The sequence below is a fragment of the Geobacillus sp. WSUCF1 genome (genome assembly GCF_000422025.1).
Lineage (GTDB): Bacteria > Bacillota > Bacilli > Bacillales > Anoxybacillaceae > Geobacillus > Geobacillus zalihae.
In genome coordinates this window covers 1-45100 of the sequence record NZ_ATCO01000086.1, presented here as the reverse complement: position 1 = coordinate 45100, position 45100 = coordinate 1, and the positions used below count along the sequence as shown (strand labels likewise).

Sequence of the window (45100 nt, the reverse complement as noted above, 5' to 3'; positions counted from 1 at the left end):
AAAAGTCATTTTGTTCGGCTCGCGGGCGCGCGGCATGGCCCGCTACAACTCGGACATCGACTTGTGCGTGGACTACACCGGCAAACAAAAGTGGAAAATCAAAGAGGATCTTGACGAGATTGTCGGCATTTACTCATGTGACGTGCTTTTTTTCGACGCGCTGAACGAAGCGATCCGGCGGGAAATCGAGCGCGACGGGAAGACGATTTATGAGAAATCTCCGTCGTGAGCCTAGGCGGCTTGCCCTGCATGAGCGGACAGCCGCCTTTTTTGTCCTTTTGCGCCTGTTGGGACAGATCGGCTTCGGAGCGGAGGCCAGGATTGTCCGTTTTTTCTTGCACCGAAAGCGCCGCCATCGGTACAATGAAGTCGGCAACCATTGGCAAAGGAGACTCGCGATGAAAATCGGCTATCGGACATTGAAAACGGCGGTGGGGGCGGCGCTGGCGATTGCCATCGCTCAGCTGATCGGCCTGCATAATTTCGCTTCCGCTGGCATTATCGTCATTTTATGCGTCCAAGTGACGAAAAAGCGGTCGCTTGAGACCGCCCGGGCTCGTTTTGCGGCGTGCGTTGTCGCGATCGGGTTTGCGGCGTTGTTTTTTACCGTCTTCGGCTATCATCCGTGGACGATCGGGCTGTTGCTTTTGTTGTTCATTCCGGTGACGGTTCGCTTGAAAATCAAGGAAGGCATTGCGACAAGCTCGGTCATTATTTTGCATTTGTATGCGGCCGGGGACATCACGTGGGGATTGGTCGCCAATGAGATCTTGCTCGTGGCGGTTGGCATTGGGGTAGCGCTGCTGATGAACATGTACATGCCGAGCGCCGAGAAGGAGCTCAAAGAGTACCAGCGCATTGTCGAAGATTTGTTTCGCATTATTTTAAAAGAAATCGTCCGCTACTTGCGCACAAATGAGCTTGATTGGGATGGAAAAGAGCTGCCGCTTGCGGCGGAGACGCTCGACAAAGCGAAAAAACTCGCCATGCGCCACGCTGACAATCAATTATGGCGGAATGAGGATGAATATGTCCGCTACTTCCGCATGCGTGAGCGGCAGTTGGAAATCATCGAGCATATGCTTCCGCTTGTGACATCGCTTGTCTACACGGTCGAGCAGCGGATGATGGTCGCCGATTTTATCGACGAATTAAGCGATGCCATTCACCCGGGAAATACGGCCGATCGGTTTTTGCGGCGCCTTGCCGAGATGCGCGAACAGTTTAAGGCGATGCCGCTGCCAACGACGCGCGAACAGTTTGAAGAGCGGGCGGCGTTGTTTCATTTGGTGCGCGAATTGGAGCGATATTTAATCATCAAAAGCGAATTCCATCCCGGAAACGAACGAAAACCGCAGCGGCTGAAGGCATGATGCAGGGCATATGTCCATCCGTTTTGGCGCACACTATAGCCAAACATTCAAGCAAAGGATGGACGGATATGCGGGTATGGTTGGCCATTTGTCTCGTGCTCACCGCCGTGTTGGGAGCGCCTTTCCAGACAGCGGCGGAGGCGAAGCCGCTTGTCATTGTGAACAAAGCGATCAATAAGCTCGCGCTCGTCCGCGACGGCCGCATCGAAGCCGTTTATCCGGTGGCGACCGGGGTCAATGCCGATTTGACGCCGGAGGGGATGTTTACGGTGACGGTGAAGGCGAAACACCCGTATTATCGGAAAAAGAACATTCCAGGCGGGGCGCCGAACAATCCGCTCGGCGCAAGGTGGATCGGCTTTAACGCGCGCGGGACGGACGGGCGCATCTACGGCATTCACGGCACGAACAACCCGGCGTCGATCGGCCGGTATGTGTCGCAAGGTTGTGTGCGCATGCACAACCGCGATGTCGAGCATTTGTATGAACGGGTGCCGATTGGCGCCAACGTGCTCATTCTCCGCAGCAACGAATCGTTTTACGCCATTGCTAAGCGGTATGGTGCGGTGCGCTAAAAAACGCAAGCTCCTCAGCGGGAAGCTTGCGTTTTTTATGCCTGCGGTTAAAACCACATGCTGATGCCGGCGAGGAGCGTCGTCAGCAGCATGCAAATGAGCATTACATACACGATGAATTTTTGCGTTTTCCGCGACAACGGTCCGTCCTCCTTCCGTCCGCTGTTCTACGTTTATTGTACCGGCAAGCAGCGGAGCGGACAAGGAAAAATGCCCGATGCGAAGCGAACCGATCCAAAGCTCGACCGTGGCGCGTACAAAGAAAAACAAAAAAAGCAGGATTTTTTGTCGAAACGGCGAATGATAAAATGTTGGCCTCATCATTTTGCGGCAAAGGGGATGCAGACGATGGAAGTGAAAAAAGTCGACCATATCGGCATTGCCGTCCGTTCGATTGAGAAAGCGCTTCCGTTTTATACGGATGTGCTCGGCCTGCCGTTTCTTGGCATCGAGGAAGTCGAGTCGGAACAGGTGAAAGTGGCGTTTTTGCAGGCGGGAGAGGCGAAAATTGAACTTCTTGAGCCGCTGTCGCCAGAGAGCGCGGTGGCGACATTTATCGAGAAGCGCGGCGAAGGGATTCATCATGTGGCGCTTGGGGTGGAAGACATCACCGAGCGCATCCGCGAGCTGAAGGAGCACGGCATCCGTATGATTCAAGATGCGCCGAAACGCGGCGCCGGCGGGGCATGGGTCGCGTTCATGCACCCGAAATCGACCGGCGGCGTGTTGTATGAGCTTTGTGAACGGACGAAAACGGAGGGACACCAATGAGCGACATGTACGACAAAATCAACGAACTGTATGACCGCCGACGTGAGATTGAACTGGGCGGGGGCGATGAGAAAATTGAACAGCAGCACGCGAAAGGGAAGCTGACGGCGCGAGAGCGGATTGATTTGCTTTTGGACGAAGGGACGTTTGTCGAGCTCAATCCGTTCATCGAGCACCGCTGCACCGATTTTGGCCTCGGGGAAAAGAAGGGGCCGGGTGACGGGGTGGTGACCGGCTACGGGAAGATCAACGGCCGCACCGTGTTTGTGTTTTCGCAAGATTTCACCGTCTTCGGCGGGGCGCTTGGGGAAATGCACGCGAAAAAAATTGCGAACATCATGGATTTAGCGGCGAAAACCGGGGCGCCGGTCATCGGTTTGAACGATTCGGGCGGCGCCCGCATTCAAGAAGGGGTCTTGTCGCTTGACGGGTACGGACACATTTTTTACCGCAACGCCATTTATTCCGGCGTCATCCCGCAAATTTCCGTCATTATGGGGCCGTGCGCCGGCGGGGCCGTCTATTCGCCGGCCATCACCGATTTTGTGTTCATGGTCGAAAAAACGAGCCAAATGTTCATCACCGGTCCGAAAGTGATTGAAGCGGTGACCGGGGAGAAAATCAGCGCTGAAGATTTAGGCGGCGCCCGCGTGCACAACACGATCAGCGGCAACGCCCACTTTGCGGCAGCGAATGAAGAGGAGGCGCTCGCTGAAGTGCGGCGGCTCTTGGGCTATTTGCCGTCCAACAACAACGAAAAGCCGCCGTTTGGCCCGATTCCGGATGGGGACGACTACCGCCCCGATTTGGCCGATGTCGTGCCGATTGACGCCGTCCGCCCGTACGATGTGCGCCACGTCATCGCCCAAGTCGTCGATGACGGGTCGTTTTTTGAGGTGCAAAAAGATTTCGCGAAAAACATCGTGATCGGCTTTGCCCGCATTAAAGGCGAAGTGGTCGGGCTTGTGTGCAACCAGCCGAAGTTTATGGCCGGCGGGCTGGACATCGACTCGTCCGATAAGGCGGCGCGGTTTATCCGCTTTTGCGATTCGTTCAACATCCCGATCATTACGTTTGAGGACGTCACCGGCTTTTTCCCAGGCGTCAAGCAGGAGCACGGCGGCATCATCCGCCATGGGGCGAAAATTTTGTACGCTTACTCGGAAGCGACCGTGCCGAAAATCACCGTCATTTTGCGGAAAGCGTACGGCGGCGCCTATGTCGCCTTAAACAGCAAATCGATCGGCGCCGATGTCGTTTATGCGTGGCCGAACGCCGAAGTGGCCGTCATGGGGCCGCAAGGGGCGGCGAACATCATTTTCGCGGGCGAAATTGAAAAAAGTCCGAACCCGGAAGAAACGAGGGCGCAAAAAATTGCCGAATACCGCGAGAAATTCGCCAATCCGTACGTCGCCGCGAAATACGGCATGATCGATGACGTCATTGACCCGCGCGACACGAGAATCAAGCTCATTCAGGCGCTCGAGATGCTTCGAAACAAGCACGAGGAGCGGCCGAAGAAAAAACATGGCAACATTCCGCTGTAAACGATGGAAGGCGTCCGGCAAGCAACGGGAGCCTTTTTCGCGGCAAACGATATTTTAGATGGAGGCGGCGTGGCCGTTTGCCGCAGCGGGAGCGGATGAAAGCTCGCTCGTTGAGAGGCGGTCAGGCAGCCCGTATCGGTACATCTCAAGCGCGTTCTTATACGTTTGCAGCGTTTTGATCGTTCCGGCGTCCGGTTTGGCTCTTGGCGGAACATTTCGGTATACTTAAGGTGGAGTACATAAGCAGGAGGAAAAAAGCGATGGTCAATGAACAGCGTCTTGTCGACGAATTTTTGGAACTTGTGCAAATCGATTCGGAAACGAAGCATGAAGGGGACATTGCGAAGGTGCTCAAACAAAAGTTTGAAGCGCTTGGCCTCGATGTGATCGAAGACGATGCGGCCGCGAAAACGGGGCATGGGGCAGGCAACTTGATTTGCACGCTCGCCGCGACGAAAGACGGGGTCGACCCGATTTACTTCACGTCGCATATGGATACGGTCGTGCCGGGCAAAGGGGTGAAACCGTCGATCCAAGACGGCTATGTCGTCACCGACGGGACGACGATTTTAGGGGCGGACGACAAGGCGGGCTTGGCGGCCATGTTGGAAGCGATTCGCGTGTTGAAAGAACAAAACATCCCGCATGGCGTAATCCAGTTTATCATCACCGTCGGCGAAGAGTCGGGGCTTGTCGGGGCGAAGGCGCTTGACCCGTCGCTCATTCAAGCGAAATACGGCTATGCCTTGGACAGCGACGGCAAAGTCGGCAACATCGTCGTCGCCGCCCCGACGCAGGCGAAGCTGAAAGTCGTTGTGCACGGCAAAACTGCCCATGCCGGCGTGGCGCCGGAAAAAGGAGTGTCTGCCATTACGATTGCGGCGAAGGCGATCGCAAAAATGCCGCTCGGCCGCATCGACGAGGAGACGACGGCGAACATCGGCCGCTTTGAAGGCGGCACGCAAACGAACATCGTCTGCGACCGCGTTGATATTTTAGCGGAAGCCCGTTCCCTCGTTCCGGAAAAAATGGAAGCGCAAGTGGCGAAAATGAAAGAGGCGTTTGAAACGGTTGCCGCGGAAATGGGGGGGCGCGCCGATGTCGAAGTGGAAGTGATGTACCCGGGCTTTAAGTTCAGCGACGGCGACCATGTCGTCGAGGTCGCCAAACGGGCGGCGGCGAACATCGGACGGCCGTGCAAGCTGGAGAAAAGCGGCGGCGGCAGCGATGCCAACATCATCGCCGGCTTCGGCATTCCGACGGTCAACCTCGCAGTCGGCTACGAAGAAATCCATACGACGAATGAGCGGATGCCGATTGAAGAGCTGGTGAAGCTGACAGAGATGGTTGTCGCCATTGTCGAGGAAGTCGCCAATGCCGAATGAGCATCCCGAGGCTGGATGCTCTTTTTTCTTGAACCTTTCGGTAAACATTCGGCCGGAATGAGCCGATAAAAAAAGCAGAGTGCGAATCACGAAAGAGGTGGCGGAGGAATGGACAAATACGTGGTGTTTCGCGTCGAGCGGGAACAGTACGCCGTCTCGATCGCGTATGTCGTCTCGATTGAGAAAATGACGGCGCCGACGGCCGTGCCGCATATGCCGGATTGTATGGCGGGCGTCGCGCGCATCCGCGGCGAGCTCGCGCCGGTGCTCGATATGCGAAAGCTTCTATATGGGAAAGCGATCGAGGAAACCGAGCAGACGCGTCTTGTCGTCGCCGCGGTCGACGGGTTGTCGGTGGCGTTTATCGTTGACGAAGCAAAGGAAATTGTCGATATTGAACCGGAAGCCATCAAACCGCTGCAGCTCGTATCCGCGGAGCGCACGCCGTATGTCGTCGGGATCGCGACGCTGCCGGAGCGGTTGCTCACGGTGCTGGATCCGCGCGTCTTGTTTGCCCATTTGGAAGAAGCGGACGCGATTCGCGAGCAAGTGGCCGCCGCCCAGGCCGCGGCCCAGGTCATCCAAGAGGAAGAGACGGTATAGGTGTTTGCCTATACCGTTTTTTCTTCCGCGCATATCCTAATCATGGAAATGAACTTCAACTCATGAAGAGGAGGCGCATTCCATGGTTCGACCGTTTGGCCCGTATCCGGGCGGCTTTTATCCGCCGTACTTTGGCGGCTACGGCCACTATCCGTATGGCTACTATCCTTATTGGCACGGGGGCTACGGCGGCTATCACCACTTTCCATACGGGATGCATGATGGCCACTATCCGTTTTCCCCATACGGCTTCCCGCACTATGGAGGCTACTAAGCATGAGGGGCGTTACGCCCCTTTTCGCATGGACAGGTCAAGCAAAGTCCGTCGTGCCGCCCCGTTCCTAAATCGGTTTAGAAAAACTTGCAGGCAAGCGCAAACGTATGGTATGTTGTTTGATGAACAAACCAAAACGGAAAGGGACGTTGGACAATGGCGAAACAGCAAATCGGCGTCATCGGACTGGCGGTCATGGGGAAAAACTTGGCGCTCAACATCGAAAGCAAAGGCTATTCGGTGGCGGTGTACAACCGTTCGCGCGAAAAAACGGACGAGTTTTTGCAAGAAGCGAAAGGAAAAAACATTGTCGGTACATACAGCATCGAAGAATTCGTCAACGCCTTGGAAAAACCGCGGAAAATTTTGCTGATGGTGAAAGCGGGCGCGCCGACGGACGCGACGATCGAACAGCTGAAGCCGCATTTGGAAAAAGGCGATATTGTAATTGACGGCGGCAATACGTATTTTAAAGATACGCAGCGCCGCAACAAAGAACTCGCCGAACTTGGCATCCACTTTATTGGCACGGGCGTCTCGGGCGGCGAGGAAGGGGCGCTGAAAGGCCCGTCGATCATGCCAGGGGGCCAAAAAGAAGCGCATGAGCTCGTGCGCCCGATTTTTGAAGCCATCGCCGCCAAAGTCGACGGCGAACCGTGCACGACGTACATCGGTCCGGACGGCGCCGGGCATTATGTCAAAATGGTGCACAACGGCATCGAATACGGCGACATGCAGCTGATCGCTGAAGCGTACTTCTTGCTCAAACATGTGCTCGGCATGGATGCTGCAGAGCTGCACGAAGTGTTCGCCGACTGGAACAAAGGCGAGCTGAACAGCTACTTAATCGAGATCACGGCCGACATTTTCACGAAAATCGATGAAGAAACAGGCAAGCCGCTTGTTGATGTCATTTTGGACAAAGCCGGGCAAAAAGGGACGGGCAAATGGACGAGCCAAAACGCCCTCGATTTGGGCGTGCCGCTGCCGATCATCACGGAATCGGTGTTCGCCCGTTTCCTCTCGGCGATGAAAGACGAGCGCGTGAAAGCAAGCAAAGTGCTGGCAGGCCCAGCGGTGAAGCCGTTTGAAGGCGACCGCGGCCACTTCATCGAAGCCGTGCGCCGCGCGCTTTATATGAGCAAAATTTGCTCGTACGCCCAAGGATTTGCGCAAATGAAGGCGGCTTCTGAGGAATACAACTGGAACTTGCGCTATGGCGACATCGCCATGATCTTCCGCGGCGGCTGCATCATCCGCGCGCAATTTTTGCAAAAAATTAAAGAGGCGTACGACCGCGATCCGGCGCTTTCGAACTTGCTCTTGGATCCGTATTTCAAAGACATTGTCGAACGCTACCAAGACGCGCTCCGTGAAATCGTCGCCACCGCGGCGATGCGCGGCATTCCAGTGCCAGGATTCGCAAGCGCCCTCGCCTATTACGACAGCTACCGCACCGCGGTGCTCCCAGCCAACTTAATCCAAGCGCAGCGCGACTACTTCGGCGCCCACACGTACGAACGCGTTGACAAAGAAGGCATTTTCCATACGGAATGGTTGAAATAAGAAAAAAGCCCTTAGAGTCATTCACCACTCTAAGGGCTTTTCGTGTTCGATAAAGCTAAAATTCGTTCCGTCAACTGGAACTGCATCTTCAGAATGGGATGACCACTGATCGAGTGGGCGAACGTTGGAACGGTTTTGGTTCTTCCCTCACTCGCTGCATCGTTTTAAAGCGCCTCGCGAATTAGCTTTTTGTAATAACGAACGGACAACACGCCAAACAGCGAATAGCAGACCGTGTAAATCGCCATCACCGTCAACATCGGCGTCCACAGTTCGGTGCCGAAAAAGAACCAGCCGGAACGGACAGCGAAATAGCTATGGGACAATCCCAGCAGCAACGGAATGCCAAAGTATAACAGCTGTTTCCGCCGAATGCCCCCGAGCAAGTCTTTTTCGGTGAATCCCAGTTTGCGCAAAATGGTGTAATTCGGCCGCTCTTCTTCGCCGGCGCCCATTTGCTTGAAGTAAAGAATGCAGCCGGATGTGACCAAAAAGGCGAGTCCTAAAAAGGTGACGACAAACAAGATCAATCCGAACGTCTGCTTTTGGTGGCGGCTCATCATCAGGCGCGAATCGGTGATGGAGGAAAACTCCATGCGTTGAAACAACTGATCAGCCCGTTCAATATTTGTTTCGTCAGTCAGATGAATTCCGATATGCACCTTTTTCTTTTGTGGATCGGTTTCTTTTTGCAAACGATCAAACATCGTTTGGTCGACGATGACAGTCGGCATGCCGTACGTGAAATGATAGTTGACGTAATAGTCTTTTTTCATCCCAAGGTAATGAAGCGGGACCATGCGGCCGTTTTCTTCTAAGCGAATCGTTCCCGTTTCTTTAAACGGCAAGAATTGACGGAGCATGTCCTGATATCCCGTCAGCAGTGCTTCATTAGGCTTGACATCGATGCGGCCTGTACTTGTGTCGCTGATCACCGATAGCGGCGCGGCGGACGGCTGAAACTGGAGCCGGCTTTGATCAGCGATGTCCAAAATCATCGAAATATCAGTCGGTGCTTCGATGACATCGATAATCGTTTCCCGATAGCGAATATCATGAGATCGCAGCGCCGCCGTAAAACGGGCGGCATCCTTTTTGTCCGTAAACGCGAAATCGGCGGCGACGTTGTTTTTGGCTGATTGCTCGGCTGAATAATAGGAAATATAGCTTAGTGAGATCAACCCGATCGCGATGGCCGACACGGTCGTGATGATCGTAAGCAGCAACGCGTTCGATTTCATGCGAAACATGAGCGACGATACCGATAGCACGTCGTTGATCGACAAATAGCCACCTTTTTGTTTTCGCCATAGGTGGAACAGAAAGCTGATCGTTCCTTTGAAAAATAAATAGGTGCCGATGATGACAGCGCCTAAAATGAACGCCATGGCCATGAATAATCCTTGAACGCTCTTCCAGTCGCTGCTAAACAATTTCGTCGATATACCATAGCCGCTGCCGATGAGGATGATCCCCACCATCCCCACGACCATGTTCCATACGGATACGTGTTTTGCTTCGGTTGTGGATGTAGTGCGGAACAAGGATAAAATCGTCTGTTTTTTGAGAAACAAGCGGTTCATCCCCATCATGAGGACATCAATCACGCTGAACACAATCAACGTTTGCACCAATGCTCGGCCAGAAAAGGAAAGAGATGCCGCTAGCGGAATATCGATGATTTTAAACAAAATCATCATCAACAGCTTGGAAGCGGCAAATCCCACCAATATGCCGATGATCAGTGTGCCGTAATAAAGAATGACGTTTTCGGCCGCCAGCATAAAAAAGATGTTTCGTTTCGTCATGCCGATCAACTGCAAAAGAGCGATCTCATGGCTCCGACGCTTGATAAACAGGGCGTTGGCGTACAAAAGAAAGACGGCGACAATCACGATAAGAAGCACCGCGCCTGTACGGACGGCCGCCGCGCCTTTCACTCCCCCTTTGATGGCATCAAGCGATGGATCGTACTGCAATGTCACGAACGCGAAATACAAGGCGGAAGCAAACATCAAGGCAAACACGTACAAATAATAATGTTGGATGTTTTGTTTCAAGTTGCGGAACAGGAGTTGCTTCATGCTCATGGCCGAACACCGCCCAGCACGCCTTGCGTTTGCATAATGGCTTGGAAAAATTGCTGCCGCGTTTCCGTTCCTTTATACAGTTGCGTATACAATTGTCCGTCTTTGATAAAAACGACACGGCCTGAGAAACTGGCGGCGACCGGATCGTGGGTGACCATGATGATTGTCGTCTTCCGTTTTTTATTAAGTTGTTGCAGCTTGTGCAATAAATCGGAAGCCGATTTTGAATCGAGTGCGCCCGTCGGCTCATCGGCAAAAATGATGCTCGGTTCATGGATGAACGCCCGCGCCGCCGCAGCGCGCTGTTTTTGCCCACCAGAAATTTCGCTCGGATAGTGGTTTTGGATGTCAGTAATGCCAAGTTCAGCCGCCAATTCTGCAAATTTCTTTTCCGCTTCTCGCTTGGGCGTTTTCGTAATCGATAAAGGCAAAAGGACGTTCTCCTTCACCGTCAGCGTGTCAAGCAAATGATACTCTTGAAAGATGAATCCGACATGGCGTTTGCGAAATTCTGCCAGCTCTCGGTCTTTCATGGCGACGACGTTGTTTCCTTCGATGAAAATAGCGCCCTCGCTCACCCGGTCGATTGAGGAAAGAACGTTGAGGAGCGTCGTTTTCCCTGATCCGGAAGGCCCCATGATCGCGAGAAATTCCCCCTTCTCCACACGCAGATCGATGCCTTTGAGCACTTCTTGTAGGTTCTTTTTCGTTCCGTACGTTTTGTAGATGTTGGTTGCTTCCAATATGACCATCTCGTTTTCCCTCCTTCGTTTCTATCATAAGCAATGGGGTTGGTTTTTTCCTGCGTTTGGCCGAACAAAACGAAACCGCGTGTGACAAAATCGTCACATGCGGTGCGTGCGGATGATGTCATTTTCTTGCGGAAATATGATCGTAAATGTCGTTCCGCGTCCGGGCGTGGATTCGACATGAAAGTCAAGAAGAAGCGGTTTGGCGGCTTTTTTCGCCAAATACAGCCCCATCCCCGTCGCCGCTTCATTTTGGTGTTCGGTGGTGGAGGTGAATCCTTTCTCGAAAATGCGCGGCAAGTCCTTTGGATCAATGCCCAAGCCGAAATCTTGAATTTGCAAGCGGGCATGGCCGTTTTTCATAAAGCTTTTCACGACAATGTCAGATGACTCGCTGTATTTCACCGCATTCGTGATGATTTGCCGGATGATAAAAGAAAGCCATTTGGCATCGCTTAGGACGGAGCGGACGTCCAATTGAAGGTCAAAGCCGATGCCTTTTTGCATACACCACGATTGCAGCGGTTTAATCTCATTGATGAGAAGCGGCTCAAGCTCGACTTGTTCGATATATAAGTCGTTTTCCATGTGTGGAAGCCGTCGTTGATGAAGTTGCTGATCAAGAAGCAGATGAATGCGCAGCCACTCGTACAAGAGTTGCGCTTTCGTGTTTTCGTCCCCGACCCGTTCGATGATGAGCCGCATGGCCGTCAGCGGCGTTTTCATTTCGTGAATCCATGACAACAGTTCATCTTTCTCTTGTTCCAACGTGGCGAGGTGTTCTTTCAGCTCCTGTTTCCATTGGTCCGTTTGGCTGGCGAGGACGCGTTCGACGATCTTCTCCAGTGGCTTGCCGCCCGCAGGGCAGAGACAGGATCGAGGCCGCGCTCCCACTCTTGCAAACGTTGATAAAATGCCGTTTCTTTTTTCCAACGGATGATGACAAAGACAACAAAGATGATAGTCGTTAAAAAGACGATGTAAAGGATGGAGGAGAGCGGAATCGTCGGATCCAGATAAGCGACAAACAGGATGAACAGCTCCAGAAAGAGAAAGAGGGCCATCCAGCTTTTTCGTTCCCACAAATAGTCTTTGATCATCAGTGGCTCCCTTCTTCCGTAGCCATATAGCCTTGCCCAACTTTCGTTTCAATGAAGCGGCCCAAACCGAGTTCGTCGAGTTTTTTCCGCAGGCGGTTGACGTTGACGGTCAGCGTGTTGTCGCTGACAAACCGTTCGTCTTCCCATAGCCGTTTGATCAGCTCCGTCCGAGCAACGATCTGGTTTTTCTTGGCCAATAAATGTTTCAAAATCAACAGCTCGTTTTTCGTCAGCTCCACTGTTCCGTGTTCATTTGAGACTGTGCTTTTTTCATAGTCGACCGTTGCCCCGCACCATGTTTGCAGCTGAACGGGTCCGGCATTGTAGTTGTACACGCGGCGGAGCAGCGCTTGGATTTTGGCGATCAGCACATCGAAATGAAACGGCTTTTGGATGTAATCATCAGCCCCAAGCTGCATCGACATGACCATATCAGTCGGGTGGTCGCGCGATGATAAAAACAAAATCGGGACGTTCGAATGAGCACGAATCTGGCGGCACCAGTGGAACCCGTCAAATTTCGGCAGCTGGATGTCGATGATCACCAAGTGCGGCTTGCAAGCAGAAAACTCTTCCATCACACGACCGAAATCGCGGATGCCGCAAACGTCGTACGACCATTGTTCCAAACGTGCTTTGATTTCTTGAAACAACGTCACATCATCTTCAATGAGCAAAATGTTCAACTTTGCCTCACCCCACTTGTTTCTATTGGGAGTTCCGTTTTCATTATATTTGTTTGACCGTTCGGGGGAAAGGAGGTTCAAAATGGAAAGCATAAAAATGTATTAGACAGCAAAGCGATGGCCGCTGTTCGTGATCGGCGGCGGTTGGTGTATGCAGCCGAATGGGGTGCGTATGGCAAAAAGAGCTTGAAGTGATGATCGACGGTGGGCTATCATGGATATTGAGGATGGATAAGGAATGGTCAAATGTCGGTGCTCGATTGTTTGAGCTATGCTATGCGCAAGGAATGTATAAGGAAGGAATTAGAAATCATTGTTTGACGGGGGATTGGAATGGCGGGGAGATTTTTTACGGAAAGGCGCGCATCAATCCAGCCCAGCCCGGCGCATTGGTGGCCGCTGAATTTCCGGAGCCGCTGCGGGCGGCGAGCCGTCAATATATCATCACCAGCCGTGCCATTTATAACCGGGCAACAGGAACGAAAATCGCCGATTTGTCATCTGAAGCGTTGCTCGCAACGGCTGGAGATGATGGAATGATCTTCACGTATCGAAAAGTGGCTACGAACCATTATTTGATTAAGCAAAAACTGTCTCAATAAAATTGCCATTGCTGGGAGCGTTGGTGCTCTCCAAAGCGCATGAAACAGTTTTCACAACGTCTAGACGGGCTCGTACCTCCGCCCGTCTAGTTTTATAAAGAAGCAAATATGTCATAATGAGGATGATGCCCAAGGGTGAATTTTCCAAGGCGTTCAATCACTGAAACACGTCTGTTCACAGATAGGAGGGTCTTTCCATGTCACAACAGCGTAAATCGATCATCCCCGACAACTTTTTATGGGGCGGGGCGGTGACGTCGTTTCAGACGGAAGGGGCGTGGAACGAAGGCGGCAAAGGGCTGTCGATCGTGGATGCGCGCCCGATTCCAAAAGGGCATTCCGACTGGAAAGTGGCGGTCGATTTTTACCATCGCTACAAAGAAGACATCGCTTTGTTCAAGGAGCTCGGCTTTACCGCCTACCGGACGAGCATCGCTTGGACGCGCATTTTTCCGGACGGGGAAGGGGAGCCGAATGAAGCGGGCTTGGCGTTTTATGACGCCGTGTTTGATGAATTGAGAGCGAACGGCATCGAGCCGGTCATTACGCTGTACCATTTCGACTTGCCGCTGGCTTTGGCGAGAAAATACAACGGCTTCGCATCAAGGAAAGTCGTCGACTTGTTTGAGCGGTACGCGCGCACCGTATTTGCGCGTTACCGCGGGAAAGTGAACTATTGGCTGACGTTCAACGAACAAAATTTAGTGCTCGAACAACCGCATTTATGGGGGGCGATCTGCCCGGAAGACGAAGACCCGGAAGCGTTTGCCTACCGCGTCTGTCATCATGTGTTCATCGCCCACGCGAAAGCCGTGAAGGCGCTGCGCGAAATCGCTCCCGAGGCGAAGATCGGCGGGATGGTGACGTATTTGACGACGTATCCGGCGACATGCCGGCCGGAAGACGCTTTGGCGAACGTGCAGGCGAAAGAGCTGTTCATTGATTTCTTCTTTGATGTGTTCGCCCGCGGCGCCTATCCGCGTTATGTGACCAACCGGCTTGAGAAAAAAGGAATCTGCCTGCCGCTCGAAGCGGGGGATGAGGAGTTGCTCCGTTCGCAGACGGTCGACTTTTTGTCGTTCAGCTACTATCAAAGCCAAATCGTCCGTCACCAAGAACAGGATGAGCGGATCATCAAAGGGCTTGAACCGAATCCCTATTTGCCAAAGACGAAATGGGGCTGGGCGATCGATCCGATCGGGTTGCGGATTGCCTTAAAAGACGTGTACGCCCGCTATCAGATGCCGATTTTCATCACCGAAAACGGGATCGGATTGGAAGAGGAGCTGAATGAGAACGGCACGGTCGAAGATGATGAGCGGATCGACTATTTGCGCCGTCATATCGAACAAATGAAGATGGCGATGGAAGAAGGCGTCGAGGTGATCGGCTATTTGATGTGGGGGGCGACGGATCTGTTAAGTTCGCAAGGGGAGATGCGCAAGCGCTACGGCGTCATTTTCGTCAACCGTGACGATGAGAACTTGCGCGATTTGAAGCGCTATAAGAAAAAAAGCTTCTACTGGTTCCAACGCGTCATTCGCACGAACGGGGAAGAGCTGTAAACAGAGGCGAGGAAGCCCCCGCCATTTTACCAGTCTTTAGGGCGGCCATGGCGAATATTCAATTTGAAATGATCAAACAGCCGGTCCCATCGGGGGACCGGCTGTTTTTACGGCTCGCGGTCAAACAGCAAGACGCGCGCCGGGGCGGCGTCGGTGCCGACGAGTTTGAGCGGAGCGGCGACCATGAAATAGCGGCCTTCGGGGACGTCTTTCAGCCGCAGCCCTTCGATGACGATGACGCCGGCCGAAAACAGCGTTTTATGAGTCGGGTGGCCTTCTTGCGCCCGTTCGATGCCAAGGGCGTCGATGCCGACGCCGCGGATCCGTTTGTCGGCTAGATACCGAGCCGCGTCTTCGGCGACGAAAATAAACTCAAAGTTAAATGCATCATCAAAGGAGTTTTTCGTTTTAAACAGAACGAAGTCGCCTTCTTGAATGTCAAGATGCGCGATGTCGTCTTTCATGATCCGGTTGTTGACATGCGTCAAATCGAACAGCTTGCACGGGCCGACGAGGTCGTTCAATGGAATCGTTTCAAACGTCGCCCCGCCTTCGACCATATGGAGGGGGGCGTCAATGTGCGTGCCGGTGTGCACGTCCATGTCAATGCGCGATTCGGTCACATAGCCGTTGGTGATCGTTGTGCGTTTCGGCTGTTTTTCCGGTTTGTTTTTATATACGGGCATGCCCTCGTAAATCGGGGCCGTGACGTCATACACCTTCATCGTTCATTCGCTCCTTTGCATGAGAGATAACGCTCGCTTGTCCAAAAGGGCGGCGGGCGCAAACGATTCGCGGTTATGGCCGCGGATGCGCGATCGGCCACCAGTGGAAGCCGTCTTGTTTGAGCAGCTCGTCCGCGGCCGCCGGGCCCATGGAGCCAGCCGCGTAGTTCGGAAAGTCGGAAGCTTTTGTGTTCGCCCACACCTCAGAAATCGGGTCGACAAATTGCCATGACGCTGCCACCTCGTCCCAATGGGTGAAGTTTGTCGCATCGCCGCGCATGCAGTCGTACAGCAGCTTTTCGTATGCTTCCGGCGTGTTGATCCCGTCGATGCAGTTGTTGCAATAGTCGAGTTGAAATGGAGCTGTTATGGTCGTCGATTCCCCGGTTTTTTTGCCGTTTAAATGAAGGGTGATCCCTTCGTCCGGCTGGATGTGGATGACGAGCAAGTTCGGGGCGATCGTCTCATTCGTCCGGTAATACAAGTTCATCGGTACATCTTTAAATTGGACGACGATTTTCGTCGATTTTTCCGCCATCCGTTTGCCGGTGCGAATGTAAAACGGCACGCCAGCCCAACGGAAGTTGTCGATCAAAAGTTTTCCAGCGACGAACGTTTCCGTGTTCGAGTCCGGATCGACGTTCGGCTCCTCGCGATACGCCGGCACGTTTTTGCCGTGGATCACCCCGCGCCCGTATTGGCCGCGCACGAAATAGCGGTCGACTTCATCGTGCGCAATCGGGCGCAAGGCGCGCAACACTTTCACTTTTTCATGGCGGATGTCATCGGTCGTTAATTTGATCGGCGGTTCCATCGCCAACAGAGCGACCATTTGCAGCATATGGTTTTGCACCATGTCGCGCAACGCCCCGGAATGGTCGTAGTAGCGGCCGCGGTCTTCGACGCCGAGCGTTTCGCTCGATGTGATTTGAATGTTGGCGATGAACCGGTTGTTCCAAAGCGGCTCGAAAATGGCGTTTGAAAAGCGGATGACCTCGATGTTTTGCACCATTTCTTTGCCGAGGTAATGGTCGATCCGGTAAATTTCCCGCTCGGAAAAGACGCGGCGAATTTCGTCATTCAGCTTCTCGGCGCTCGCCAAGTCATGCCCGAACGGCTTTTCGATGACGAGCCGCTTAAAGCCGCGCGTTTCCGTCAATCCTTCTGACTGCAAGCGGGACGTGACGGTGCCGAAAAATTCCGGCGCCATCGCCAAATAAAAGATGCGGTTGCCTTCGGTCTTGTATGTGCCGTCGAGCTGTTCGAGGAGCGACTTTAAGCGCTGGTACGACTCGGCTTCCGTCACGTCGAACGGATGATAGTAGAAATGGGAGGTGAATCGGCCGTCGGTGAGCTTCTGCTGAAACGCCGTTTCGACCGAGTCGCGCACATAGTTCCGGAACTCATCGGCCGACAGCGGACGGCGCGCGACGCCGACGACGGCGAACTGGTCGTTTAGGTGCCCTTTTTCATACAGGCGGTAAAGGGACGGAAACAGTTTCCGTTTCGCCAAATCTCCCGTCGCTCCGAAAATGACGATGATCGATTTCGGGTTCATGTTGTCCACCGTATGTACCTCGCTTTAGCCAAATTTTTCTCTTCAATGAAACCATTGTAGAGGTTTGCCGGTCGGAACGCAAACACTTTGTTGCATTCCGGCGGGAAAGCGTTTATGTTCATGAAAGAGCCGGGCGCCAACCCGGCGTTTTCGAGCGCAAAAGAAAGTTGAAAAGCGGTTTTGACATTGGTACGCTAACAACAGGCCATATTGAGCGAGAAAAAGGAGTGAAGCGCGTTGGAACTGTTGTTTTTAGGTACGGGTGCCGGCGTGCCGGCCAAAGAGCGCAACGTATCGTCCGTCGCCCTGCAGCTGCTTGGCGAACGCGGGGCGACATGGCTGTTTGACTGCGGCGAAGCGACGCAGCATCAAATTTTGCATACCGCCATTCGCCCGCGCCGCATTGAGCATATTTTCATCACCCATTTGCATGGCGATCATCTATTCGGCCTGCCTGGGCTGCTTGGCAGCCGTTCGTTTCAAAGCGGCGAAACGCCGCTTACGGTCTTCGGCCCGAAAGGCATTCGCGCGTTTGTGGAGACGGCGCTGTCCGTCAGCGGGACGCGGCTGCGGTATGAATTGAACATCGCCGAGATCGAAGAAGGAGTCATTTTTGATGATGAACGGTTTCAAGTCATCGCCAAACGGCTCGATCACGGCATGCCGTCATACGGTTTCCGCGTCGTGGAAAAAGATTTGCCCGGCCCGCTCTTGGTCGATCGATTGCAAGCACTCGGCGTCCGCCCTGGCCCGATTTATCAACAAATCAAGCAAGGGAAAACAGTCATGCTCGATGACGGCACGGTCATCGACGGGCGTGAGTTTGTCGGCCCGCCGCAAAAAGGGCGGATCGTCGCGGTGCTCGGCGACACCCGTTTTTGCGAAGCGGCGATTGAACTCGCCCGCGATGCCGATGTCGTCGTCCACGAGGCGACGTTTGCCGCGGCGGAACAGCGGCTGGCCCATGACTATTTCCATTCCACGACCACAGATGCAGCCGAGGTGGCGAGGCGGGCCGGAGCGAAGCGGCTTATTTTGACCCATATCAGCTCTCGCTATCAAGGCGAGGCGGCGCTGCAGCTCGTCGCCGAGGCGCGGAAGGTGTTTCCGAACACCGATCTTGCCGCTGATTTCGCCTCGTTTTCGATCCCGCGCGGTTAAAACCGCCAGCCGCGCTCATATTGGACGGGTGCGTCGATTTTGACGCCGAGCTCCTGCGCTGCGGCGTATGGCCAGTATGGGTTGCGCAGCAGCTCGCGCCCCAAAAAGACGAGATCGGCGCGGCCGTTATGCACAATTTCTTCCGCCTGCCAGCCGGATGTAATGAGCCCGACGGCGCCGGTCGGCACGTCCGCTTCGCGGCGGATCAGTTCGGCAAACGGCACTTGATAGCCCGGATAGACGTCAATGCGCGCCGGAACAACAGCGCCGGAACTGACGTCAACAAGGTCGACGCCTTGCTCTTTCATCCGTTTGGCGTATGGAACATAGTCTTTCGCTGTCAGTCCTTCCGGGTGATAGTCGGACGCTGAGATGCGCACAAACAGCGGCCCGTCCCATACCTCGCGGACAGCGTCAATCACGTCGCCCAAGAAACGGTAACGGTTTTCCGGAGAGCCGCCGTACTCGTCTTGGCGCCGGTTGGAGAGCGGCGATAAAAATTCGTTAATCAGGTAGCCGTGGGCGGCATGGATTTCAATCACGTCAAAGCCGGCTTCTTTTGCCCTCCGCGCCCCGTTTTGGAACGCCTGCACCGTTTCTTCGATGTCGGCTTTCGTCATTTCTTTTGGCGTCGGCGACGAATCATCAAACGGGACGGCTGACGGAGCGATGATCTCTCCCGGCACTTGCGATTTTCTCCCCGCATGGGCAAGCTGGATGCCGATGGCGGCTCCATGCTCTTTCACAAGCCCAACGAGTTCGCGAAGCCCGGCGATATGGTCATCGCTCCAAATGCCTAAGTCGCGTTCAGAAATGCGACCTTGCGGCGTCACGCCGGTCGCCTCGACGATAATCAAGCCGACTTGGCCGACGGCGCGAGCCGAGTAGTGGATTTTGTGCCACGTGCGTACGGCGCCGTCTTTCGTGTCGCACGAATACATGCACATCGGCGACATGACAATTCGGTTTTTCAGCGTCAGCCCGCGGATCGTATACGGCGAAAACAATACCGTGTTCATGACAAGCGGCTCCTTTCTAAGCCAATGAGTGGTTCATGACTGATGATAGCACGCTGCCTGTCAAAAACAAAGTGAAACGGACTGTTTTGCCTGAGCCGGACGGTGGAAAAGCTGCGGCCCTGTTAACATGGTCTGTTTTGGGTAAAGATGGGCTTATGCGGTTGTGTCATGTGCGAAATTCGAGTTTCCGTTATGCGAAACCAAAAAAATCTTCCATAACCGGATGAAAAGGTTCGTTTGTTTCCTTGTTCATTGCGCCCGGTTTTGCCGAAACTTCCCCGCCCTTCCGCCGTGCAGGGGCGGCGCGCTCCGGAGGTCCGCTCTTTACGCTTCGGCGATGGCAGCGAGAAGCGCGCTGCCGAGCTCTTCGGAGCGGGCCGTCGCCCTTCGGATGCAGGCGATGACCGCTTCTTGGAACCGGTATTGCTCAAGCACGCCAATGCCGGCTTCGGTCGTGCCGCCTGGGCTCGTGACTTCACGGCGCAGGACGGATGGGTGCTTGTCGGACGCTTTTAGCATCTCGGCTGCGCCGATGATCGTTTGCAAAATGAGCCGTTTGGCGACATCTCGCTCAAGGCCGATGTCGGCCGCCGCTTTTTCCATCGCTTCGACCAAGTAATACACATACGCCGGACCGCTCCCGGACAGGCCGGTGACCGCATGCAAGTCGCGCTCCGGCACAACAGCGACGATGCCGACCGTTTCAAACAGCTGTTTGGCGATCTCAAGATGTTCTTTCGCGGCGAAGCGGCCGCCGGCGATGGCGGTCGCTGATAAGCCGACGGCGGCGGATGTGTTTGGCATGGCGCGCACGACAGGGATGTTGCGTCCAGCGAGCCGTTCGATCGTTTCCGTTGTCACGCCGGCCAACAGCGAAAGAATAAGATGATCGGACCGGATGGATGGTGCGATGGCGTTCATGGCTTCGGCGACGTCTTTCGGCTTCATCGCCAAAATGATGATATCCGCTTGTTTGACGGCTTCTTGCGCGCAATCCGCCGTGCCAACACCGTATTGACGCGCCAGTTCCTCAAGACGGGGGCGGTTTCGTCGGTTGGCGACGACAATGTGCGCCGGATGGCAAAACGCTTTCGTCATGCCGGCGATGAGCGCTTCCGCCATCGAGCCGGCGCCGATGAGCGCGATCGTTCGTTCGTTGTTCATCATTCCACTCCTCCTTGCCTTGGTGTATCCATCCAAAAGAAAAAGGTTTCCCGTCCTGCAAAAGGACGGAAAACCTTCGTTTCCGCGGTACCACCTTTTTTGGCCCGATTTGGCCCAAGCGCCAAACAGGCCCAACTCTGCCCCGATAACGCCGGGGAGGCGTTTAGGTTGGCCTAACAGCTCCTAGGGTAGGTTCAACCGCAAAGAGGGCCGCAAAGCCTTCCAGCCGCGGGCTTCGCTCTCTGGTGCCGTTTGCGGTTTACTGGCCCTGTTCATCGCCTGTTTTGCCGTATCATAATTTATTTGTCATTATGCCGCGGGACGAGCACGGTTGTCAAGAGAGGAGAACGAATTTTTTTGCAATTTCGTCGTGCGGAAGAAAAAGGCATGACAAATGGATGAAATCGATGTAAACTGTAAAATAAAATATAATGAATAACTATTCATTTTGACTGATGAAACGGTTCGAACGGGATGGTTCATGAACTTGAGGAAAGAAGGGAACGCAATGAACGAGGAACGAGTGTATCGGATCACGGTGCCGACGCCGTTTCCGGTCGGCGATGTGCATATGTACGTGATCGCCGGCGATCGGTTGACGCTGGTCGATGCCGGAGTGAAAACAGAGGAAGCATGGCAGCTGTTTGTGAAGCAGCTTGGCGAGGTCGGTTATGCGCCAGAGGATATTGAACAAATCGTCATTACTCACCATCATCCGGATCATGTCGGCTTGCTTGATTATGTTCCGCATGCGCCGATCATCGGCCATCCGAAAGCCGATCCGTTTTTGCGCCGCGAACGTTCGTTTATGGAGCGGTACGTCCAATTTTTTCAGGAATTTTTTACGGAATGCGGCGTCGACCGCCGTTTGTTCAGTCAGCTGTCCAAAGAAGGCGGATCGCTTCGCTACGCAAGCCGGCGCGGGCTTGACATCATGGTGACGGAAGGGGACGCGGTGCCGGGGATGCCCGGGTGGCAGGTCATCGAAACGCCGGGGCATGCGCAAAGCCATATCGCCCTCTACCGCGAGGCGGACGGATTGCTGATCGGCGGTGATCATTTGCTTGTTCATATTTCCCCGAATCCAATGATGGAGCCGCCGGCGGAAGGGGAGACGGAGCGGCCGAAACCGCTGCTGCAGTATAATGAATCGCTCGAAAAAATGCTGCAATACGACATCGTTCGCTCGTTAAACGGCCATGGCGACGATGCGACCGATATTCCGGCGCTCGTTCGCGAGCGGCTCGATAAGCAGCGCCAGCGCGCCGAGCGGGTGCTCGAAATGGTGAAAGAACGCCCGCATACGGTGTTTGACGTTTGTCAAAAGCTGTTCCCAACGGCTTACGAACGCCAGCTCATGCTGACGATGTCGGAGACAATCGGCCAGCTTGATTATCTCGAGGCGAACGGGTATGTGACGAAAAAACAGGAAGCCGGCCGATACGTTTACGAAGCGGCGGGGGTGTCGGTGTGCGGCTGAAGGGGCGCCATGTCGTCATTACCGGAGCGTCGGGAGGAATTGGCGAGCAAATCGCCTATGAAGCGGCGCGCCAAGGGGCAGTGCCGGTGCTCTTGGCGCGCAGTGAAGAAAAGTTGAAAGCAATCAGCGCGCGCATTGAAGCGCAAACCGGCATTCGCGCCCCGTATGCATCGCTTGATGTCAGCGACCGCGGCATGATCGAGGCGGTCGTTTCCCAGCTCATTGCGGACCTTGGCGCGATCGATGTGTTGGTCAACAACGCCGGGTTTGGCGTCTTTCGCTATGTCGAGGACATCGACTTGGATGAAATGGAGAGGATGTTTGCGGTCAATGTCTTCGGCTTGATCGCCTGCACGAAGGCGGTGTATCCGCATATGAAAGAACGCCGAAGCGGCCACATTCTCAATATCGCCTCGCAAGCCGGCAAAATCGCGACGCCGAAGTCGAGCGTCTATTCCGCGACGAAACACGCGGTCGTTGGCTTTACCGACAGCCTCCGCCTCGAGGCGGGGCGCTTTGGCGTTTTTGTCACGGCCGTCAATCCGGGGCCGGTGGAGACGAACTTTTTTTCGGCCGCTGATGAATCGGGAGAGTATGTGCGCAACGTGTCGCGTTGGATGCTGCGCCCGGAGGCGGTGGCGAAGCGCGTTGTTGCCGCGATGATGACGCCAACGCGCGAAGTGAACATGCCGCGCTGGATGGATCTTGGCAGCCGGCTGTATCGCCTTGCGCCGGGTTTGGTGGAAAAGGTGGCGAAACGGGCGTTTTTCCAAAAGTAAGTCAAAGAAGCTGGTCGAAAACGGTCATGTTGTTTGATCGTTTTGCGTCTATGGAATACGAGAGGGTGTCCCGAGCCTGTGGGACACCCTTTTACAATCGCAGCGCCGCTTTTCTTTCTCATTAGGGGCATTTGACACAAGTCGGGTCAAGAACCGGCGATGAACCGGTAGACGGCGTCATGGACAAGTTCATAGATGTCCGCGTTTGGCTGCCTCTCTTTGGCGGCGGCAATGCGGGCGCAAAGCTCGCGCCAGTCGTCTTCGTCAAGCGGCATCATGTCATCATCGCAGCCGTAATGCCGCAGACAGTTGCGCGCTTGTTTTTGCAGCCAACGTTCATTCATCGATTTCACCGTCCGTTATGAAACTTGTGCAAAGACGTCCTTGCCTGTTGGCTGGGAAGAAACGGCCGTTCGTTACGATTCGCTCGATTCCGGCGACGGGGCGCGGACGACCGATTGGAATCGGCCTTTATGTGAACCGTCACAAAACGGTTTATTGTTCGACAGCCCGCACCGACAGAGCGAAAACGTTTGTTTCGTCACAAACGGCTTTCCTTCTCCATCGAGCAGTTCCACATCGCCGGTGACGCGCAGCGAACCGTTGTCATTCACTTTGATTTGCACGTTTGCCATCGCTTGTTCCTCCTTTGCTTTGACAGTTTCGCGTGTTGGCAGGTAAAATGAAAAGGAAAATCAATAAGGAAAAAGGAGTCAGGCATGAGTGTATCGATCACGTTTACGGATGCAGCCAAACGGGCGCTTGCCTCTATTGTAGCGCAATCCGAACGGCAGTTAAAGCTGGCGTTTGACACGGACGGCTGCGGCTGTTTGGTCGACGGCGTGCCGGCGCTATGGCTTGTCGACAAGGCCGATGACGATGATTGGGCCGTCGAAACGAATTTCGTGCCGGTGCTCGTGGAACGGTCGCGGCTCATCTTTTTTGATGAAGCGATGACGATTGACGTCAAGCCGGGAACGACCGTTTTTCAGCTCAAAAGCCCAGGGCAAACGTTGAATGGTCATATGCCGCTTGTTGAGGTGAAATCCGGCGATGAACGGTAAGTTAGAGCAGCTCGCAAAGACGGCGAAGCAAAAAACATGGGTGTCGTTCACCCATGAAAACGATCCGTACAGCTTGCTTCATTGGTCGGTCGCCGGCCCGTATCATGAGGCGAAAGACGTCTGGCTGCTGCAAAACGAAATGACGTTTGAAACGAAAGAGTTTCCGACGCTTGAGTCGGCCATTGCTTGGCTTGGCGAGCATATGCCGCACATCACCGAAGTGTTGTAAAGGGGATGCCCTGAAAGCCGGTTTGGGCTGCAGGGCGCCCCTTTCTATAAAAATCCGCATATGCCATTTCTATGTCATTGAGGACTGTTTTGCCGCTTGGTCGGGTGGGTTGCTTTTTCCAGCTCTTCTTTTGCGATCACCGGCTTGACCGTATCAGCGGACGGTTTTCCTTTTTGGGCGCGGTTTTTCGCCATCCATCATCTCTCCTTTTCTTTGTCGTGTAGTTGTATCGTTTGACAAATGAACGATTGTTATGCAAGGGGGCGGACATGATGAAGAAGATCGGGCGAAAAAAAGAGCAAGGGACGGAGGCTTTGACGATCGCCGACCGGCTTGGCGCCGCGGTGGAAGCGAAGCTGCTTGAGAAAAAGCGGGTGCTTGCCGAGGAAGAACAGCGGCGTCGGGCGGCAGAGGAAGCGCGGCGCCGCGAGGAAGCGCGCCGCCGCGAGGAACAGAAATCGTTTGCCGAGCTGCTTGAGGAAAGCGAGCTAGACTGGCGGAAATTTAAGTAGCGGAGGGGATGGACGATGAAATCGAATGCGGCAGCGGCGCGCCCCTCTTCTTTTCCATTCTGGACGGCCGGAGCGGTCGTCGCGTTGGCCGTCAATTTGCGCGCGCCGCTTACGACGGTCGGCCCGCTCGTGCCTGATTTGCAGCGGGGGCTTGGCCTTTCCTACGCGGCCGCCGGGGCGTTGACGACAATTCCGCTTATGGCGTTCGCCTTGCTGGCGCCGGCGGCAGCGGCTCTCGCCCGCCGGTTCGGGATGAAGCGGACGCTCTTTTTTTCGTTGATCGTTTTGCTCGTTGGCGAGCTTCTCCGGCCGCTCTCCGGCGTTGGCTGGCTGTTTGCCGGCACGGTGCTGATCGGTGCAGCCATTGCGGTGGACAACGTCTTGCTGCCGGCGCTGGTGAAAGAGTCGTTTCCCGAACGGGTTGGTTTCATGATGGGCATTTATACAGTGACGATGAACATGAGCGCGGCGTTCGCTTCCGGGATCGCCGTTCCGCTTGCGGATGACTGGGGGCTTGGCTGGCAAGGGGCGCTTCGCTTTTGGGCATTGTTGGCGGCTTTGGCGCTTTTCGTTTGGCTGCCGCAAGCGCGCCGCCAGGAGCCGGACGGCGCGCCGTCCGGAAGCCGCCGCTCAACGCTTTGGCGGTCATGGCTCGCCTGGCAAGTGACGTTGTTTATGGGATTGCAATCGTTTTTCTTTTACTGCGTCGTCACTTGGCTTCCGGAGCTTGGACAAAGCAAGGGGTTGGCCGCCGGGGCGGCCGGATGGCTGCTCTTTTTCTTTCAGTTTGCCCAGCTGCCGATGATGTTCGTCTCTCCGATGCTCGCGGAGCGGATGGACAATCAAAAGGTGCTGATTGGTTCAGCTGTGCTTTGCATGGGAGCTGGGACGCTTGTCTTTTTCGGCGGGCAAGGGTGGTGGCTGTGGGCGGGGGCGCTTGTTGCCGGCATCGGCGCTGGCATGGCGTTTTCGCTGGCGATGATGCTGTTTACGCTGCGGACGCGCCATCCGCTCGCCGCCGCCCAATTGTCCGCCATGGCGCAATCGGTCGGCTACTTGCTGGCGGCTTCCGGTCCGCCGTTGTTCGGGGTGCTGTATGATGCGTCCGGCCGCTTCAATGCGCCGCTTGGTCTGCTTGTTGCCGTCTGCATCGCCATGATGGCCGTTGGCTTAGGGGCGGCGAGGGACCGATACGTAGATGAAAAGAAATAAAGCGGCCCGCTCGTCGCAAATGAGCGGCCGCACGTACCGAACGAGAGCCCGTATGCGGCCGTCAACGGCCGCCGGGCTCTCGATTTGTTTGCATTTTTTGGCTCGATCTATTTTTCAGCAAGGCATGTCGCTTTCTTTCCGCTCCTTTGGTTTTTATCGATGCACGTCGTACACCGAGCGTTTCGTCGCTTGTTTCAGCCATTCGTATTCAGTGCGGTCAAGCGGCGGGGCTGACGCAGCGGCGACGTTTTCCTCAAGCTGTTCAAGGCGGCTGGCGCCCGGGATGACGGCGGCAACGACCGGGTCATACAAGCAAAATTGCAGCGCGGTCGCGGTCAAGGACCGGCGTCCGGCCGTTTTTTCCTTCAGCTTCGGGATGAGCGCCTGCAGTTCTTCATACGAATAATCGAGGTAGCCGTGTTGTTTCACCGCGCTGCCCGCCTGCTCAAGCGGGCGGCTCGTGAGCAAGCCTCTAGCGACCGGACCGCGGGCGATCACGCTGATGTTGTGTTCGCGAAGAAGCGGGAACCATTCTTCCGGCCGACGGTCAAGCAAGCTGTATTGCATCATGACGCTGACGATGTTCGAGCGCTTCACATATTCGCGAATGACGTTTGGGCGGATCGAGGAGATGCCGTACCAACGGATGACGCCTTCTTGCTTCAGCTCTTCGAACGCTTCAATCGTCTCATCGATCGGGTCGTCGATCGTGCCGCCGTGGAGCTGGTATAAGTCAATGTAGTCCGTTTGCAGGCGGCGCAGGCTCTCTTTGACCGCTTGTTTGATATAGGCTTTTGACGGATCCCAGTCCCAGCCGCTTCCGTCTCGGCGCCAACGGTTGCCGACTTTTGTCGCGATGATGACTTGGTCGCGTTTTCCTTTCACCGCTTTGCCGACAAATTCCTCGTTTAAGCCGCGGTCGTATAAATCGGCTGTATCCAAGTAGTTGATGCCGCGCTCCAATGCTTCATGGATGAGATAGATGGCATGGTTTTCATCAGTGCCGAGCGACATGCAGCCGAGTCCAATTTCGCTGACGTATAAGTCTGATGTGCCGATGCGGCGTTTGTTCATGTTTTGCGCCCCCTTTCGCGATCGATAATGATATGTTCATTGTACAACGGAAGCGAAAAAATGGCCAAACATGTAGTACAATGGAAAAGAATCGATCCAATTTGATAGGGGAGAATGAACATGGAGCTGTATGAAAAAACAATCCGCAGAGAGAAGCTGTTCAGCGGCCGCATCATTGACTTGTATATCGAGGAAGTCGAGTTGCCAAATGGGAAAACGAGCCGGCGCGAGGTGATCAAACATCCGGGGGCGGTGGCGGTGCTGCCGCTGTTGCCGGACGGGAAAATCGTTCTTGTCCGCCAGTACCGAAAAGCGTTGGAGCGCGCATTAGTCGAGATTCCGGCGGGCAAGCTAGAACATGGGGAAGAGCCGCTCGCTTCCGCACATCGCGAGCTCGAAGAAGAAACCGGCTACCGCGCCCAATCGATGCGCCATCTCATGTCCTTTTATACATCCCCAGGGTTTGCCGATGAACTCATCCATTTGTATGTCGCCGAGGGGCTGGAAAAAGCGGAGGACGGCGCCGGTTTGGATGAAGATGAGTTTGTCGAGCTGTTGGAAGTGACATTGGAGGAGGCGCTTGAGATGCTTCAACAACGTGACATTTACGACGCGAAAACGGCATACGCCTTGCAATATTTGCAGCTGCGCCGCGCGCTAGGGGAGCAAAATGCCGAATAAAAAAAAACGAGCGCGGCCTCGGCCGTTATTACGCTGATTTACATATTCACATCGGCCGCACCGCCTCGGGCCGCCCGGTGAAAATTACGGGGGCGCGCACGTTGACGCTTGAGAACATCTTGCATGAGGCGGCTGAGGTGAAAGGGATCGACCTCGTCGGTGTCATTGACAGCCATGTGCCCGAAGTGCTGGACGAGCTCGAGCGGGCAGTGGAGAAGCACGGTTGGCGCGAACATGAGGGGGGCGGCGTCAGCGCCGGGAAAGTGACGCTTTTGTTAGGCAGTGAAATCGAAGTATATGACGACCATTGCCATGGACCGATCCACGTGCTCGTTTTTTTGCCGACTGTGCAGACGATGCGCACGTTTTCCGGCTGGCTTGGCAAACGGGTAAAGAACGTGTCGCTCAGTTCGCAGCGCATTTACGTGTCCGGCCGTGAACTGCAAGCTGCCGCGAAAGAGCAGGGCGGCTGGTTCATTCCCGCGCACGCGTTCACCCCGTTTAAAAGCTTGTACGGAAAAGGGGTCAAGCACAGCCTGACAGAAGTGTTTGACCCGGATTGGATTGATGCCATTGAACTTGGGTTAAGCGCCGACACGGCGATGGCGGACCAGATCGCCGAATTGCATCGCTACCCGTACTTGACGAATTCCGATGCCCATTCGCTGCGGAAAATCGCCCGTGAATATGAAGAAGTGCGGCTCGCCGCCCCGACGTTTGCCGAATTTGAAAAAGCGCTGCGCGGTGAAGACGGGCGCGCGATTGTCGCCAACTACGGTTTAAATCCCAAACTCGGAAAATATCACCAGACAGTGTGCGAGCGCTGCCTTGCGCCGGCTGCACCGGACGTCGACAGCTGTGCGGCATGCGGCCATCATCGCTTCGTGAAAGGCGTGTTTGACCGGCTTGCGGAGCTGAAAACGGCGGAACGCGGGCCGAAACGGCCGCCGTACATTTATCAAGTGCCGCTTGAATTCATCCCCGGCCTTGGTCCAAAAGCGTATGAAAAGCTGCTCGCCCGTTTTGGCACGGAAATGAGCGTTCTTCATGAGGCGGCGGAGGAAGAGATCGCGGAGACAGTGGGAGAAAAGTTGGCCCAACTGATCGTCCTTGCCCGCAGCGGTGCGCTCCATATCGAGGCCGGGGGCGGTGGGAGATACGGGAAAGTGCGGGAGGGGTAACCACTCGGGCAGCGCTCCTGCCGTTCATCATCATGCCGTGCGTGCTGCTTGGCCCAGCCCAGCCATGCGCCAATGGACCGAGGCGGCGTGCCGCCCGTGAAGTTGGTCACACGTCGGTGTTGAGCTGCTTTTTCATTCCATCACCAGCCTTTTAGAAAAACAGTCATACCGAAAGCGGATGGACATACAATCTACTAAGAGACAAAGTAGGAGGACGAAGCACAATGAGAACCCATCCGCTGAAATCGGCTATCGCTGTCCATTGGCGTGAACATGCTTCGCTGTATGTGTTTGTCATCGTCCTGTTTCTCATGGGCGTCATTTTCGGCGCCATTGTCGTCAACAGCCTCGGTTTCAGTCAAAAGCAAGACTTGTACTATTACTTGACGCAATTTTTTGGACAAGTGTCAAAAGACAATATCGCAAGCGCCCATGATATGTTCCGGCAAAGCTATATGCACAACGTCAAATATACCGCGCTGATGTGGGTGCTTGGCATTTCTGTCATTGGCTTGCCGATCATTCTTGTTTTGCTGTTTTTCAAAGGCGTCGTCGTCGGCTTTACGGTTGGCTTTTTAGTCAACCAAATGGGTTGGCGCGGGTTTCTTTTGTCGTTTGTGTCCATCATGCCGCAAAATTTGGTGGCCATTCCACTCATGATCGTCATGGGCGTCATTTCGATTTCGTTTTCCTTGCACATGGTGCGCAACCAGTTTATGAAGCGGCCGCATGGATCGATGTTTCCGATGGTGATGCGCTACGCAGCGGCGATGGCGGCTGTCGCCCTTGGGCTGCTTCTTTCCTCAGCGGTCGAGGCATATCTTTCGCCGGCATTGATGAAACAGGCGGTTCAATGGACAATGAGTTTAATCATAATGAATATTATATAATAACCATTATCATTTCTTCATAATAGTGATTTTACTTTGATACTTCCCTCGTGCATTTGTTATAATGATGGGTGAATGGCGAGGGAGGAATGAAAAGATGGAAGATCGTGTGGAACGAATCAAGAAGCAGCTGCATTCGGCGGGTTACAAGTTAACGCCGCAGCGGGAAGCAACGGTAAGAGTCCTGCTTGAACATGAAGAAGACCATTTAAGCGCGGAAGACGTCTACCTCCTCGTGAAAGAAAAATCCCCAGAAATCGGGTTGGCGACCGTTTACCGGACGCTCGAGCTGTTAACCGAGCTGAAAATTGTCGATAAAATCAATTTCGGGGACGGGGTGTCGCGCTATGACCTCCGCAAGGAAGGAGCGGCCCATTTCCATCACCACCTCATCTGCTTGGAATGCGGATCGGTGGCGGAAATTCAAGAAGATTTGCTTGAGGATGTCGAAGCGATTGTTGAGGAGAAGTGGAAATTTAAAATTAAAGACCATCGTTTGACGTTCCACGGCATTTGTCACCGTTGCCAGCAAAAGCATGAAGAAAAATAAAAACCTTTTCCAACGGGAAAGGTTTTTTGCGTATAAACAACGAAACAAATGGCATATCCTCATACTAGCAAGCTGACAAGCAGCTGATAGGGAGGATGCCATGAAAACCGTTTGGCAAATGGTGAAAGTGTTTCTTTTATTTACGGGATGCACCATTTTATTTTATTATAGTCTTGTATGGTTTAACCGCGAGTACGAGTATTACCACCGATACGATGAGCCGAAGGGATCGGCGGTCAAAGTATCGGCGGCGGAGAGTGCGCCGCCAAGTTGGCTCGACCGGCTGTTATTTTTTTATCGCGATGGGGAGTAGAGAGCGTTGGAATACGAGTTGAAAGATTTTCTGCATTATTTGACGGTGGAGCGGAATTTGGCGCACAATACGATCGTTTCGTATGAACGCGATTTGAAAAAATACGTCCGCTATTTGCGCCAAGTCGAGCAGCTTCAGGCGTGGGGCGAAGTGGAGCGCCTCCATATTCTCCATTTTTTAAAGTTTTTAAGCGAACAAGGGCAATCGGCGCGGACGATCGCCCGCCATTTGGCGTCGATCCGTTCGTTTCATCAGTTTTTGCTAAGGGAGAAAATCGCGGCGCAAGACCCGACCGTCCATATCGAAACGCCGCAGTTTGAACGGACGCTGCCGAAAGTGCTGTCGGTCGAGGAAGTCGAGGCGCTGCTTGCAGCGCCGCAAGTGAGCACACCGTTTGGGCTGCGCGACAAGGCGATGCTGGAGCTGTTGTATGCGACCGGCATGCGCGTCAGTGAGCTTGTGCAGCTCAACTTAAGCGACGTGCATTTGACGATGGGGTTTGTCCGCTGCTATGGAAAAGGGCGGAAAGAGCGGATCGTGCCGATCGGGCGCATGGCGATTGAAGCGCTTGCCCACTATTTGGAGCGAGGGCGCCCGCAGCTTGTCAATCCGCGACGGCGGGCAACGGAGGCGCTGTTTTTGAACCATTATGGCCAGCGGTTGACACGGCAAGGGTTTTGGAAAATTTTAAAGCGGCTCGCGAAAGAAGCCGGCATCGAAAAAGAATTGACGCCGCATACGCTTCGGCATTCGTTTGCGACGCATCTGCTTGAGAACGGAGCCGATTTGCGCGCTGTGCAAGAGTTGCTTGGGCATGCCGACATTTCGACGACGCAAATGTATACGCATGTTACGAAAACGCGCCTAAAAGACGTGTACAAACAGTACCACCCGCGCGCCTAGCAGTTGCCGTATGCTAGGCGCTTGCCTGTCGTTTTAGTTGTCAGACTTCTGACCAATTGGCCATAGGCGTGTTTTCGCGAAAATACGGGAACGATAGAAAGAGACTCCATATTTTTCATTGCAGGCAGGGGGAATGAATGTGAAAGCGACATACCGGCGCGTCTTTTTGATTGTGATGGATTCAGTCGGCATCGGCGAAGCGCCGGATGCCGAGAAATACAACGACAAAGGAGCGGATACGCTCGGCCATATCGCTGAGTATCGCGGCGGCCTCTATATGCCGAACATGGCGAAGCTCGGCCTAAGCCATATTCGTGAGATCAAAGGGGTGCCGAAAGTCGATCGACCGCTCGCGTACTATACAAAAATGAAGGAAGCATCGGCTGGAAAAGATACGATGACAGGCCATTGGGAGCTGATGGGCCTTCGCATCGACAAGCCGTTCCGCGTCTTTCCGAACGGGTTCCCAGATGAATTGATCGCTGAGCTCGAGCGGCGCACCGGCCGGAACGTGATCGGCAACAAACCGGCGAGCGGAACAGCGATCATCGAAGAGCTTGGCGAAGAGCATATGAAAACAGGGGCGATCATCGTCTATACATCAGCCGACTCCGTCTTGCAAATCGCCGCCCATGAACAAGTTGTGCCGCTTGATGAATTGTACCGCATTTGCGAAATCGCTCGTGAATTGACGCGCGACGAGCCGTATATGGTCGGGCGCGTCATTGCCCGACCGTTCATCGGCACACCCGGCCATTTTGAGCGAACCGCCAACCGGCACGACTATGCGCTTAAGCCGTTTGGCAAAACGGTGATGAATGAATTGAAAGACGCCGGTTATGAAGTGATTGCCATCGGGAAGATCGCCGATATTTACGACAATGAAGGAGTTACCCAGTCGTTGCGAACGACATCCAATATGGACGGAATGGATAAGCTCGTCGACACGCTCGGCATGGACTTTACCGGGTTGAGTTTCGTCAATCTCGTCGATTTTGACGCTAAATACGGCCATCGCCGCGACCCAAAAGGTTACGGCGATGCGCTCGAAGAGTTTGACGCCCGGCTTGCCGATGTGTTGCCGCGCTTGACAGCGGACGACTTGCTTATCATCACCGCTGACCACGGCAACGACCCGATTCACCACGGAACCGACCATACGCGCGAATATGTGCCGCTTTTGGTGTACAGCCCGCGATTTCGCGGCGGCAAGCCGCTCCCAGTCCGCGAGACGTTTGCCGATGTCGGCGCAACGATTGCGGATAACTTCCAAGTCAACCGGCCGCCGTACGGAACAAGCTTTTTGGCTGATTTGGCCTAACTTCATAAAGAACGATGAGGGGGAAAAGAATGGATCGACAAGCGATTGAAAAAACCGCCGGTCATTTGCGCCCATTGATGCCAACTCCGCCTGAAATCGGTCTCATTCTCGGCTCGGGGCTCGGCGTGCTCGCTGATGAAATCGAAGAGGCGGTTCGCATTCCGTATGAAGATATTCCCGGATTTCCAGTGTCGACCGTTGAAGGACACGCTGGACGGCTCGTATATGGGCGGCTTGAGGGGGCGACCGTTGTCGCCATGCAAGGGCGGTTTCATTATTATGAAGGGTATTCGCTTCAGGAAGTGACGTTTCCCGTCCGGGTGATGAAGGCGCTTGGCGTCCGCGAATTGATCGTGACAAACGCTGCGGGCGGCATCAACGAACGGTTTCAGCCCGGCGATTTCATGATCATTTCCGACCATATCAACTTGCTGGGCACAAATCCGCTCATTGGTCCGAACGATCCGGAGCTTGGTCCGCGCTTTCCGGACATGACGGAAGCGTATAGCCGGCGGCTGCGCGAGCTCGCCAAGGAAACGGCGGCGAGACTTGGCGTTCGCGTGCATGAAGGAGTATATGTCGCCAATACGGGGCCGTCGTACGAAACGCCGGCGGAAATCCGCATGATTCGTACGCTCGGCGGCGATGCGGTCGGCATGTCGACCGTCCCGGAAGTGATCGTCGCCCGCCACGGCGGCATTGAGGTGCTCGGCATTTCGTGCATTTCGAATATGGCTGCAGGGATGTCGGATGCTCCGCTTCACCACGACGAAGTGGTTGAAACGGCTGAGCGGGTGAAGACGGACTTTTTGCGGTTTGTGAAAGCGATTGTCGCCGAAATGGCGAAATCAAAACGAAAAAGGTGATCGCGATGCGAATGGTCGATTTGATTGCGAAAAAGCGCGACGGAAAGGCGCTGACGAAGGAAGAAATTGAGTGGATCGTCCGAGGGTATACAGACGGGGACATTCCCGATTACCAAATGAGCGCGCTCGCGATGGCGATTTATTTCCGCGGCATGACCGAGGAAGAAACGGCCGCGCTGACGATGGCGATGGTGCACTCCGGCGAAATGCTCGATTTGTCGAGTATTCGCGGCGTGAAAGTCGATAAACATTCGACCGGCGGGGTCGGCGATACGACGACGCTTGTTTTAGGGCCGCTTGTCGCTTCTGTCGGCGTGCCGGTGGCGAAAATGTCTGGGCGCGGCCTCGGCCATACGGGCGGCACGATCGACAAACTCGAGTCCGTGCCCGGGTTTCATGTCGAGATCAGCAAAGACGAGTTCATTCGACTCGTGAATGAAAACGGAATCGCCATTATCGGCCAAACGGGCGATTTGACACCGGCTGACAAAAAGCTATATGCGCTTCGCGATGTGACGGCGACCGTCAACAGCATTCCGCTCATCGCCTCGTCGATCATGAGCAAAAAAATCGCCGCTGGGGCTGATGCCATCGTCTTGGATGTGAAAACGGGCGCCGGAGCGTTTATGAAGGAACTTGACGAGGCGCGCCGGCTCGCTCGAGCGATGGTCGACATTGGCAAGCGCGTCGGCCGCCGGACGATGGCGGTCATTTCTGACATGAGCCAGCCGCTCGGCTATGCCGTCGGCAACGCCTTGGAAGTGAAAGAGGCCATCGAAACGTTAAAAGGAAACGGGCCGCACGATTTAACCGAACTTTGTTTGACGCTCGGCAGCCATATGGTCTATTTGGCGGAGAAGGCGCCATCGCTTGATGAGGCGCGCCGTTTGCTTGAAGAGGCGATTCGCAGCGGGGCCGCCATCGCGGCGTTCAAAACGTTTTTGGCCGCTCAAGGTGGAGATGCATCGGTCGTCGACGATCTGGATCAATTGCCAAAGGCGGCCTATACGTCGACCGTCACGGCGGCTGCCGACGGCTATGTCGCCGAGATGGCTGCCGATGACATCGGCACGGCCGCCATGTGGCTCGGCGCCGGCCGGGCGAAAAAAGAAGACATGATCGATTTGGCGGTCGGCATTGTGCTCCATAAAAAAATCGGCGATCGCGTGCAGAAAGGGGAAGTGCTCGCCACGATTCACAGCAACCGGCCAGATGTGCTTGACGTGAAAGAAAAGATCGAGGCGGCTATTCGTCTGTCGCCGCAGCCGGTTGCTCGGCCGCCGCTCATTTATGAGACCATCGTATAGAGAGGGACGCTGGCGATCCGCAAGGAAAAAAGCAGTTGTTCAAGTAGAAGACGCCTGAAACGCGTGTTTCGGGCGTTTTTTTTTGTTTTTTGGAAAATGAGCTGTTTTTTGTATAAAAATATCTCGTCTGGAAAAAATGGCATGTATAAAGAATGGAGGTTTGGGAGATGAAAACGACAGTCATCCGTCTGCTTGTATTGCCGATTCTTCTGTTCCTTCCTCTTTCCGTGCATGCCGAGTCACACGAAAAGAAGGCGGCAAAGGTGGAGCTGGCCGATGAAGCGAAATCAGCCATTTTGATTGAACGCGACACCGGCAAAGTATTGTATGAAAAAAATGCCCATGAACCATTGCCGCCGGCGAGCATGACGAAAATTATGACGATGCTGCTAGTCATGGAAGCCATCGATGAAGGAAAGCTGTCCTACGATGAAAAAGTGCGGGCGAGCGAATACGCTGCGTCAATGGGTGGATCGCAAATTTTCCTCGAGCCGGGCGAGGAAATGACCGTCGATGAGCTGCTGCGCGGCATTGCCATCGGTTCGGCCAACGACGCGTCGGTCGCTATGGCTGAGCAGATCGCCGGGTCGGAAGAAGCATTTGTCGAGATGATGAATGAAAAAGCGAAACAGCTTGGCTTAAAAAACACCCATTTCGCCAATGCGACCGGCCTGCCGGCGGAACATCACTACAGCAGCGCTTATGATATGGCCATGATGGCGCGCGAACTGTTGAAATATGAAGATATTACCAAATATACGAGCAAATACGAAGACTATTTGCGCGAAAATACGGACAAAAAGTTTTGGCTCGTCAATACGAACCGGCTTGTCAAATTTTATCCGGGCGTTGACGGCCTGAAAACCGGATATACAGCCGAAGCGAAATATTGTTTGACCGCCACGGCGAAAAAGAACGGCATGCGCGTCATCGCTGTTGTGTTTGGAGCGCCGACGCCGAAATCGCGCAATGCGCAAATTACGAAGATGCTCGATTACGCGTTTTCCCAATATCGAACTCACCCGGTGTACAAACGGAATGAAACTGTCGCCCGCGTCAACATAAGCAAAGGCAAACGGTCATCCGTCGAAGCGGTGACGTCGGAGCCGGTGTCGGTGCTGACGAAAAAAGGGCAGTCGGTCGAGCAGATCGAAAAAGTGATTAAAGTGAAAGACAATGTGAAAGCACCCGTTCGCAAAGGCGATGAGCTTGGCGTCCTCATTTTAAAACAGGATGGAAAAGAAATTTTGCACAGCCTGATCGTCGCCAAGCAAACGGTCGAAGAAGCGAGCTTTTGGGACTTGTTTAAGCGGGTGTTTGGCCGCTTCGTGCAAGCGGGATAATGTCAAGTTTTGCGGTCTTTTCGCTCTCTTTGGCGAACGACCACTAGTTTTGTCGGGCGGCAGGATTTCGGGCGGACAGCAGCGAAATGTCTCCATATCCTGAAATGGACAAGGGGGAACACGCTGTGAGTCTCGCGATCGACTTGGAAGTGAAGCAAGACGTGCTCATCGTTCGCCTGTCTGGGGAGCTTGACCATCATACAGCCGAAGAATTGCGTGAACAAGTGACGGATGTGCTCGAAAACCGAGCGATCCGCCACATCGTGCTCAATTTAGGACAATTGACGTTCATGGACAGCTCTGGCCTCGGCGTCATTCTCGGACGCTATAAACAAATCAAAAACGTCGGCGGGCAGATGGTTGTATGCGCCGTATCGCCGGCCGTCAAACGGCTGTTTGACATGTCGGGTCTGTTTAAAATCATCCGCGTTGAGGCGGATGAGCAATTCGCCTTGCAAGCATTGGGGGTGGCGTAAATGCGCAACGAAATGCACCTCCAATTTTCTGCCCGCAGCGAAAATGAATCGTTCGCCCGTGTGACCGTGGCGGCGTTCGTCGCCCAGCTTGACCCGACGATGGACGAACTGACGGAAATTAAAACGGTTGTCTCTGAGGCGGTGACAAACGCGATCATTCACGGCTACAACAACGATCCGAACGGCATCGTCTCCATTTCGGTCATCATTGAAGACGGTGTCGTCCATTTGACGGTGAGAGACGAAGGAGTCGGCATTCCTGACATCGAAGAAGCGCGCCAGCCGTTGTTTACGACAAAGCCCGAGCTCGAGCGGTCAGGGATGGGCTTTACCATTATGGAAAACTTCATGGACGAAGTCATCGTTGAGTCGGAAGTGAACAAAGGGACGACTGTGTATTTGAAAAAGCATATTGCGAAAAGCAAAGCGTTATGTAACTGAGGGAGACATGCCTATGGATGTCGATGTCAAGCAAGATCAGTCGCCAATCAAAGATCAGGAGATGAAAGAGCTGATCCGCCGCAGCCAAGAAGGCGATCAAGAAGCGCGTGATGAAATTATTGAAAAAAACATGCGCCTCGTCTGGTCGGTCGTTCAACGTTTTTTAAACCGCGGCTATGAAGCGGACGACTTGTTTCAAATCGGCTGCATCGGCTTGTTAAAGTCGGTCGACAAGTTTGACCTGTCATATGACGTCAAGTTTTCGACGTACGCCGTGCCGATGATCATTGGGGAGATTCAGCGGTTTCTTCGCGACGACGGCACCGTCAAAGTGAGCCGTTCGCTGAAAGAGATGGGCAACAAAATCCGCAAGGCGAAAGATGAGCTGTCGAAAACGCGCGGGCGGGCGCCGACGGTTACGGAAATCGCCGACCATTTAGGCATTTCGCCAGAAGACGTCGTTCTGGCTCAAGAGGCGGTCCGCTCGCCGACATCGATTCACGAAACGGTGTACGAAAACGACGGCGATCCGATCACGTTGCTTGATCAAATCGCTGACGCCGACGAGGCGTCATGGTTTGACAAAATCGCCTTAAAAAAAGCGATCGAAGAACTCGACGAGCGTGAGAGGCTGATCGTCTATTTGCGCTATTACAAAGACCAAACCCAGTCCGAAGTGGCATCGAGGCTCGGCATCTCTCAAGTGCAAGTATCCCGGCTGGAAAAGAAAATATTGCAGCACATAAAGGACAAAATGGACGGATAGTCCATTTTGTCCGCACGGAGTGAGCAACAAAATGGACGGATAGTCCATTTTGTCCGCACAGGTGTGTTCAAAATCGACGGATGTCAATTCATCGGCGGTGAACCATGAATCGCATCCGTCTTTTGGTCTGTAAGCGCATTTTGGAACGCTTTTTCCAGAGCAAGCAACAAAAGTCTAAAAAAGAATGGGCATTTTTTGCCCATTCTTTTCTATTTTTATGAAATCGATGGTGAACGCCGACAGGCCGCATGATCGGTGTTTTTGCCAACCAAACTAAAGAAAAACAAAATGGGGACAAAGGTGTGAAGCAAATGGCCAACACCGTATTTATCAAGCCGCGCCATCGCGTGCAAGTCAAGCCGGGGGCGGTGGTGACGCTCGGGCAGGCGGCCCAAATCGCTGCGCCGGATGGCGGGCTCATTCGGCGGTTGAAGACGATTCCGCTCTATCGCATCCAGCCCAGCGATAAAAATATCGTCATCATCGATATGATGCAAATGATCCGGGCTGTGTTTGATGTGGATTCCTCGCTTGATGTGCAGATGATCGGCCCATCGCAGACGATCATTGAAGTCGTCTATGAAAAACGGAAGGTTTCGACCGCTTCCTTCGTTCTCGTTTGGCTTCTTTTGTTCGTCGGTTCGGCGATGGCGATCATGAACTTTCACGAGGACGTCAGCATGCAACAAGTGCATCGCCATCTGTACGAAATGATGACCGGCCAAGCGGTCGATAAACCGCTGCTTTTGCAAATTCCGTATTCGCTTGGGCTCGGCATCGGGATGATTTTATTTTTCAACCATTGGTTCCGCAAACGAATCAACGAGGAGCCCAGCCCTCTTGAAGTCGAAATGTTCAACTACCAGCAATCGATCGATCAGTACGTCATTTTGCATGAAAACAAAGAAAGCTTGAGGCCTCTTGACGACGCTTGAGATTTTGCTGGTAGTGTTCGTCGCTTCGCCGGAGGGTTGGCGGTCGGAACCGGATTTGTCGCTTTTTTGGTCGTGCTTGGCGTCATCCCGCGCCTGACGCAGCTGACGAAAACGCCAAAACGCATTCACGCCTATGAATGGGGGGCTGTAGCCGGCGCCATCGTTGGCGGTTGGATGAGTTTGCGCCATTCGGTTTGGCATTTATCCAAATATTGCTAGCGCCGATCGGATTGTTTCATGGTGTGTTTATCGGAATGCTCGCTGCCGCTTTAACAGAGGTGTTGAACGTTTGGCCGATTTTAGCGAAGCGGATCGGCGTCGATGATAAAATCGTCATTTTACTTATGGCCATCGCCTTTGGCAAAGTGGCCGGTTCGTTGTTTCATTGGCTTTATTTTGTCGATCACTTTCGCTGACAAAGGGGGAAGGAAACGTGGGATTGAAGTCCGATTATGTCCGCGAGGTGAAGGCGTTTCAGCCTTCTCCCCCATACGCCGCCAATGCGGTAAAAGCGTTTTTTGTCGGTGGGATGTTTTGTGCGTTGGCGCAATGGCTCGCTGATTGGTATGGCGGCACGTTTGCCGCTTCGCCGCTCGAGGCCCATCTGTGGGCGTCTATGGTGATGGCTGGATTGGCGATTGTGCTGACGGCCGTCGGGAAATATGATGATTTCAGCCAATTTGCCGGTGCGGGGGCGACGATGCTCATTACAGGGCTGGCCAATGCGATCGCCAGCGCCGCTATCGAGCATCGCAGCGAAGGATGGACGGCCGGGGTGGCCGGGCAGATGTTGAAAGCCGGTGGGGCAGCGGTCATTTATGGTCTGATTGCCGCCTATGTGCTTGGCCTTGTTTGGCCGTGACGAAAAGAGGGATTGGCCATGAAACGTGTCGGAAAGCAGACATGGGTGTTTGACGATGGTGTTTACATCCAAGCGGCCGCTGCCGCGGTCGGGCCGCTTGAAGCCGACGGGCCGCTCGGAAGTTATTTTGATGTTTGCCATCGCGACTTATATTGCGGCGAAGCGACGTGGGAGCTGGCCGAGCGGAGGCTGATGCGGGAGGCGGTGGACTGCTGCTTGCAAAAGGCGGGCGTCTCTGCCGAAGAAGTCGATCTATTTTTGGCCGGTGATTTATTAAACCAAAATGCGACATCGAATTATGTCGCCCGCGAGCTGCCGATTCCGTTTTTATGCTTGTTCGGCGCCTGTTCGACCTCGATGCAAACGTTGGCGGCAGCCGCTGCGTTTGTCGCTGGTGGATTGGCTGATCGGGCGCTTGCGGCGACAAGCAGTCATAACGCGACGGCCGAACGGCAGTTTCGCTACCCGACTGAGCTTGGGGTGCAAAAGCCGAAAACGGCGACGTTCACCGTCACGGGCGCCGGCGCCGCGCTTGTTGGCCGCGCGCCGGGACGTTGGCGCGTCCGGGCGGCGACGATCGGCAAAGTCGTTGACGCCGGGCTGAAAAACCCACTCGACATGGGGGCGGCGATGGCTCCGGCGGCGGCCGATACGATCGAGCAGCATTTCCGTGACTTAGGCGTCTCGCCGGGCGATTACGATTTGATCGTCACCGGCGACTTGTCGCGCGTCGGCAGCGTCATCGTCCGCGAGTTGCTTGCTGAATCAGGCTACGATGTGACCGACGTTTACAACGATTGCGGGCTGATGATTTACCGGCCAGATCAAAAGGTGTTCGCCGGCGGCAGCGGCTGCGCCTGCTCGGCGGTCGTCACGTACGGGTATTTGCTTCAAGAGCTCGCCCACGGAACGTTTCGACGCCTGTTTGTCGTCGCTACCGGGGCGCTCTTGAGTCAAACGATGGTGCAGCAAAAACAGTCGATCCCAGCGATCGCTCACGGCGTCGTCATCGAAGCGGCTGGACAGGAGCCGGATTTGCCGCCGTAGGACGCCTTTTATTTGGGAACGATCAGGAGGGAATGTGATATGGAATACGTCCGTGCCTTTCTCGCCGGCGGGCTGCTGTGCGCCATCGTTCAGCTCATCATCGACCGCGGCAAATGGACGCCGGCTGGCGTCGCCGGTTCGCTTGTCGTCTTTGGCGTACTCCTTGGCTTTGGCGGCGTCTATGATCCATTCGTCGCTTGGGCTGGCGCCGGGGCGACGATGCCGCTATGCGGATTTGGGTATTGGTTGGCGAAAGGAGCCATGGCAGAACCGCGGCCGGAGGGATTTGTCGAAACCGGAGCAGCGGTGTTCCGATTTGCCGGCGCCTTGTTCGCTTTTATCGTGGCTGGCTCTTTTGCCGCGGCGCTCACTTGCAAACCGAAAGGGTAGAGATGATGGAAAAACGACGAGTCATTTTAGTAACGGATGGGGACGAGTTCGCCTGCCGGGCGATTGAGCGGGTTGCCGCCGAGATCGGCGGCCGTTGCATTTCCCGCTCGCAAGGCAATCCGACGAAACTGAGCGGTGAACAGTTGGTCGAACTCATTTTGCAAACGCCGCACGATCCAGTGTTTGTCATGTTTGACGATTGCGGCGCCTCGGGGAGGGGGCCGGAGAGCAGGCGCTTCGCTATGTGGCGGGGCATGAGCAAATTGAGGTGCTTGGGGCGCTGGCGGTTGCCTCCAATACGCACCAGCATGAATGGACAAAAGTGCATGTGAGCATCGACCGTGACGGCGTGATGACCGAATATGGGGTCGATAAAGAAGGCTTCCGGGACCTCGAGATCGGGCGGATCAATGGCGATACCGTCTACTGCCTTGACCGGCTGAACATTCCGCTCATCGTCGGCATCGGCGACATCGGCAAAATGGGATACCGAGACCATGCGAAATACGGAGCGCCGATTACGCGCAAGGCGGTCGAGTTGATTCTCGAAAGGAGTGGTGGCCATGCCGGAAAAAGAAAAGAAACCGAAAGCGCCGATCGCGAAGCGGCTCGTTGACAACGCGAAGTTTTTGCAACAGCGGATCGGCGTCGGGACAAGCTTTGATTTAGGCGTGCGGAAAATTGATGTCCTAAACCGGGAAGTACATATTTACTACTGCAACGGTTTATGCGACACGCAATACATTATCGAATTGTTAAAACAAATTGTGCGCGTCAACGATGATGAACGCCAGGCGTCCCAAGCGTGGCAGATCATCGAAAATCGACTCGTTCATCAGCAAGTCAGTCCGGTGACGAGCCTCGACGAAGCGGTTGACAAGCTGCTGTCGGGCTTGATCATCGTCTTGATTGAAGGCGAATCGACCGGATTTGCTGTCGACGTCCGCAGCTATCCGGGTCGGCAGCCGCAAGAGCCGGATACGGAAAAAGTTGTGCGCGGCGCCCGCGACGGCTATGTCGAGAACATCATTGTCAACACGGCGCTCACCCGCCGCCGCATCCGCGACGAGCGGCTGCGCTTTGAAATTTTGCAAGTCGGCGAGCGGTCAAAAACGGACGTATGCATCGCCTATATTAAAGACGTCGCTGACCCGGGGCTTGTTGAACTCGTCAAGAAAGAGTTGCAGCAAATCAACGTCGATGGACTGACGATGGGCGACAAAACAGTCGAAGAGTTTTTAGTCAAGCAAGGATACAACCCGTACCCGCTCGTCCGTTACACCGAGAGGCCAGATGTAGCAGCGACGCACCTGCTTGAAGGGCACGTGCTCATTATGGTTGATACATCGCCAAGCGTCATCATCACGCCGACAACATTTTTTCACCACGTCCAGCATGCCGAGGAATACCGGCAGTCGCCAGGGGTCGGGACGTTTGTGCGCTGGGTGCGGTTTTTAGGCATTTTGACGTCGTTGTTTTTGCTGCCGCTGTGGGTGCTGTTCGTCCTTGAACCGTCGTTGCTGCCCGAATCATGGGCGTTTATTGGGCCGAACAAACAAACGAACATCCCGATCATTGTGCAAATTTTGCTCGCTGATTTTGGGATTGAGTTTTTGCGGATGGCAGCCATTCATACCCCGACGCCGCTATCAACCGCGATGGGTTTGATTGCCGCCGTCTTGATCGGACAAATCGCCATCGATGTCGGGCTGTTTGTGCCGGAAGTGATCTTGTACATTTCGGTGGCGGCGATCGGTTCCTTTGCGACGCCAAGCTATGAGTTGAGCGTGGCGAATAAGATTTCTCGATTGGCATTGGTCATTCTTGTCGCCTTGTTTAAAGTGCCCGGGCTCGTCATTGGCACGACCGTTTATTTGCTTTGGCTCGCCAGCATCCGCTCGCTTAATACGCCGTACTTATGGCCGTTCATCCCGTTCGATCCAGCGGCATTTATGCAAATTGTCGTCCGCCGTTCGGTTGCCGGAGCGAGAGTGCGCCCGAGCATCGTTCACCCGCAAGACCGGCAAAAACAGCCGTCATGACGCGAACGATCCATTTGGAAGCGGCCGTTTCCACCTATTGGCGGCCGCTTTTTTCGTTTTAGCGCTATTGCAACTTTTTTATAATTATGATAAGTTATATTTAATTGCTTGCACTGATGGTGCTTGCCTCAGTGCTTCGCACGTTTGCACGGGCGGAATGGGCATGGCCCAGCGCGGGGTGTGCGGCCTTCCGTTTCAAGGCAGAGCCGATGGCGCTTTGCGGTTTTCCATTTTGTAAAGGCAGTTGCCGATTTTGCAAACTGTCTTTTTTGCTTTTGCCATGCGATTTCGATAGAGGAATGAGGGGTTTGCGATGTTTCTTCACGGGACAAGCCGCGTGAATGAACAAGGGCATTTGGAAATCGGCGGCGTCGATGTGGTCGAGTTGGCCAAAACGTATGGCACGCCGCTTTATATTTATGACGTTGCGTTGATCCGCGCTCGGGCGCGCGCGTTTAAAGAAGCGTTCCAGCGCCACGGCGTGCGGGCGCAAGTCGCGTATGCGAGCAAGGCGTTTTCCGCCGTCGCCATCGTGCAGCTGGCCGCTGAGGAGGGATTGTCGCTTGACGTCGTCTCAGGCGGTGAGCTGTATACGGCGCTTGCGGCCGGTTTTCCGCCTGAGCGCATCCATTTTCATGGCAACAACAAAAGCCGGGACGAATTGGCGATGTCGCTTGAACACGGCATCGGCTGCATCGTTGCCGACAACTTTTACGAACTCGAGCTGATCGAAGAGCTGGCGGAGTCATCCGGTCGGACGGTGCCGGTTTTGCTCCGCGTGACGCCGGGGGTCGAGGCGCATACGCACGATTACATTTTAACCGGGCAAGAAGATTCAAAGTTCGGCTTTGACTTAAACAACGGTCAGGCGGACGAGGCGTTTCGCCGTGTCATGGCATCGGCCGCGTTTCAGCTGCTCGGCGTTCATTGCCATATCGGCTCGCAAATTTTTGAAACAGCTGGGTTTGTGCTCGCGGCGCAAAAAGTGTTTGCCAAGCTGGCGGAGTGGAACAAGGCGCACGGATTTGTCCCAGCGGTTGTCAATCTTGGCGGCGGCTTTGGCATCCGCTATACGGAGGAAGACGACCCGATTCCGGTGACAGCGTACGTCGACTGCATCGTGGAAGAGGTGAAAAGGCAGGCCGAAGCTTGCCGCTTGCCGTTGCCGGAAATTTGGATCGAGCCGGGCCGGTCGCTCGTGGGTGATGCCGGAACGACGATTTATACGATCGGTTCGCGCAAAGAGGTGCCCAACGTCCGCACCTATATTGCCGTTGACGGCGGCATGAGCGACAACATCCGTCCGGCGCTTTACGGAGCGAAATACGAAGCCGCGCTCGCCAACCGGGTGTTCGGCGAGCCGACGGAAGTCGTATCGATCGCCGGGAAGTGTTGCGAGTCAGGCGACATGCTCATTTGGGACATCGCCCTGCCGGAAGCGAAGCCGGGCGATTATTTGGCCGTTTTTTGCACCGGCGCTTACGGCTATTCCATGGCGAACAATTACAACCGTCTGCCGCGCCCAGCCGTTGTGTTCGTTGAAAACGGCGACGCCCAGCTCGTTGTGAAACGGGAGACATATGAAGATTTGATCCAATATGATTTGCCTTTGAAAACGAAAGTGAAAAAGTGAAGGCCGCCGGTTGGAAAGAGAACGGCCTCCACAAAGAAAAGGCGCCCGCTGCTTTTTTTGGGGCGCCTTCTTTCATTGTTGATTTGAGGAAAATGCTGATTTGATCGCGTTCCAAATTTCTTTCAAGATGTCGATCAGATTTTGAATGAACGTTTTCCCTTCTTCTGACTGCAAAAACGCCGATAGCTGTTCTTTCGCCTTGCTCAGCTGATCATTCACTTGATCCCAATTAATATGGGCATTTTGCATTTTATGGAAAAGGGAAATCAGGTTGTTGATTTCATTCTCGC

General features: G+C 54.4%; 49 protein-coding genes and 4 pseudogenes. 40 read left to right on the top strand and 13 right to left on the bottom strand.

Going from position 1 to position 45100, the window contains the following annotated elements; genetic code table 11:
• The 3 genes from I656_RS0115730 to I656_RS07075 all read left to right on the top strand — a co-directional run.
• Positions 1 to 229: nucleotidyltransferase family protein (locus I656_RS0115730; RefSeq protein ID WP_033005765.1), on the top strand; the 229-nt coding region annotated here is incomplete at its 5' end.
• Positions 230 to 398: 169 nt separating this feature from the next.
• Positions 399 to 1373: an aromatic acid exporter family protein gene (locus I656_RS07070; RefSeq protein WP_033005763.1), complete on the top strand. Its 975-nt coding sequence runs from the start codon at positions 399 to 401 to the stop codon at positions 1371 to 1373.
• A 68-nt stretch (positions 1374 to 1441) separates the two neighbouring features.
• Positions 1442 to 1948 (top strand): L,D-transpeptidase, encoded by a 507-nt coding sequence (locus I656_RS07075; RefSeq protein WP_033005760.1) that lies wholly within the window; start codon positions 1442 to 1444, stop codon positions 1946 to 1948.
• Between the two features lie 47 nt (positions 1949 to 1995).
• Here the strand turns inward: I656_RS07075 and prli42 are convergent, their stop codons facing one another.
• A complete protein-coding gene (prli42, locus tag I656_RS18670; protein ID WP_020755294.1) occupies positions 1996 to 2088 on the bottom strand; it encodes a stressosome-associated protein Prli42 in 93 nt (30 codons plus the stop codon).
• Positions 2089 to 2296: 208 nt separating this feature from the next.
• On the opposite strand from prli42, the gene mce reads away from it, so the two are divergent.
• The 7 genes from mce to gndA all read left to right on the top strand — a co-directional run bounded on the left by mce (position 2297) and on the right by gndA (position 8094).
• On the top strand, positions 2297 to 2719 hold the full coding sequence (gene mce, locus I656_RS0115725) for a methylmalonyl-CoA epimerase (protein ID WP_033005773.1): 423 nt from the start codon (positions 2297 to 2299) through the stop codon (positions 2717 to 2719).
• Positions 2716 to 4266 carry an acyl-CoA carboxylase subunit beta gene (locus I656_RS07080; RefSeq protein ID WP_011231831.1) on the top strand — a complete coding sequence of 517 codons (1551 nt, stop codon included), beginning with the start codon at positions 2716 to 2718 and terminating at the stop codon, positions 4264 to 4266. The genes mce and I656_RS07080 overlap by 4 nt, the downstream gene beginning before the upstream one ends.
• A 58-nt stretch (positions 4267 to 4324) precedes the next feature.
• Complete coding sequence (locus I656_RS18665; RefSeq protein WP_157074349.1) at positions 4325 to 4495, top strand: hypothetical protein; 171 nt, start codon at positions 4325 to 4327, stop codon at positions 4493 to 4495.
• A gap of 31 nt (positions 4496 to 4526) precedes the next feature.
• Positions 4527 to 5651: a tripeptidase T gene (locus I656_RS07085; RefSeq protein ID WP_033005758.1), complete on the top strand. Its 1125-nt coding sequence runs from the start codon at positions 4527 to 4529 to the stop codon at positions 5649 to 5651.
• A 108-nt stretch (positions 5652 to 5759) separates the two neighbouring features.
• A complete protein-coding gene (locus I656_RS07090; protein WP_011231828.1) occupies positions 5760 to 6254 on the top strand; it encodes a chemotaxis protein CheW in 495 nt (164 codons plus the stop codon).
• Between the two features lie 82 nt (positions 6255 to 6336).
• The gene (locus I656_RS07095; protein WP_020755290.1) at positions 6337 to 6528 is read left to right on the top strand and encodes a hypothetical protein; all 192 of its coding nucleotides are present in this window, start codon (positions 6337 to 6339) and stop codon (positions 6526 to 6528) included.
• A 156-nt stretch (positions 6529 to 6684) separates the two neighbouring features.
• On the top strand, positions 6685 to 8094 hold the full coding sequence (gene gndA, locus I656_RS07100; RefSeq protein WP_020755289.1) for an NADP-dependent phosphogluconate dehydrogenase: 1410 nt from the start codon (positions 6685 to 6687) through the stop codon (positions 8092 to 8094).
• 164 nt (positions 8095 to 8258) lie between these two features.
• On the opposite strand, the gene I656_RS07105 is transcribed toward gndA, so the two are convergent.
• From I656_RS07105 to I656_RS07120, 4 genes and pseudogenes are all read right to left on the bottom strand, one after another.
• Entirely contained in the window at positions 8259 to 10184 is a 1926-nt protein-coding gene (locus I656_RS07105) for an FtsX-like permease family protein (protein ID WP_020755288.1), read from the bottom strand.
• A complete protein-coding gene (locus I656_RS07110) occupies positions 10181 to 10936 on the bottom strand; it encodes an ABC transporter ATP-binding protein (protein WP_015375338.1) in 756 nt (251 codons plus the stop codon). The genes I656_RS07105 and I656_RS07110 overlap by 4 nt, the downstream gene beginning before the upstream one ends.
• A 93-nt stretch (positions 10937 to 11029) precedes the next feature.
• A pseudogene (locus tag I656_RS07115) lies at positions 11030 to 12033 on the bottom strand (sensor histidine kinase).
• Positions 12033 to 12719, bottom strand: coding sequence for a response regulator transcription factor (locus I656_RS07120; RefSeq protein WP_013144816.1), 687 nt, complete (start codon positions 12717 to 12719; stop codon positions 12033 to 12035). The pseudogene I656_RS07115 and the gene I656_RS07120 overlap by 1 nt, the downstream one beginning before the upstream one ends.
• 161 nt (positions 12720 to 12880) lie before the next feature.
• On the opposite strand from I656_RS07120, the gene I656_RS19210 reads away from it, so the two are divergent.
• Entirely contained in the window at positions 12881 to 13321 is a 441-nt protein-coding gene (locus tag I656_RS19210; protein ID WP_020755285.1) for a hypothetical protein, read from the top strand.
• Positions 13322 to 13518: 197 nt separating this feature from the next.
• On the top strand, positions 13519 to 14886 hold the full coding sequence (locus I656_RS07125; RefSeq protein ID WP_020755284.1) for a glycoside hydrolase family 1 protein: 1368 nt from the start codon (positions 13519 to 13521) through the stop codon (positions 14884 to 14886).
• 107 nt (positions 14887 to 14993) lie between these two features.
• On the opposite strand, the gene I656_RS07130 is transcribed toward I656_RS07125, so the two are convergent.
• Both I656_RS07130 and zwf read right to left on the bottom strand, forming a co-directional pair.
• Positions 14994 to 15611 carry a cyclase family protein gene (locus tag I656_RS07130; protein ID WP_020755283.1) on the bottom strand — a complete coding sequence of 206 codons (618 nt, stop codon included), beginning with the start codon at positions 15609 to 15611 and terminating at the stop codon, positions 14994 to 14996.
• A gap of 73 nt (positions 15612 to 15684) precedes the next feature.
• Positions 15685 to 17178, bottom strand: coding sequence for a glucose-6-phosphate dehydrogenase (gene zwf, locus I656_RS07135; protein WP_020755282.1), 1494 nt, complete (start codon positions 17176 to 17178; stop codon positions 15685 to 15687).
• 228 nt (positions 17179 to 17406) lie between these two features.
• On the opposite strand from zwf, the gene rnz reads away from it, so the two are divergent.
• Positions 17407 to 18330: a ribonuclease Z gene (gene rnz / locus I656_RS07140; protein WP_020755281.1), complete on the top strand. Its 924-nt coding sequence runs from the start codon at positions 17407 to 17409 to the stop codon at positions 18328 to 18330.
• Here rnz and namA read toward each other — a convergent pair.
• Complete coding sequence (namA, locus tag I656_RS07145; RefSeq protein ID WP_020755280.1) at positions 18327 to 19349, bottom strand: NADPH dehydrogenase NamA; 1023 nt, start codon at positions 19347 to 19349, stop codon at positions 18327 to 18329. The genes rnz and namA overlap by 4 nt on opposite strands.
• Before the next feature lie 324 nt (positions 19350 to 19673).
• Positions 19674 to 20513, bottom strand: coding sequence for a pyrroline-5-carboxylate reductase ProI (gene proI, locus I656_RS07150; RefSeq protein WP_033005768.1), 840 nt, complete (start codon positions 20511 to 20513; stop codon positions 19674 to 19676).
• Between the two features lie 508 nt (positions 20514 to 21021).
• Here proI and I656_RS07155 point away from each other — a divergent pair.
• Both I656_RS07155 and I656_RS07160 read left to right on the top strand, forming a co-directional pair.
• Complete coding sequence (locus I656_RS07155) at positions 21022 to 21993, top strand: MBL fold metallo-hydrolase (protein ID WP_033005767.1); 972 nt, start codon at positions 21022 to 21024, stop codon at positions 21991 to 21993.
• Positions 21984 to 22772 (top strand): SDR family oxidoreductase, encoded by a 789-nt coding sequence (locus tag I656_RS07160; RefSeq protein ID WP_020755276.1) that lies wholly within the window; start codon positions 21984 to 21986, stop codon positions 22770 to 22772. The genes I656_RS07155 and I656_RS07160 overlap by 10 nt, the downstream gene beginning before the upstream one ends.
• Before the next feature lie 146 nt (positions 22773 to 22918).
• Here I656_RS07160 and I656_RS07165 read toward each other — a convergent pair whose 3' ends face one another.
• Entirely contained in the window at positions 22919 to 23116 is a 198-nt protein-coding gene (locus I656_RS07165) for a YqzH family protein (protein ID WP_033005755.1), read from the bottom strand.
• Positions 23117 to 23188: 72 nt separating this feature from the next.
• A complete protein-coding gene (locus I656_RS07170; RefSeq protein ID WP_012820666.1) occupies positions 23189 to 23407 on the bottom strand; it encodes a CDGSH iron-sulfur domain-containing protein in 219 nt (72 codons plus the stop codon).
• An 84-nt stretch (positions 23408 to 23491) separates the two neighbouring features.
• Between I656_RS07170 and I656_RS07175 the strand changes: the two genes are divergently transcribed.
• The 4 genes from I656_RS07175 to I656_RS07190 all read left to right on the top strand — a co-directional run bounded on the left by I656_RS07175 (position 23492) and on the right by I656_RS07190 (position 25789).
• On the top strand, positions 23492 to 23836 hold the full coding sequence (locus I656_RS07175; RefSeq protein WP_015375327.1) for an iron-sulfur cluster biosynthesis family protein: 345 nt from the start codon (positions 23492 to 23494) through the stop codon (positions 23834 to 23836).
• A complete protein-coding gene (locus tag I656_RS07180; protein ID WP_015375326.1) occupies positions 23826 to 24065 on the top strand; it encodes a YqkC family protein in 240 nt (79 codons plus the stop codon). The genes I656_RS07175 and I656_RS07180 overlap by 11 nt, the downstream gene beginning before the upstream one ends.
• 269 nt (positions 24066 to 24334) lie before the next feature.
• Positions 24335 to 24577 carry a YqkE family protein gene (locus I656_RS07185; RefSeq protein ID WP_015375324.1) on the top strand — a complete coding sequence of 81 codons (243 nt, stop codon included), beginning with the start codon at positions 24335 to 24337 and terminating at the stop codon, positions 24575 to 24577.
• Positions 24578 to 24592: 15 nt separating this feature from the next.
• The gene (locus I656_RS07190) at positions 24593 to 25789 is read left to right on the top strand and encodes an MFS transporter (protein WP_020755272.1); all 1197 of its coding nucleotides are present in this window, start codon (positions 24593 to 24595) and stop codon (positions 25787 to 25789) included.
• A gap of 153 nt (positions 25790 to 25942) precedes the next feature.
• Here I656_RS07190 and I656_RS07195 read toward each other — a convergent pair whose 3' ends face one another.
• Positions 25943 to 26863 carry an aldo/keto reductase gene (locus I656_RS07195; RefSeq protein ID WP_020755271.1) on the bottom strand — a complete coding sequence of 307 codons (921 nt, stop codon included), beginning with the start codon at positions 26861 to 26863 and terminating at the stop codon, positions 25943 to 25945.
• A gap of 120 nt (positions 26864 to 26983) precedes the next feature.
• On the opposite strand from I656_RS07195, the gene I656_RS07200 reads away from it, so the two are divergent.
• The 21 genes and pseudogenes from I656_RS07200 (at position 26984) to lysA (ending at position 44810) form a co-directional block, all read left to right on the top strand.
• Entirely contained in the window at positions 26984 to 27544 is a 561-nt protein-coding gene (locus tag I656_RS07200; RefSeq protein WP_020755269.1) for an NUDIX domain-containing protein, read from the top strand.
• Positions 27541 to 28725 carry a TIGR00375 family protein gene (locus I656_RS07205; RefSeq protein ID WP_033005754.1) on the top strand — a complete coding sequence of 395 codons (1185 nt, stop codon included), beginning with the start codon at positions 27541 to 27543 and terminating at the stop codon, positions 28723 to 28725. Before I656_RS07200 ends, I656_RS07205 begins: the two co-directional genes overlap by 4 nt.
• Positions 28726 to 28949: 224 nt before the next feature.
• Positions 28950 to 29615, top strand: a complete 666-nt coding sequence (gene spoIIM, locus I656_RS07210; RefSeq protein WP_013144830.1) for a stage II sporulation protein M — start codon at positions 28950 to 28952, stop codon at positions 29613 to 29615.
• Between the two features lie 97 nt (positions 29616 to 29712).
• A complete protein-coding gene (locus I656_RS07215) occupies positions 29713 to 30165 on the top strand; it encodes a Fur family transcriptional regulator (protein WP_011231799.1) in 453 nt (150 codons plus the stop codon).
• A gap of 100 nt (positions 30166 to 30265) precedes the next feature.
• Positions 30266 to 30478 carry a YqzK family protein gene (locus tag I656_RS07220; protein ID WP_011231798.1) on the top strand — a complete coding sequence of 71 codons (213 nt, stop codon included), beginning with the start codon at positions 30266 to 30268 and terminating at the stop codon, positions 30476 to 30478.
• Positions 30479 to 30484: 6 nt separating this feature from the next.
• The gene (gene xerD / locus I656_RS07225; RefSeq protein ID WP_011231797.1) at positions 30485 to 31381 is read left to right on the top strand and encodes a site-specific tyrosine recombinase XerD; all 897 of its coding nucleotides are present in this window, start codon (positions 30485 to 30487) and stop codon (positions 31379 to 31381) included.
• Positions 31382 to 31514: 133 nt separating this feature from the next.
• Positions 31515 to 32702, top strand: a complete 1188-nt coding sequence (gene deoB / locus I656_RS07230) for a phosphopentomutase (RefSeq protein ID WP_033005752.1) — start codon at positions 31515 to 31517, stop codon at positions 32700 to 32702.
• Between the two features lie 29 nt (positions 32703 to 32731).
• Positions 32732 to 33568 (top strand): purine-nucleoside phosphorylase, encoded by an 837-nt coding sequence (locus I656_RS07235; protein WP_011231795.1) that lies wholly within the window; start codon positions 32732 to 32734, stop codon positions 33566 to 33568.
• 5 nt (positions 33569 to 33573) lie between these two features.
• Positions 33574 to 34875 carry a pyrimidine-nucleoside phosphorylase gene (locus I656_RS07240; RefSeq protein WP_033005751.1) on the top strand — a complete coding sequence of 434 codons (1302 nt, stop codon included), beginning with the start codon at positions 33574 to 33576 and terminating at the stop codon, positions 34873 to 34875.
• Between the two features lie 167 nt (positions 34876 to 35042).
• Positions 35043 to 36218: a D-alanyl-D-alanine carboxypeptidase family protein gene (locus I656_RS07245; protein WP_033005748.1), complete on the top strand. Its 1176-nt coding sequence runs from the start codon at positions 35043 to 35045 to the stop codon at positions 36216 to 36218.
• A gap of 125 nt (positions 36219 to 36343) precedes the next feature.
• Positions 36344 to 36694 carry an anti-sigma F factor antagonist gene (gene spoIIAA / locus I656_RS07250; protein WP_011231792.1) on the top strand — a complete coding sequence of 117 codons (351 nt, stop codon included), beginning with the start codon at positions 36344 to 36346 and terminating at the stop codon, positions 36692 to 36694.
• Positions 36695 to 37135: an anti-sigma F factor gene (spoIIAB, locus tag I656_RS07255; protein WP_011231791.1), complete on the top strand. Its 441-nt coding sequence runs from the start codon at positions 36695 to 36697 to the stop codon at positions 37133 to 37135.
• 13 nt (positions 37136 to 37148) lie between these two features.
• Entirely contained in the window at positions 37149 to 37901 is a 753-nt protein-coding gene (gene sigF, locus I656_RS07260) for an RNA polymerase sporulation sigma factor SigF (RefSeq protein ID WP_011231790.1), read from the top strand.
• A gap of 311 nt (positions 37902 to 38212) precedes the next feature.
• Positions 38213 to 38836 carry a stage V sporulation protein AA gene (locus I656_RS07265; protein ID WP_033005766.1) on the top strand — a complete coding sequence of 208 codons (624 nt, stop codon included), beginning with the start codon at positions 38213 to 38215 and terminating at the stop codon, positions 38834 to 38836.
• A pseudogene (locus I656_RS0115715) lies at positions 38823 to 39252 on the top strand (stage V sporulation protein AB). The gene I656_RS07265 and the pseudogene I656_RS0115715 overlap by 14 nt, the downstream one beginning before the upstream one ends.
• 17 nt (positions 39253 to 39269) lie before the next feature.
• Positions 39270 to 39698, top strand: a complete 429-nt coding sequence (locus I656_RS07270) for a SpoVA/SpoVAEb family sporulation membrane protein (RefSeq protein WP_013144836.1) — start codon at positions 39270 to 39272, stop codon at positions 39696 to 39698.
• An 18-nt stretch (positions 39699 to 39716) separates the two neighbouring features.
• Positions 39717 to 40745, top strand: a complete 1029-nt coding sequence (gene spoVAD, locus I656_RS07275) for a stage V sporulation protein AD (protein ID WP_033005744.1) — start codon at positions 39717 to 39719, stop codon at positions 40743 to 40745.
• Positions 40746 to 40784: 39 nt separating this feature from the next.
• A complete protein-coding gene (locus I656_RS07280) occupies positions 40785 to 41135 on the top strand; it encodes a SpoVA/SpoVAEb family sporulation membrane protein (RefSeq protein WP_012820684.1) in 351 nt (116 codons plus the stop codon).
• A gap of 2 nt (positions 41136 to 41137) precedes the next feature.
• Positions 41138 to 41751, top strand: a pseudogene (locus I656_RS0115710) (stage V sporulation protein AE).
• Positions 41699 to 43177 (top strand): spore germination protein, encoded by a 1479-nt coding sequence (locus I656_RS07285; RefSeq protein WP_033005742.1) that lies wholly within the window; start codon positions 41699 to 41701, stop codon positions 43175 to 43177. Before I656_RS0115710 ends, I656_RS07285 begins: the two are co-directional and overlap by 53 nt.
• Positions 43178 to 43490: 313 nt before the next feature.
• On the top strand, positions 43491 to 44810 hold the full coding sequence (gene lysA / locus I656_RS07290) for a diaminopimelate decarboxylase (protein ID WP_020755246.1): 1320 nt from the start codon (positions 43491 to 43493) through the stop codon (positions 44808 to 44810).
• A gap of 72 nt (positions 44811 to 44882) precedes the next feature.
• Here the strand turns inward: lysA and I656_RS0115705 are convergent.
• Positions 44883 to 45100, bottom strand: a pseudogene (locus tag I656_RS0115705) (DUF1002 domain-containing protein); the annotation flags it as partial.

Coding starts and splice junctions, on each gene's coding strand:
- I656_RS07070 (WP_033005763.1), top strand. CDS start 399: ATGAAAATCGGCTATCGGACATTGAAAACGGCGGTGGGGGCGGCGCTG.
- I656_RS07075 (WP_033005760.1), top strand. CDS start 1,442: ATGCGGGTATGGTTGGCCATTTGTCTCGTGCTCACCGCCGTGTTGGGA.
- mce (WP_033005773.1), top strand. CDS start 2,297: ATGGAAGTGAAAAAAGTCGACCATATCGGCATTGCCGTCCGTTCGATT.
- I656_RS07080 (WP_011231831.1), top strand. CDS start 2,716: ATGAGCGACATGTACGACAAAATCAACGAACTGTATGACCGCCGACGT.
- I656_RS18665 (WP_157074349.1), top strand. CDS start 4,325: ATGGAGGCGGCGTGGCCGTTTGCCGCAGCGGGAGCGGATGAAAGCTCG.
- I656_RS07085 (WP_033005758.1), top strand. CDS start 4,527: ATGGTCAATGAACAGCGTCTTGTCGACGAATTTTTGGAACTTGTGCAA.
- I656_RS07090 (WP_011231828.1), top strand. CDS start 5,760: ATGGACAAATACGTGGTGTTTCGCGTCGAGCGGGAACAGTACGCCGTC.
- I656_RS07095 (WP_020755290.1), top strand. CDS start 6,337: ATGGTTCGACCGTTTGGCCCGTATCCGGGCGGCTTTTATCCGCCGTAC.
- gndA (WP_020755289.1), top strand. CDS start 6,685: ATGGCGAAACAGCAAATCGGCGTCATCGGACTGGCGGTCATGGGGAAA.
- I656_RS07105 (WP_020755288.1), bottom strand. CDS start 10,184: ATGAGCATGAAGCAACTCCTGTTCCGCAACTTGAAACAAAACATCCAA.
- I656_RS07110 (WP_015375338.1), bottom strand. CDS start 10,936: ATGGTCATATTGGAAGCAACCAACATCTACAAAACGTACGGAACGAAA.
- I656_RS19210 (WP_020755285.1), top strand. CDS start 12,881: ATGGGGTGCGTATGGCAAAAAGAGCTTGAAGTGATGATCGACGGTGGG.
- I656_RS07125 (WP_020755284.1), top strand. CDS start 13,519: ATGTCACAACAGCGTAAATCGATCATCCCCGACAACTTTTTATGGGGC.
- I656_RS07130 (WP_020755283.1), bottom strand. CDS start 15,611: ATGAAGGTGTATGACGTCACGGCCCCGATTTACGAGGGCATGCCCGTA.
- namA (WP_020755280.1), bottom strand. CDS start 19,349: ATGAACACGGTATTGTTTTCGCCGTATACGATCCGCGGGCTGACGCTG.
- proI (WP_033005768.1), bottom strand. CDS start 20,513: ATGAACAACGAACGAACGATCGCGCTCATCGGCGCCGGCTCGATGGCG.
- I656_RS07155 (WP_033005767.1), top strand. CDS start 21,022: ATGAACGAGGAACGAGTGTATCGGATCACGGTGCCGACGCCGTTTCCG.
- I656_RS07165 (WP_033005755.1), bottom strand. CDS start 23,116: ATGAATGAACGTTGGCTGCAAAAACAAGCGCGCAACTGTCTGCGGCAT.
- I656_RS07170 (WP_012820666.1), bottom strand. CDS start 23,407: ATGGCAAACGTGCAAATCAAAGTGAATGACAACGGTTCGCTGCGCGTC.
- I656_RS07175 (WP_015375327.1), top strand. CDS start 23,492: ATGAGTGTATCGATCACGTTTACGGATGCAGCCAAACGGGCGCTTGCC.
- I656_RS07180 (WP_015375326.1), top strand. CDS start 23,826: ATGAACGGTAAGTTAGAGCAGCTCGCAAAGACGGCGAAGCAAAAAACA.
- I656_RS07185 (WP_015375324.1), top strand. CDS start 24,335: ATGATGAAGAAGATCGGGCGAAAAAAAGAGCAAGGGACGGAGGCTTTG.
- I656_RS07190 (WP_020755272.1), top strand. CDS start 24,593: ATGAAATCGAATGCGGCAGCGGCGCGCCCCTCTTCTTTTCCATTCTGG.
- I656_RS07195 (WP_020755271.1), bottom strand. CDS start 26,863: ATGAACAAACGCCGCATCGGCACATCAGACTTATACGTCAGCGAAATT.
- I656_RS07200 (WP_020755269.1), top strand. CDS start 26,984: ATGGAGCTGTATGAAAAAACAATCCGCAGAGAGAAGCTGTTCAGCGGC.
- spoIIM (WP_013144830.1), top strand. CDS start 28,950: ATGAGAACCCATCCGCTGAAATCGGCTATCGCTGTCCATTGGCGTGAA.
- I656_RS07215 (WP_011231799.1), top strand. CDS start 29,713: ATGGAAGATCGTGTGGAACGAATCAAGAAGCAGCTGCATTCGGCGGGT.
- I656_RS07220 (WP_011231798.1), top strand. CDS start 30,266: ATGAAAACCGTTTGGCAAATGGTGAAAGTGTTTCTTTTATTTACGGGA.
- deoB (WP_033005752.1), top strand. CDS start 31,515: ATGAATGTGAAAGCGACATACCGGCGCGTCTTTTTGATTGTGATGGAT.
- I656_RS07235 (WP_011231795.1), top strand. CDS start 32,732: ATGGATCGACAAGCGATTGAAAAAACCGCCGGTCATTTGCGCCCATTG.
- I656_RS07240 (WP_033005751.1), top strand. CDS start 33,574: ATGCGAATGGTCGATTTGATTGCGAAAAAGCGCGACGGAAAGGCGCTG.
- I656_RS07245 (WP_033005748.1), top strand. CDS start 35,043: ATGAAAACGACAGTCATCCGTCTGCTTGTATTGCCGATTCTTCTGTTC.
- spoIIAB (WP_011231791.1), top strand. CDS start 36,695: ATGCGCAACGAAATGCACCTCCAATTTTCTGCCCGCAGCGAAAATGAA.
- sigF (WP_011231790.1), top strand. CDS start 37,149: ATGGATGTCGATGTCAAGCAAGATCAGTCGCCAATCAAAGATCAGGAG.
- I656_RS07265 (WP_033005766.1), top strand. CDS start 38,213: ATGGCCAACACCGTATTTATCAAGCCGCGCCATCGCGTGCAAGTCAAG.
- spoVAD (WP_033005744.1), top strand. CDS start 39,717: ATGAAACGTGTCGGAAAGCAGACATGGGTGTTTGACGATGGTGTTTAC.
- I656_RS07280 (WP_012820684.1), top strand. CDS start 40,785: ATGGAATACGTCCGTGCCTTTCTCGCCGGCGGGCTGCTGTGCGCCATC.
- I656_RS07285 (WP_033005742.1), top strand. CDS start 41,699: ATGCCGGAAAAAGAAAAGAAACCGAAAGCGCCGATCGCGAAGCGGCTC.
- lysA (WP_020755246.1), top strand. CDS start 43,491: ATGTTTCTTCACGGGACAAGCCGCGTGAATGAACAAGGGCATTTGGAA.